General features: G+C 69.9%; 43 protein-coding genes. 37 read left to right on the top strand and 6 right to left on the bottom strand.

Annotated elements, in window-relative coordinates:
• The 27 genes from VMJ70_09030 to VMJ70_08900 all read left to right on the top strand — a co-directional run.
• The coding region (locus tag VMJ70_09030; GenBank protein HTO91260.1) for a hypothetical protein at window positions 1–318 on the top strand (318 nt) is incomplete at its 5' end.
• 6 nt (window positions 319–324) lie between these two features.
• Window positions 325–1,797, top strand: coding sequence for an oligosaccharide flippase family protein (locus VMJ70_09025; GenBank protein HTO91259.1), 1,473 nt, complete (start codon window positions 325–327; stop codon window positions 1,795–1,797).
• A 21-nt stretch (window positions 1,798–1,818) separates the two neighbouring features.
• Window positions 1,819–3,891, top strand: a complete 2,073-nt coding sequence (gene asnB / locus VMJ70_09020; protein ID HTO91258.1) for an asparagine synthase (glutamine-hydrolyzing) — start codon at window positions 1,819–1,821, stop codon at window positions 3,889–3,891.
• A gap of 73 nt (window positions 3,892–3,964) precedes the next feature.
• On the top strand, window positions 3,965–5,023 hold the full coding sequence (locus VMJ70_09015) for a glycosyltransferase (protein ID HTO91257.1): 1,059 nt from the start codon (window positions 3,965–3,967) through the stop codon (window positions 5,021–5,023).
• Window positions 5,024–5,054: 31 nt separating this feature from the next.
• Window positions 5,055–7,460, top strand: a complete 2,406-nt coding sequence (locus VMJ70_09010) for a YfhO family protein (protein ID HTO91256.1) — start codon at window positions 5,055–5,057, stop codon at window positions 7,458–7,460.
• A 23-nt stretch (window positions 7,461–7,483) separates the two neighbouring features.
• A complete protein-coding gene (locus VMJ70_09005; protein HTO91255.1) occupies window positions 7,484–8,200 on the top strand; it encodes a polyprenol monophosphomannose synthase in 717 nt (238 codons plus the stop codon).
• A gap of 4 nt (window positions 8,201–8,204) precedes the next feature.
• Complete coding sequence (locus tag VMJ70_09000; protein HTO91254.1) at window positions 8,205–10,418, top strand: two-component regulator propeller domain-containing protein; 2,214 nt, start codon at window positions 8,205–8,207, stop codon at window positions 10,416–10,418.
• A 5-nt stretch (window positions 10,419–10,423) separates the two neighbouring features.
• Entirely contained in the window at window positions 10,424–11,467 is a 1,044-nt protein-coding gene (locus tag VMJ70_08995) for a GNAT family N-acetyltransferase (protein ID HTO91253.1), read from the top strand.
• Entirely contained in the window at window positions 11,464–12,555 is a 1,092-nt protein-coding gene (locus VMJ70_08990) for a glycosyltransferase (GenBank protein HTO91252.1), read from the top strand. Before VMJ70_08995 ends, VMJ70_08990 begins: the two co-directional genes overlap by 4 nt.
• Entirely contained in the window at window positions 12,552–13,904 is a 1,353-nt protein-coding gene (locus VMJ70_08985) for a glycosyltransferase (GenBank protein HTO91251.1), read from the top strand. Before VMJ70_08990 ends, VMJ70_08985 begins: the two co-directional genes overlap by 4 nt.
• The gene (locus tag VMJ70_08980) at window positions 13,901–15,457 is read left to right on the top strand and encodes a hypothetical protein (protein HTO91250.1); all 1,557 of its coding nucleotides are present in this window, start codon (window positions 13,901–13,903) and stop codon (window positions 15,455–15,457) included. The genes VMJ70_08985 and VMJ70_08980 overlap by 4 nt, the downstream gene beginning before the upstream one ends.
• A 218-nt stretch (window positions 15,458–15,675) precedes the next feature.
• Window positions 15,676–16,134, top strand: a complete 459-nt coding sequence (gene mraZ / locus VMJ70_08975; protein ID HTO91249.1) for a division/cell wall cluster transcriptional repressor MraZ — start codon at window positions 15,676–15,678, stop codon at window positions 16,132–16,134.
• On the top strand, window positions 16,131–16,589 hold the full coding sequence (locus VMJ70_08970) for an STAS domain-containing protein (protein HTO91248.1): 459 nt from the start codon (window positions 16,131–16,133) through the stop codon (window positions 16,587–16,589). The genes mraZ and VMJ70_08970 overlap by 4 nt, the downstream gene beginning before the upstream one ends.
• A complete protein-coding gene (rsmH, locus tag VMJ70_08965) occupies window positions 16,573–17,490 on the top strand; it encodes a 16S rRNA (cytosine(1402)-N(4))-methyltransferase RsmH (GenBank protein ID HTO91247.1) in 918 nt (305 codons plus the stop codon). The genes VMJ70_08970 and rsmH overlap by 17 nt, the downstream gene beginning before the upstream one ends.
• Window positions 17,487–17,921 (top strand): hypothetical protein, encoded by a 435-nt coding sequence (locus VMJ70_08960; GenBank protein ID HTO91246.1) that lies wholly within the window; start codon window positions 17,487–17,489, stop codon window positions 17,919–17,921. Before rsmH ends, VMJ70_08960 begins: the two co-directional genes overlap by 4 nt.
• A gap of 111 nt (window positions 17,922–18,032) precedes the next feature.
• Window positions 18,033–20,177, top strand: a complete 2,145-nt coding sequence (locus VMJ70_08955) for a penicillin-binding transpeptidase domain-containing protein (GenBank protein ID HTO91245.1) — start codon at window positions 18,033–18,035, stop codon at window positions 20,175–20,177.
• Entirely contained in the window at window positions 20,174–21,730 is a 1,557-nt protein-coding gene (locus VMJ70_08950; protein ID HTO91244.1) for a UDP-N-acetylmuramoyl-L-alanyl-D-glutamate--2,6-diaminopimelate ligase, read from the top strand. The genes VMJ70_08955 and VMJ70_08950 overlap by 4 nt, the downstream gene beginning before the upstream one ends.
• On the top strand, window positions 21,730–23,127 hold the full coding sequence (murF, locus tag VMJ70_08945; protein HTO91243.1) for a UDP-N-acetylmuramoyl-tripeptide--D-alanyl-D-alanine ligase: 1,398 nt from the start codon (window positions 21,730–21,732) through the stop codon (window positions 23,125–23,127). Before VMJ70_08950 ends, murF begins: the two co-directional genes overlap by 1 nt.
• Window position 23,128: 1 nt before the next feature.
• Entirely contained in the window at window positions 23,129–24,220 is a 1,092-nt protein-coding gene (gene mraY, locus VMJ70_08940) for a phospho-N-acetylmuramoyl-pentapeptide-transferase (GenBank protein ID HTO91242.1), read from the top strand.
• The gene (murD, locus tag VMJ70_08935) at window positions 24,217–25,596 is read left to right on the top strand and encodes a UDP-N-acetylmuramoyl-L-alanine--D-glutamate ligase (protein ID HTO91241.1); all 1,380 of its coding nucleotides are present in this window, start codon (window positions 24,217–24,219) and stop codon (window positions 25,594–25,596) included. The genes mraY and murD overlap by 4 nt, the downstream gene beginning before the upstream one ends.
• Entirely contained in the window at window positions 25,593–26,729 is a 1,137-nt protein-coding gene (ftsW, locus tag VMJ70_08930; protein HTO91240.1) for a putative lipid II flippase FtsW, read from the top strand. The genes murD and ftsW overlap by 4 nt, the downstream gene beginning before the upstream one ends.
• A complete protein-coding gene (murG, locus tag VMJ70_08925) occupies window positions 26,726–27,868 on the top strand; it encodes an undecaprenyldiphospho-muramoylpentapeptide beta-N-acetylglucosaminyltransferase (GenBank protein HTO91239.1) in 1,143 nt (380 codons plus the stop codon). The genes ftsW and murG overlap by 4 nt, the downstream gene beginning before the upstream one ends.
• Window positions 27,868–29,265 (top strand): UDP-N-acetylmuramate--L-alanine ligase, encoded by a 1,398-nt coding sequence (murC, locus tag VMJ70_08920; protein ID HTO91238.1) that lies wholly within the window; start codon window positions 27,868–27,870, stop codon window positions 29,263–29,265. The genes murG and murC overlap by 1 nt, the downstream gene beginning before the upstream one ends.
• The gene (locus VMJ70_08915) at window positions 29,262–30,065 is read left to right on the top strand and encodes an FtsQ-type POTRA domain-containing protein (GenBank protein ID HTO91237.1); all 804 of its coding nucleotides are present in this window, start codon (window positions 29,262–29,264) and stop codon (window positions 30,063–30,065) included. The genes murC and VMJ70_08915 overlap by 4 nt, the downstream gene beginning before the upstream one ends.
• Window positions 30,066–30,095: 30 nt before the next feature.
• On the top strand, window positions 30,096–31,328 hold the full coding sequence (gene ftsA, locus VMJ70_08910; GenBank protein ID HTO91236.1) for a cell division protein FtsA: 1,233 nt from the start codon (window positions 30,096–30,098) through the stop codon (window positions 31,326–31,328).
• Window positions 31,329–31,398: 70 nt separating this feature from the next.
• The gene (gene ftsZ, locus VMJ70_08905; GenBank protein HTO91235.1) at window positions 31,399–32,532 is read left to right on the top strand and encodes a cell division protein FtsZ; all 1,134 of its coding nucleotides are present in this window, start codon (window positions 31,399–31,401) and stop codon (window positions 32,530–32,532) included.
• A gap of 47 nt (window positions 32,533–32,579) precedes the next feature.
• A complete protein-coding gene (locus VMJ70_08900; protein ID HTO91234.1) occupies window positions 32,580–34,214 on the top strand; it encodes a tetratricopeptide repeat protein in 1,635 nt (544 codons plus the stop codon).
• Between the two features lie 14 nt (window positions 34,215–34,228).
• On the opposite strand, the gene rpmB is transcribed toward VMJ70_08900, so the two are convergent.
• Window positions 34,229–34,447 (bottom strand): 50S ribosomal protein L28, encoded by a 219-nt coding sequence (rpmB, locus tag VMJ70_08895; protein HTO91233.1) that lies wholly within the window; start codon window positions 34,445–34,447, stop codon window positions 34,229–34,231.
• A gap of 122 nt (window positions 34,448–34,569) precedes the next feature.
• Here rpmB and recG point away from each other — a divergent pair, with 122 nt between their 5' ends.
• Window positions 34,570–36,654, top strand: a complete 2,085-nt coding sequence (recG, locus tag VMJ70_08890; protein HTO91232.1) for an ATP-dependent DNA helicase RecG — start codon at window positions 34,570–34,572, stop codon at window positions 36,652–36,654.
• A gap of 100 nt (window positions 36,655–36,754) precedes the next feature.
• Entirely contained in the window at window positions 36,755–37,336 is a 582-nt protein-coding gene (locus VMJ70_08885; protein HTO91231.1) for a zinc-ribbon domain-containing protein, read from the top strand.
• A 21-nt stretch (window positions 37,337–37,357) separates the two neighbouring features.
• On the opposite strand, the gene VMJ70_08880 is transcribed toward VMJ70_08885, so the two are convergent.
• Genes VMJ70_08880 through VMJ70_08870 form a run of 3 tightly spaced genes read right to left on the bottom strand, consistent with a single transcriptional unit; the run spans window position 37,358 to window position 40,651 of the window.
• Window positions 37,358–38,614 (bottom strand): MFS transporter, encoded by a 1,257-nt coding sequence (locus VMJ70_08880; GenBank protein HTO91230.1) that lies wholly within the window; start codon window positions 38,612–38,614, stop codon window positions 37,358–37,360.
• Window positions 38,615–38,621: 7 nt separating this feature from the next.
• Window positions 38,622–39,761 (bottom strand): glycosyltransferase family 4 protein, encoded by a 1,140-nt coding sequence (locus VMJ70_08875; GenBank protein HTO91229.1) that lies wholly within the window; start codon window positions 39,759–39,761, stop codon window positions 38,622–38,624.
• The gene (locus VMJ70_08870) at window positions 39,758–40,651 is read right to left on the bottom strand and encodes a lysophospholipid acyltransferase family protein (protein ID HTO91228.1); all 894 of its coding nucleotides are present in this window, start codon (window positions 40,649–40,651) and stop codon (window positions 39,758–39,760) included. Before VMJ70_08870 ends, VMJ70_08875 begins: the two co-directional genes overlap by 4 nt.
• Window positions 40,652–40,859: 208 nt before the next feature.
• On the opposite strand from VMJ70_08870, the gene VMJ70_08865 reads away from it, so the two are divergent.
• Window positions 40,860–41,276, top strand: a complete 417-nt coding sequence (locus VMJ70_08865; protein ID HTO91227.1) for a hypothetical protein — start codon at window positions 40,860–40,862, stop codon at window positions 41,274–41,276.
• Here the strand turns inward: VMJ70_08865 and VMJ70_08860 are convergent.
• Window positions 41,266–43,068: a glycosyltransferase family 39 protein gene (locus VMJ70_08860; GenBank protein ID HTO91226.1), complete on the bottom strand. Its 1,803-nt coding sequence runs from the start codon at window positions 43,066–43,068 to the stop codon at window positions 41,266–41,268. The two genes, VMJ70_08865 and VMJ70_08860, sit on opposite strands and share 11 nt — an antisense overlap.
• A 490-nt stretch (window positions 43,069–43,558) precedes the next feature.
• Between VMJ70_08860 and VMJ70_08855 the strand changes: the two genes are divergently transcribed.
• The 3 genes from VMJ70_08855 (at window position 43,559) to trpA (ending at window position 45,956) form a co-directional block, all read left to right on the top strand.
• Window positions 43,559–44,596, top strand: a complete 1,038-nt coding sequence (locus VMJ70_08855; GenBank protein ID HTO91225.1) for a GTPase domain-containing protein — start codon at window positions 43,559–43,561, stop codon at window positions 44,594–44,596.
• Window positions 44,597–44,701: 105 nt separating this feature from the next.
• On the top strand, window positions 44,702–45,139 hold the full coding sequence (locus VMJ70_08850) for a hypothetical protein (protein HTO91224.1): 438 nt from the start codon (window positions 44,702–44,704) through the stop codon (window positions 45,137–45,139).
• Between the two features lie 22 nt (window positions 45,140–45,161).
• Window positions 45,162–45,956, top strand: a complete 795-nt coding sequence (gene trpA / locus VMJ70_08845) for a tryptophan synthase subunit alpha (GenBank protein HTO91223.1) — start codon at window positions 45,162–45,164, stop codon at window positions 45,954–45,956.
• A gap of 293 nt (window positions 45,957–46,249) precedes the next feature.
• On the opposite strand, the gene VMJ70_08840 is transcribed toward trpA, so the two are convergent.
• A complete protein-coding gene (locus VMJ70_08840; GenBank protein ID HTO91222.1) occupies window positions 46,250–48,679 on the bottom strand; it encodes a SpoIIE family protein phosphatase in 2,430 nt (809 codons plus the stop codon).
• A gap of 469 nt (window positions 48,680–49,148) precedes the next feature.
• Here VMJ70_08840 and csrA point away from each other — a divergent pair, with 469 nt between their 5' ends.
• The 4 genes from csrA to VMJ70_08820 form a co-directional block, all read left to right on the top strand.
• On the top strand, window positions 49,149–49,400 hold the full coding sequence (csrA, locus tag VMJ70_08835; protein ID HTO91221.1) for a carbon storage regulator CsrA: 252 nt from the start codon (window positions 49,149–49,151) through the stop codon (window positions 49,398–49,400).
• Window positions 49,401–49,461: 61 nt separating this feature from the next.
• Window positions 49,462–49,596, top strand: a complete 135-nt coding sequence (locus tag VMJ70_08830) for a hypothetical protein (protein HTO91220.1) — start codon at window positions 49,462–49,464, stop codon at window positions 49,594–49,596.
• 379 nt (window positions 49,597–49,975) lie between these two features.
• Window positions 49,976–51,193: an ATP-binding protein gene (locus VMJ70_08825; protein ID HTO91219.1), complete on the top strand. Its 1,218-nt coding sequence runs from the start codon at window positions 49,976–49,978 to the stop codon at window positions 51,191–51,193.
• On the top strand, window positions 51,132–51,565 hold a 434-nt coding region (locus tag VMJ70_08820; GenBank protein HTO91218.1), incomplete at its 3' end, for a response regulator. The genes VMJ70_08825 and VMJ70_08820, both read left to right, overlap by 62 nt.

Raw genomic sequence — 51,565 nt, 5'->3', positions numbered from 1 at the left:
GCTCTGGTACCGGCCGGCTTTTCGTGGATGAACGACCCCCGCACCAAGTCGCTGCAGGGCCCTTTCACCGACGCGCTCGCGGCGCTCCATCGCGCGACCGGAGTCGATCTCGCGCGCGACGCCAACTTCGTGCTGACCCTCGCGCGGACCGGGAGCGGAGGGCACGGTGGGTCGGAGGCGCTTCCCGGCCTTCGTCGCGTGACCAACGTCTGCCGCGAATGCGGCGAACTCAGCATCGTCGAGCCGCCCCGGCCCTGGCCGAAGCGCTGGGTGTGTCCCTGGTGCGGAAAGTCGAACCCGTTCGGGCGGCCGAGGTGATCGCGCATGCGTGAAGCGCTGAAGAAGCTGAGCGGCGACTCGCTGATCTACGGGCTCGGCCAGGTCGGCAACCGCGCCGTCAACCTGCTGATGGTTCCAATCCTGACGCGCGTTCTTCGCCCCGGCGAATACGCGATCTCGGAGCTGGCATTCGCGTATTCGCAGACCGCGATCCTGGTGCTGGTGATGGGGCTCGATGGAGCGCTGGCCCGCTTCTTCTATCACGAGCCCGATCGCGCAGCGCGTATCCGTATGGCGTCGACGTCGCTGGTCTTCCGCATCGTGACCTCGGTGGCGGTGGCGCTGGTGATCGCATCCCTGGCCGGTCCGCTCGCCACCCAGTTCATGGGGGGCGCCGCCTACCGCAAGTACGTGATGGTCTCGGCGGCGACGCTGCCCTTCACGCTGATCGTCCTGTTCGGCAACGACGTCCTGCGCGTCACGATTCAGCCGATCAAATTCGTGATCCTTAACTTCGTTAACGTCACGCTGGTGTTCGGCATGTCGTTCCTGTTCGTGGTGGTCCAGCACCGGGGCGTGATCGGTGTGCTGTATGGCAAAGCGATCGGGGATGCCTGCAGCGCGGCTCTGGCGCTGGTTCTGGCGCGGCACTCGCTCCGGCCGGTGTTCGACCGGCCGGTGCTGCGACGCATGCTGACCTATGGCTTGCCGGCCGTGCCGGCGATCTTCTTCTTCGGTCTGGTTGCCTCGTTTGATCGGTTCGTGCTCCAGCGCACTCGAACGCTCGACGAAGTGGCAATCTATGGAATCGCCGCCAAGTTCCTCTCGGTGGTGTCGATGGGAGTGGCGGGATTCCAGCTCGCCTACGCGCCGTTCGCCTACTCGCGCGCGCACCACCCCGAATCGCCGCGCATGTTTGCCAAGTTCTTCGCGATCTACGTGGCGGCGGCGAGCGGGGCGGCGCTGCTGGTCGGGTTGCTCGCGCCCAACGTCCTCGCGGTGCTCGTTCCGCCCGCGTATCGCTCGGCCGCGGCGCCCGCACTGTGGCTCGCCTTTGCGGCGGTCGCGCAGGGTGCCTACACTATCGCATCGATCGGCATCGGCATCGCGCTCGCGACACCCTGGCTGAACTTGAGCGGGGCGAGCGCGGCGCTGGTGTCGATCGGCGGGCAGTGGCTGCTCACGCCAAGGCTGGGTCCGCCGGGAGCGGCAGCGGCCACGTTCGCGGCGTACTTCGCGTCCGCGGTCGTGACCTACGCCGTGTCCCAGCGCGTGCATCCGCTTCCCTATCGCGGATGGCGATTGGCGGCGCTCGGGCTGGGTGCGCTGGCGGCCGGAGTCGTGGGCCAGCGGTTCTCCCCGCCGGGAACGACGGGCACCGTGATCCGCCTCGGGATCGTGGCGGTGTACGCGCTCGCCGTGTGGCGGCTTCGAGTGTGGACGGCCGGGTTCGCAGTCGGGCGCGATCCTCGCGCGGACCAGGACGCGGACTCGGCGGAGCAACGGACGCGGGATTAGAGCCGGGAGGAGATCGAATCGATGTGCGGAATCGCTGGACTCTGGGAGGCGGAGTCGAGGGTCGACCTCGGCCGACTTCATCAGATGTCGACCTTGTTGCGGCATCGCGGCCCCGATGACGAGGGGTTGATTCTGGTCGAGGCCTCGAGCGGGCGTATCCGCACGCTCGGCGGCCCCGACACGCCGGCCGATGTGTTCCGCGCAGAACTCCCCTGGTCGCCCGGACGAACGCACCCCGGCGCGGGCGCGAGCGGCGCCAGCCTGGGCCTGCTCCACCGCCGGCTCTCGATCGTGGATCTCACTCCGTCCGGCCATCAGCCGCTTTCTGATTCCACCGGCGTGCGCTGGATCACCTACAACGGCGAGGTCTACAACCACGTCGAACTGCGCGCCGAGCTGGAACGGCTCGGAGATCGCTTCACGGGAACTTCCGACACCGAAGTGATCCTGGCGGCCTACCGTCGATGGGGTCACGACTGCCTGCGCCGCTTGAACGGCATGTTCGCGTTCGCGATCTGGGACGGGGAGCGCCGCGAATTGTTCTGCGCGCGGGACCGGCTCGGCGTCAAGCCGTTCTACTACCAGTTCGACGGCCGCTCATTCGCGTTCGCCTCCGAGCCTCGCGCTCTCGCTCTCACCCAGCCACGCCGGATCCTTCCGCGCCTGGAGGCGGTTCGTGACCTGATCGCGCTCGACTGGGTGGATCACGACGCGCACACCTGCTTCGACGGCATCTGGCAGTTGCTGCCCGGGCACTTCCTGGTGCTGTCCGAGAAGGGGCTCGGCATTCAGCGCTGGTGGCAGCTCGATCCCGATTCACGCGCCACCGGGACGCCGGAAGATTGGACGCGCCAGTTCGAGTCGCTGTTCACCGACGCGGTGTCCCTGAGACTGCGCGCCGACGTCGAAGTCGGCTCGTGCCTGTCAGGTGGCCTCGATTCCACAGCGGTAGTGACCACCGCCTCGCGTCGCGCGCCGAAGGGCATGCACGCCTTCAGCTGCGCCTACGAGGAAGGGCCGTCGTACGACGAACGCGCCTGGATTCGCGACGCGGTGGCGGCGAGCGGCGTGGCCTCGCACGTGGTCACTCCCGACGGCAGCGACTTCTGGCACGTGTTCGATGCGCTCGCCGATCGCCAGGGCGAGCCGACTGCGGGACCCGGACTCTACTCGCAGTGGAAGGTGATGGAGCTGGCGAGGCAGGCGGGACTCAAGGTTCTGCTCGATGGACAGGGCGGCGACGAGACGCTCGGCGGCTACTTCCGCTACCTGCCGCTTCGGCTGCGCGATGAACTGGCGGCGGGCCGCATCGGGACGTTCCTCGTGAACTTTGGCCCGGTGGCGGCGCGGATCGGCTGGCCCACCACGGTGGGCTGGGTGCTGGAGCCGTGGCTGCCGCGCGCGCTGGCCGCAGGGGTTCGGCGACAGTTCGGCTCGGGCAAGGATCGCGTGCTCTCGTCCGACCTTTCGCGACTCGGCGGTGCCTCGGTTCCCCGGCCTCCGGCCGCTTTCGGCAGCGCCGTGCGGCGGCAGATGGCGTTCGATACCACGCAGCGCCTGTTGCCCTCGCTGCTTCGCTACGAGGATCGCAACAGCATGGCGTTCTCGATCGAGACGCGCCTCCCGTTCCTCGATTACCGGCTGGTCGAGTTCGCGTTCTCGCTGCCCGATTCGCAGAAGCTCGACGGCGTCACCACCAAGGCGATCCTGAGACGCGCGCTCAAGGATCGGATTCCCGAGAGCATTCTCGCGCGTCGCGACAAGATGGGGTTCGAAACGCCGGTGGACGTCTGGCTGCGCGGCCGCTTCGCCAGCGAGGCGCGACGGCGGCTGGGCGCGCCCGGCCCGCTGCACGACTGGGTGGACGTGCCGCGCATGCTCGCGGCGCTCGACGACCATCTTGCCGGGCGGCGTGGGATCGGGCTCCAGGTGTGGCGTTGGCTCTCCCTGGAGTCGTGGTCGCGGCAGTACCTGGTCGGCGATCCGCGACGAATCGAACGGGCGCCGGAGCAGGCGTTGCATGCCGGCCGGCATCGCTCGTTCGTCGAAGTCGAAGCGGAGTTCGAACGGGAGACGGCGGCCGCCGCCTCCTGACCCATCCCGCGTGGACCTGGTCGTCCTTTCGGAAGTTCGCTGGGGCTATTTCCGAACCCGCAAGCAGTTTCTGTTGTCCCGCTTCCCGGACCGCTGGCGGGTGTTCTTCGCGCAGCCACCGGCGGCGGGAGCGGACGATCCCTGGCGCCCGCGCCAGGAGGGAAACGTCACCTATTTCACGGTGCCGTTCCTCAAACCCGGCACCACCAGTCGCGCCTACAACGCGCTCGCGGGCACTCGGCCTGGCCGGTTCCTGATCGAGCGGGTCGCCGAGCACCACCTGAGGGCCCGCCTGCGCTCGCTGGGAGTGGAACCGCGGCCGGTCGCGCTGGTCTCCAACATCTACTGTCCGGGCGCTGTTTCACGGCTCAACGCCCAGTTGGTATTCTATGACTTCAACGATAGCCCCTTTCAGTTCTCCCGCGTGCCGGTCTGGGCGCGAGGGTACTGGCAGCGCACCCTCGACCAGGTGGATGCCCTGTTCGTGGTTTCCGAATACTACCGGCGGCAGCTCGAGAGCCAGACCTCACGTCCCCTGACGGTGATCGGCAACGGTGTCGAATGGTCGCATTTCGCGACCCCTCGTCCCGAACCCCCCGAGATGAGGTCGCTGCCGCGGCCTCGAATCGGCTATCTCGGCCTCCTGTCGCATTTTCTGGATTTCGACGTGCTCGAGGCCCTGCGCCGGGCGAGGCGGGGGGGCACGGTGGTGCTGATTGGCCCCCAGTCGCCGGCGGTCGCTGACCCGCTCCGGGAATTCGCGGCGCGGGAGGGGGTGGCGGTGCTCGGGGCCAGACCCTACGAGCAGATTCCGGCCTACGTCCAGGCCCTCGACGTCGGGGTGATTCCTTTTCGGGCGAAGGATGAGTTCGTGCAGGGTATCAATCCCAACAAGGTTTATCAGTACCTCGCCGCAGGTCTCCCCGTGGTCACCACTCCCGTACTCGACCTGAGCCCCAGGCCCCCTCATTTGTGGTTCGGCACCGATCCCATTTCCTTCGTGAGCCGAGTGGAGGAAGCGCTCGCTTCCCCGGCCTCGGCCGATCAGCGCCGCGAGCTGGCGCGCGACTTCGACTGGGATCGGCTGGCGGCGAGAATGGTGCAGGTCATCGAGAGCCGTCTCGCGGCGTGACGGCGGGTTCCCCTCCAACCGGAAAGTCTTCATGACCGATCGCAAGTCGAGCCGGCGCGAACCGAAGTCGGTCGCGTCCGGCGTGCAACTGAGCGCCGGTTGGGCGGCCGCGATTCTCGCGCTGCTGGTCGTGCTCTTCTTCCACGACGTGTTCCTCGGCGGCAAGGTGTTCGTTTCGCCGGACGCCTCCGCCCCGGCGGGATTCGTGCGGATGGGCGAGAAGTCGCTGTGGCACGACCACGTCTATCCGCTCTGGAACCCTTATGTGTTCCTCGGAATGCCGTCGTTCGGGAGCGGTGCCTACAATCCGCTCATCTATCCGCCCGACTGGCCGCTGGCGATCGTTCAAAAGGTGGTGCCGCTCCCCGACGAGACCTGGTTGCTGCTCTATTACTTCCTGGGCGGCCTGTTCATGTTCCTGCTGGCGCGCGAATGGGGCGCGCGCGCGGAGGCCGCGCTGCTTGCCGGAGTCGGCTTCGTGTTCGCCCCCAATCTCGTGGCGGTGGGGGCGCACGGGCACGGCAGCCAGCTGGTGGATTCGGCGTACCTGCCGCTCATGGTGTGGCTGGCGACGCGCTGGCTCAGGCGCGGGTCGCTGATGGATCTGGGCTTCCTCGCGTTCGCGGGCGGTTTCCAGATGCTGCGCGGGCACGTTCAAATCTGCTTCTACACCTGGCTTGCGATCGGCCTGTACGCCGGCGTGGACTGGCTGTTGTCGCTCCGCGATCGCAGCCAGCTCGCGACCCACACCGCGCGCGCGCTGGCGCTCGCCGCCGCCGCCGGCCTCGCGTTCGGGATCGCCGGCTTCTACAACCTGCCGCTCCGCGACTACGCGCGCTGGTCGATTCGCGGCGGGAGCGACTCGGGTGGCGGCGTGGGAATGTCGTACGCGACCGCGTGGTCGCTGTCGCCGATCGAGCTGCCCTCGATCGTGATTCCCGGGTTCGTGGGGTTCGGCGGCGCCACGTACTGGGGCGGCATGCCGTTCACCGACTATCCGAACGCCTACGTCGGGCTGGTCGCGGTACTGCTCGCGCTGCCCGCGTTCCTGGCGAAGCCGGCTCCGGGCGGTGACGCGCCGCGCATCTTCGCGCTGGTGCTCGCGGTGTTCGCGCTGCTGGTCGCCTTCGGGAAGAACTCGCCAGTGTACGGCCTGCTCTATCAGCATCTGCCGCTGTTCAACAAGTTCCGCATTCCGGTGATGGTGATCCTGTTGTTCCAGCTCGCCGCCGCGCTCGGGCTGGCGTGGGGCTGGAGCGCGTTGCTCGACGGCGCCGCCGCACCCGCCGGCAAGACGAAGCGCGGCGAAGCTCTGCAGCGGCTGGTGCTGTTCACCGGCGCCGGAATGCTGATCCTGCTGCTGCTCGCCGCGGCGTCGGGAAGCTGGCATGACGGCTACGTCGCAATGGCATCGGCGCACAATCCGGCGATGGGCCCGCAGGGCGCGCAGCTCGCGTTCCAGGGATTGGTCGGCGACCTGTGGCGCGGCGGGTTCCTCGGCCTGCTCGCAGTGGGCGCCGCGTGGCTGGCGCTGCGCGGGCGCTGGGCGCCGACGATCGCCAGCCTGGTGGCGCTCGGGTTGCTCCTGGCGGAGCTGCTGCCGGTGAGCGGCCGCGTCATGGCGCCGGTGATCGGCGAGCCGATCGCGAAGAACCTCGACGCCGGGCGCGACGACGTCGTGGAGTTCCTCGAGAAGGCTCCGGGCCCGTTTCGGGTGCTGCCGATCTCGGAGTTCCAGAGCAACCGGCTGGCCGGGTTCGGGATCGCTTCGGTGGGCGGCTATCACGCCGCCAAGCCCCGGCTCATCCAGGATTTTCTCGACGACACGCTGCAGTTCAATCTCGGCTGGATGCGGTTGCTCAACGTGCGCTACATCATTTCCGCTCAACCGCTGCCGGCCGCGCCGTTCCTCAAGGAGGCGTTCCGCGGCTCGCAGGTGATCTACGAGAACCGGCTGGCGCTGCCGCGGGTCACGCTCCTCGATCGGTATCACGTGGTGCAGCCGGCGCGCGCCATCCTCGACTCGGTGAAGCTGGGAACCTCGGAGAGCGGCGATGTCGTGTTCCTCGAGCAGGATCCCCACCTGAAACTTGGACCGCTCGGGCAGGCGCGGGCGTCGGTGCTGTCCTACCGGTTGAACGACGTGACGGTGGACGAGGAGTCGCAGGGGCCCGCGATCCTGCGACTGGCGGATCAGTGGTATCCGGACTGGACCGCGACCGTGGACGACCGGCCGGCTCCCGTGCTCAAGGCCGACTATCTGCTCCGCGCGGTGGCCGTTCCGGCCGGCCGGCATCGCGTGGTATTCACTTATCGATCGAGAGCGATCCGACTCGGGCTGATGCTGAGCGTGATCTCGGCGGTGTTTTCTCTGGGTCTGGTCCTGGTCGGGGTGTGGATCTCCCGGCGGGGCCGGACTCCCTTGCCCGCGGCCTGAACAGGCGGGAGAGAGGAGATCGAGTGGAGAAGATCATCATCACGCCGACCTACAACGAGCGCGAGAACATCGACCGGCTGATCCAGAAGCTGATGGCCCTGCCGTACGGACTCCATGTGCTGGTCGTGGACGACGGCTCGCCCGACGGCACCGCGGAGATCGTCAAGGGATGGATGGCGCGCGAGCCGCGCGTGCATCTGCTCCAGCGTCCGGGCAAGATGGGGCTGGGCTCGGCCTACCGCGACGGATTCCGCTACGCGCTCGACAACGGCGCGGAGTACATCTTCGAAATGGACGCGGACTTCTCGCACGACCCGGACAGCATTGGCGAGTTCCTCAAGAACGCCGATGAGGTCGACGTGGTGCTCGGATCGCGCTACCTGCACGGCATCACCGTGGTCAACTGGCCGCTGAAGAGACTGATCCTTTCGTACATGGCGAATCGCTACACGCAGCTCGTGACCGGACTGCCGCTCCGCGACGCCACCGGTGGTTTCAAGTGCTTCCGTCGCCGCGCGCTCGAGGCGATCCGGTTGGACCAGGTGAGATCGGACGGCTACGCGTTCCAGATCGAGATGTCGTTCAAGTGCTGGAAGAAGGGTTTTCGGATTCGCGAGATTCCGATCCTGTTCGTGGACCGCCAGGCCGGGGTATCGAAAATGAGTCGCCGCATCGTCTGGGAAGCCGCGTGGATGGTCTGGCGTCTACGCGTGTTGGATCTGATCGGCCGTCTGGAGTAGTCGCATGACCCTGTCGTTCATCAGCGCCTTCGCAACCCTGCTCGCGGTCGTGCCGATGTCTCCGTCGACGTCTGGAGGCTGGACCACCTATCTCACGCCGCACCGCTACAGCGATCTGCTGGTGAAGGGCGACACGGTGTGGTGCTCGACTCGCGAGGCGGGTCTCCTCCTCTACCGTCGCTCCGCCCAGAGCTTCACCGCGATCACCCGCTCTCCGAACGGGCTGGCCGGGAACGAGCTGACGGCGCTCGCCTACGATCGGAGCGGGCGGCTCTGGATAGGGACCAACGGCGCCGGACTCAGTCGCATGTCCGCGGATGGAAGCTCGTGGTCGCTGATCAATGCCTTCGACGGGCTGCCGGCCGACAGCGTCAACTGCCTGCGGGCGGAGGGCGACACGATCTGGGTGGGGACCCCGCGCGGCATCGCCTTCTGGAACGGAAAGGAAATCGCGGGCGTCCTGCCCAGCTTCGGCCAGCCGTCACCGTTTGCCAGCGACGACATCACGGGAATCGTCGTCCACCCCGACACCATCTGGGTCTCGACCGGCCAGGGCATCTACCTGAGCAAGCGCTCGACCGGGCTTGCGAACTGGGTGAGCCTGAACACGGGTCTGCTCAATACTCAGATCGGAGCGCTGGTCACCAACGACACTCTTCTGTTCTGTCAGGCCGGCGGGCGCGCCTACACCTACGTCAACAATCAATGGGTGATGCAGGGCTATACCGGAAACATGAAACGCCTGTTCGACGACGGCGGCGTGGTCACGGCTTCGACCGATCTCGGGCTCTATCGGCTGTGCAACGAAGGCTGGGCAACGCTCAACACCGAGGCGGCCAGCTCCTTCACCGATCCGTCGGTGTGGATTCCGGCTTCCGACGGCGCCGGGCTCTACCTGGCCGCCAATCAGACCGGGCTGATCGAGCAACCGGCAGCGGGAGTCGCAACCGGCTGGCCGGTCTTCACCCCCGACGCCCCGCCAGACAACGATATTCGCAATCTCAACCTGGACAGCGGACGAGTCTGGGTGAACTCCGCGGAACAGGGTGTGGGCCGGCTGACCGGCGACCAGTGGCGGATCTGGCCGGATACTCCGTCGCCGTGCTCGGGCTACTGCGACACGACGTTCATCGAACCCCTCTACGCGTGGGCCCTGCTGGTGGATCGAGAGCACAAGAAGTGGATCGCGAACTGGGAATTCGCCCTGGAAGAGATCGACGATTCGAACCCCACCCCGCAGTTCATTCATCACACCTGGCCCGACTCGCTGCGCGATCGCACCCGCATGTGGTCCTCGGCCGCCGATAGCGATGGCGGTCGCTGGTTCGGCGGCGACACGCCCGATCTCGGGGTCATTCCTGCCAGCGGACTGCTCGAATTCGATTCGCTCGGGGTGCTGGTGGCGAATTTTCGCAACGAGAATCAGAGCGGCGTGCTCAACAGCAAGATTCACGGCCTGACGGTGACCCGCGACCACGTTCTTTTCGTCGGTTATCCGAACGGCGCCCAGTGGGTTCAGCTTCCGCTCGGCCCCAACGGCATGCACGACGCGACCCCCATGACCGACGTGAGCCGGCTCGACGTGCAGGGCCTGGTGGCGCGTGGCGACACGCTGTGGATGCTGACGACGCAGTCACTGCGACGCTACAAGCTGACGCCGATCACGTTCCAGGCCGAGTACACCATTCCCGAGGCCACCGCGCTGTTCGCGGGGAATCCTCTGGCGGTCGGACCCGACGGTTCACCGTGGGTGGGAACGGAAGCCGGAGTGCGTGTCTACCATTCCAATGGCACGAGCGAGGATTTCAACATCGAGAACTCACCGATCGCCGGCAATCAGGTCTATGCGATCCGCGTGGACCCGGTGAGCGGTGTCGCGTGGATCAGCACCTCGTCGGGCATGAACCGGTACGATCCGCACTACGCGCCGCCGCCGCCGCCGCGCGTGCCGCAGCTCTCGTTTCTCGTCTATCCCAACCCCATCGCGCTCAACAAAACCGGCCTGCAGCTCCGGATCAAAGGCAATGGCACCGCGTATGAGGGAGTGATCTTCGACCTTCGCGGTCGCAAGGTGAAGCACTTCAACGCACCGGCGAACCACAGCGTGATCTGGGACGGGACCGACGACGACGGCCAGACCGTGAGGCCGGGCATCTATTTCGTTCACGCGAACGCGGGCGGCAGCTCGGCCACGGTCCGCGTCGCCGTGCTGCGTTAGCCGGTTTGACCGAGCCGCGCTTCCGCTGGAGCGCCTCGCCGCCTCCGGGCTTTCGCGAGCTGCTGGCGCGGGATCCCAACGCCACTCCCGCGCATCATCCCGGAGTGGCGCACGCTTTTTCGGTCGCGCAGACCGGGATGAGCACACGCTTTCTCGCGATCGAGCGCGGCGGGCGCCTGTGCGGATCGATGGCGGTGGTGGTGCAGCGTCGCGCCAGTTTTCATTGGATCCACGCGCTGCCGGCTTCGCTTCCGGGCGCGCCGCTCTCGCTCGAACCGGATCGCGCCGAGGTGGATCTCTGCGCCGCCAGGGCGCTCGAAGCCCTGGCCATCGAGCTGGGCGCGGTGGGCGGCTCCTGGGTCTGCTATCGACCGGTGGGCCCCCCGGTTTCCGATGGGGCGCTGTCGCGGCTGGGCGGCGAGACGCGCCGATTCGAAGCCGCGATTCTCTCGCTCGAGCGCGGGACCGAACCGCTGCTCCAGCGCATGGATCGGAAGACACGCAAGGAAATGCGTCAGGCCAGGGAGCGCGGGCTGTCGGTCACGCAAGAGCCCGAGGCGCTCGAGAGCGCCTACGCGCTCTACTCCGCGCAGGCGCGCGCCTGGCGGGCCCATCGACCGCTGCGCCTCGAACTGCTGCGCCGCCTCCTCCGCCCGATCGGAGGTGAGTGGGGAGACCAGGCGCCCGCGCGCCTGTTCACGGTGCGCGACAGCCGCGGACTGCTGGCCGCGGTGCTGGCGCTCGACGGACCGCGCGAGACCTTGCTGTGGTGGAGCGGCTCGCATCCCGACGCTCGCGCCAGCCACGCCTTCCCGCTGCTGCTCTGGTCGGTGATCGAATGGGCTCACGAGCAGGGGCGCGCTCGGATCAATCTCGGCGCCAGCGCCGGCCGCGAGGCGATCCTCGCGTTCAAGGATTCGCTGGGCGCTGCGCCTGTGCGCTATCCGGTGCGCTGGCTCGACGCGCGTCACGCGCACCGCGTCGGGCGAATGGTCGCGGCGCTGCAGGCGCGGTTGAGGCGCGGTCGCCCGCTCGGAGAGCCCGAATGAAGATCGCGACGCTCTCCAATGCCTCGGTGGGGCACACGCAGCGCTGGGTCGAATACTTTCGTTCGCGCGGTCACGAGGTGCGGGTGTGGTCGCTCGAGCCGGGGCCCGTCGAGCTCGGGGCATTCCGCCTGCCCTGCTGGCCGTTGCCGGGCGCGGTGCGCTATCCGCTGGCCGCGCCCGCGCTGCGCTCGGCTCTGGCCAGATTCGAGCCCGACCTGGTGGACGCCCACTACGTTCCCAACTACGGGCTGCTGGGCGTGCTTTGCGGTCGCCGTCCCCTGAGCGTGTCGGCGTGGGGATCGGACCTGCTGCTGGCGCGGGCGCGCGGCGCGCTGAGCCGGCGGCGCGCCGGCCTGGTGCTCGAGCGCGCCGACCTGGTGATCGCCGACAGCGAGAATCTGGCCGCCGCGGCGCGCGCGCTCGGCGCACCCGAATCGCGGGTGCACGCGATTCCCTGGGGGATCTCGCGCCAGCTCTTCCACCCGGGAGATGCAAGGGAGGCGGGGCTGCTGCTGAGCACGCGCCAGCACGAGCCGATCTACGACCTGCCCACCCTGATCGAGGGCGCGGCGCAGGTGATGGAGCGCTGGGCGGGCACGCGCCTCGAGATCGCCGGCGCCGGCTCCCTGACGCGCGAGCTCGAGCGCCTCGCCGCCCGCCGTCTTCCGGCGGGACGCTGGCGCTTCACCGGCCTGCTGACTCCCGCCGCGATGGCGGCGTCGCTCGCCCGCGCCTCGATCTACGTCTCCTGCTCGCGCTCCGACTCGACTTCGGTGTCGCTGCTCGAAGCGATGGCGGCCGGCGCGGTGCCGGTGGTGAGCGACCTCGAGGGTAATCGCGAGTGGGTGGGTGAGGGCGACGGCGCGCGCTTGTTCGCGCCCGGAGATCCCGCGGGTCTGGCCCAGGCGCTGGAGCGGGCGATCTCCAACCAGGCCTGGTGCGAGGCGGCGCGCGCGCGCAATGCCGAGGTGATCGCGGCGCGCGCCGATCGCGACGTCCAAATGGCGAAGATCGAGCGCCTGTTCGAGCGCGCGGTGGCCAGCCGCCGCACTGGCGCGGAGCGAATCCCGGCAGGAGGCCCACGATGAGCGACACCGGTCGCGTTGCCGGCGATCGACGGCGGCGCCGGTTGCTCATTCTGTGCTACTTCTTTCCGCCACTCGCGGGCGGCGGCGTTCATCGCGTCTTGAGCTTCGTGCGCGAGCTGCCCCGGCACGGCTGGAATTGCACGGTGGTGTGCGCGGGTCGGAAGGACTACTGGGTGACCGACGACACTCTGGAGGCGAGCGTTCCGGGCGAGACCGAGGTGATTCGAGTCGAGGGCGGCAGCGCGCTCGCCGCCTGGCTGCGCATGCGGGGCGGCGACCGCGGGCGCCGATCGGGCGCGACTTTCTCGCGCCTGCGTTCCCTCAGCGATTGGTGGCTGCTGCCGGACTCCTACGCCGGCTGGGCGCGACGAGCCGCGTCGGTGGCGCGCCGGCGAGTCCAACGTGGCGACGTCGACGCGCTGCTCTCGAGCTCGCCTCCCGACAGCGTGCACCTGGCGGCCGATCGCGCGCGCCGCGGGTTCGACCTGCCCTGGGTGGCCGACTTCCGCGATCCGTGGGTGGCGCTCCACCTGAGAAAGCCGCCAACCGCCTGGCATCGGGCACAGCAGGAACGCATGGAGGCGCGCGTGCTCGACGACGCCGATCTGGTGCTGGCGGCTTCGCGCACCCACGCCGAAGCGTTGCGGCGCCGCGCGAGCCGGGGCCCCGGCCGCGTGATGCATCTGCCCAATGGTTTCGAACCGTTCGCGGGCGAAGACCATGGCGAGGCGGCGCCGCCGGCGCCCCTCGCCGCCGGTCCGCACTTCCAACTGGTGTTCACGGGCACGCTGTCGCAGATGCCCGAGACCGAAGTGCTGCTCGAAGCGCTGCACGAGCTGCTCCAGCGACGCCCGGAGCTCAGGCGGCGCGTGCGTGCGCGACTCGCCGGTCCCTACGATCGGGGTTACGAGGATCGCGCCGTCGCGCTCGGTCTCACCGGCATCGTGGAGTTCACCGGTCCGATCTCCCACGCCGCCGCGCGCACGCTCCAGGAACGGGCGGATCTGCTGCTGCTGTGGAAGCCGCCGGAATCGCCGACCATGGTGCCGGGCAAGCTCTACGAGTATCTCGCCAGCGGCCGGCCGATCGTGGCGCTGATTCCGAAGGAGGAGGAGGCCGCCGAGCTCGCCGAGCGAGGGGGGGCGGTGAGGATCGATCCGGGCGACCGCGCGGCACTCGCCGCCGAGATCGGGAGGCGCGTGGACGCATGGCTGGCGCGGGGGCGCGAGCCCGATCGCGACAGGCCGTGGCTCGCCGAGCACACGCGCTCGGCGCTGGCCGGTCGCCTGGCGGACGCGCTGGATGCTCAGATCGAGGCCCGAAGCGATCGCGCCCGGAGCGATGCATGAGCCCGACGGCCGCGGTTCCCTTCACTCGCGTCGAGAAACTCGCGCTCATCCTCTCGCTGGCGCTCGCGCTGGTGTTGATGTGGCCGTTGCGCGGATATCTCACCGACGACACGTTCATCCATCTGCGCTATGCGCAGCATCTCTCGCGTGGGCAGGGGCTGGTGTTCAATCCCGGCGAGCGGATCTACGGCTGCACCAGCCCGCTGTGGGTGGCGCTGCTCGCCGACGCCATGGCGCTCGGTATCGATGGGGTGGCGGCCGCCAAGTGGATGGGCGGGATCTCGACGCTCCTCTCGATCATGCTGTTCCTCCAGCTCATGAGGCGTACCGTCGCGACTCCCGGGCTGCGCGCGCTCGGCACGCTGGCGTGGTCGGCGAACGCCTGGATGCTGCGCTGGTCCCTTTCGGGAATGGAGACACCGCTCGCGGTCGCCCTGGTGCTGGGCGGCTTCGTGGCGTTCACCGAAGGCCAGCAGTGGGGCGCGCGCCCGGTGCGCACCGGCGCGCTGTGGGCGATCGCCGCGCTGACACGTCCCGAAGCGGTGTTCCTGCTCGGGCTGTGGGGCATCTTCCTGATGGCCGACACCGAGAATCGCGCCGGGCTGCGGCGCCTGGTGTTCGGCTCGTTACCGCCGCTTCTCATCTACGGCGGCTGGCTGCTGTTCGCGCGCCTCTACTTCGGCACCTTCTGGCCGCAGACGCTGTCGGCCAAGGCGGCGGGGTCGGCCTCGGCCGGGATCCCGGTCGACAACCTGGTGAGGCAGGCGAAGATCATCGGCTCGACCGACGGCGCGCTCGCGCTGCTCCTGGTGCTGGCGCTGCTGTTCGGCGGGCGAAAGCTGTGGCCGCGCCAGGTGCTGGCGCAACGGCTGCTTCCCTGGGTGTGGATCGCGCTGGTGCCGGTCCTGTACGTGGCGCGGGGCGTTCCGGTGATCTCGCGCTACCTGCTGCCGCTGTTGCCCGTGCTGGCCTGGCTGGCGTGGCGCACCGCCGAGCTGTGGTGGTGCGGCGATCCGCCGCAGCCCGCGCGCCGCGGGCGCGCCACGGCGCTGGCGGCGATCGTCACCGCGATCGTGCTGGTGCAGAACGCCCTCGTCTACCGCCAGAGCGTCGTGCCGCACGTGCGGTCGTTCACCGCCGGATTGCACGCGAGCCTGATCCAGTGGGGGAAATGGTTCCACGGCGTGGCACCGCCCGGATCCTCGATCGCCACGCCCGACATCGGCGCGATTGCCTACTACAGCGATCTGCCGGTCGTCGACCTGGGCGGGCTGGTCACTCCGCCGATGGTGCCGATCCTCGAGCGAGAAACGCCCGAGGCCGCGGTGGCGGACCTGGCGTTCTCGGCGTTCGCGAAACCGTCGTTCCTGGTGGATCGCGCGCTCGCCGATGACGACCTGCGCCGGCGCAGCCGCTACGCCCCGTGCCTCACGCGGCTCGGCAGCGCGAGGATCGACGGGCTCGGAATCATGCGTCCCGAGACCACGATCTACACCTTTTATCGCATCGATTGGAGCTGCGCCGACACGCTCGGTTCGCGAAGCCCTCGATAGAGCGCCCGTGAGGCCGCGAGCGACATTCCGTTCGCGGAGTTCTTGCAGTGCACGGACGTGCACGAACATTCCGTCGAGAAATGTCACTTGGCCCTCACATTTCCTTTGACACTGCTTGCGGCGAAATCTAGTGTGCCGCCCGGCGGTGGGGAATTGTGGGGAAAGGTGGTGGTCCGTGGCAGTAAATGGGAAATGAACTCCAGCGAAACGGGCGCAGCTTGGCGTCGTTCTACGGCACTCAGACCTACGCGATCGATCACAAGGGTCGCATCAGCGTACCTGCCACCATGCGTCGCTCCGCTTCCGCCAAAAAGGGCGGAGCGGACACGTTCTTTCTGGTGTCGGGATTCGAAGGGTGCCTGGCTCTCTACGCGCCGGAAGAATGGCGGCGCGTGGAGGAGCGGCTGCGCCAGATTCCCATGGGCGACCGTCGGGGCCGCGCGTTCGCGCGCGCGTTCCTGATGGACGCAACCAAGGTGTCGGTGGACGCGCAGGGACGCATCGCCATCCCGCCGGCACTGATGGGCCGGGCAGGCCTCGGCAAGGAAGCCGTCCTGCTCGGCCAGGTTGATCGCATCGAGATCTGGAACCAGGAGCGATTGGATGCCCTGGTCCAGGCCGCGAACGGCGAATACGAAACGCTCGCAGGAGAAGTGCTGGGAGGGAAGCAGCCATGACCCTTCTGCCCGAAGTCGCCCGGGAATCCCGTCGCGCGCTGGCGCTCAATCTGGAGCTGACCCACGGCCGACATGGAGCGACGGCGAGGCTCGAGCTGCTCGAGCGCGGTGGCGGTCGGGTCGCGTTGCTCGCGCTGCGGGGCTGGCTCGACGCGGTGGCGATCCGACGGCTCGAGTCGGCGCTCGAGGATCTCGCGGCGCGCGGGGCGAGCCAGTTGATCATCGACTGCTCTCAGCTCCGCCACGTCGACTACCGGCTGTTGCCCGCGCTGGTGGCCTCGCTCGAGCGATTCGAGACCCACGCCGGGAGCTTCGTGATCTGCGGGCTGTCGCACTACCTGCGCGACCTCTTCCGGCTCGCGGGCTGTGACGGCGCGCTGCGCTGCTGGCCCTCGGCCGACGAGCTGCTCGGAGCGGCCGGTGCGATCGAGTCCGGTCGTGAGTTCGCGTCATGAGCCGGTGCTCGTCGAGGAAGTCCTGCGCTGGATTCGCGGCGGCCCGGGGCTCTATCTCGACGCGACGCTCGGCGACGGCGGCCACGCGGAAGCCCTTCTCGAAGCCGAATCCGGGGCTCGGCTGCTCGGCACCGATCGCGATCCTCAGTCCCTCGAAGTCGCCGGCCACCGGCTGGCGCGATTCGGAGCGCGGGTGACCCTGGCGCGCGCCGCGTTCCACGAGCTTCCGGTCGCGCATCGCGAGGCGGGCGGCGAATTGCTGGCCGGGGCCTTGTTCGACCTCGGGCTTTCGTCCCGCCAGCTCGACGACCCCGCGCGCGGGATCGGATTCCGCTTCGATGCCCCTCTCGACCTGCGCCTCGACCCCGCCCGGGGACGGCCCGCCTGGGAGGAGATCCGTGACGCGGAGCCCGCGACGCTGGCGCGCGCGCTTCGCGAGCACGGCGACATTCGAGACGCGACGCGGCTCGCGCGCGCGATGGTGCGCGAGGCCAAGGCCGGCTGGCTCGGCACCACCACCGAGCTGACGGCGCTGGTGCATCGACTGTCCGGCGGCCACGCGCATCCGCGCCGGCTCGCGCAGGTGTACCAGGCGCTGCGCATCTGGGTGAACGGCGAAGCCGAGGATCTCGAGGCGGCGCTCGAGTGGCTGCCGCGCGCCGTGCGCGCCGGCGGCGTGGTGGTGACGATCGCCTATCACTCGGGCGAGGACCGGCGCGTGAAGAACGCGCTGCGCGGTGAGCGTTCGGTAGTTTCGAGGCGGCGGCCGCCGGCGTCGGTGGCGGAGTCGCCCTGGGAACCGTTGCATCGAGGGGTGGTGACACCCTCGCAGGAGGAGGTCGGTCGCAATCCTCGCGCTCGGAGCGCGCGGTTGCGAGCGTTTCGGAGGAAGTCCACATGAGCCCGAAGCCCCATCGTCCCCGTGTGGTGTGGAACGCGAACGAGTCGCGCTCTTTCCGCGCCGATGTCTGGCTGGCCGCGTTCGGATTGCTGGCCTTGCTGCTCGCCGAGGTGTGGCAGAACGCGCGCGTGACCGAGCTGAGCCTGCGCCTCGAGCGCACGCGTCATTCGCTGTCGGCGGTGGAGGCGCGCGAGGCCTACGTCAGCGCCCAGCTGCAGCGGCGCGCCACGCGTTCCGCGCTGTCGCCGATGGCGAGCGAGCTCGGACTCGCGCCGGCCGATGCGCGTCAGGTGGTGGTGCTGCCCGCGGACTATCTGTCTTCCGACGAGTCCTCCTCCGGCCCGAGCCGCGCCGTCGCTCTGGCCTGGGTGGATCGCTTCTCTCGCGCGCTGGTGCCGGAAGCCACGGCGCGCGGCCGCAACGGGAACTGACCATGAATCGAGCCTGATACGATCGGGCGACCGGTGTGACCGGCCGCACCACCGCACCGCGCGAGTGCTGGCCCGGCGATCCGCGTGAATCGCCGTTCCAGGGAGGGAGAATTGGCCCACACGGACATGCGCAAGAGTCGGGTGCTGGTGGCTGCGGCCGGTCTTCTTCTCGGCCTGGTGGGATTGTGGCTGCGAGTGGCCTGGTTGCAGATCGTGCAGCACGCCGACTACGTGGCGCGGGCCGAGCGCAACCATGAACAACGGGTGCTGGTGCGGCCGCAGCGCGGCGATCTGCTCGACCGCCACGGGCGCGCGCTCGCCCACGATCTCGAGACCTACACGGTCGCGGCCGCGCCACGCGAGATGAAGGATCCGCGCGGCACCGCCCGTGCGCTCGCCATCGCGCTCGGTCTCCAGCAACGCAAACTCGAGTCGGAGTTCCTGTCGGGAAGACCGTATCTGGTGGTCGCGCGCCAGGTCGAGCCGGGTGTCGGCCAGAAGATCGCCGATGGCGGGTTCCCCGGAATCTATCTGTCGCTCGAAACGCGGCGCGAGTATCTGCTCGGCAGCGCCGCGCGTGAGATCCTCGGGCGAACCGACACCGACGACATTGGCGTCGACGGGCTCGAGTTGCAGCTCGATCAGACGCTGCGCGGCCGGGCCGGATGGACCACGCTGTTTCGTGACGGCCGAGGCCAGGCGCACGCGCTCCCGCGCGGCTCGCGCCGAGAAGCCGAGGACGGGCAGCAGGTGGTGTTGAGCCTCGACGCGGATCTTCAGTCGATCGTCGAGTCTCATCTGGCCCGCGCGGTGGACACGCTGCGCGCGGAACGCGGCTTCGCTCTGTTCCTCGATCCCAACACCGGCGAGATCCTGGCGGCGGTGAGCGTGCCGCATCTGCCGCCCGGTCGCGAGCGCAACTGGCCGGTGACCGATCAGTACGAGCCGGGCTCGACCTTCAAGCTCGTCGTGGCGGGGGCGGCCCTCGAAGAGGGTCTCGCTCAGCCCGATCAGGTGTTCGAGGCCTCGGCTTCGGGCACCGCGCTGCTGGCGCCCGGGGCGCTCTTCCACGACGTACACCGGGCGCCGAGCTTCAGCTTCCGCGACGCGGTGCGCTGGTCGAGCAACATCGTCATGGGTCGGCTCGGGTTGCTGGTCGGCCCGGATCGCCTCTATCGGTTCGCCACCGATCTCGGATTCGGCGAGATCACCGGCATCGAGTTCCCCGGCGAGGCGGCGGGCCGGCTGCGCTCGCCGGCTTCTTGGTCGGCCCGCTCGTGTCCCACCATCGCGATCGGTCACGAGGTGGCGGTGACGCCGCTCCAGCTCGCGCTGGCCTACGCGGCGGTCGCGAATGGAGGCGTGCTGATGGAGCCGATGCTGGTGCGCGAGCTGCGCGATCAGAACAACCGCGTCACTCGCCAGTACCAGCCGCACGCGGTGCGGCGCGTGTTCAGCGAGCACACCGTCTCGATCCTGCGCGAGATGCTGTGCGCCGTGGTGGACAGCGGCACCGCCAAGGCCGCGCGGATTCCGGGGCTGGAGATTGCCGGCAAGACCGGCACGGCTCAGAAGTACGACGCCACCGTCGGCACCTACGGCCGCGGGATGTATCTTTCCTCCTTCGTGGGCTTCGTGCCCGCGGACCGGCCGCGGATGGTGGGGGTCGTGGTGATCGACGAACCGCACGGCAGGCACTACTACGGCGGCGAGGTGGCGGCGCCGGTCTTTCGCGAGGCCATGCTCGACCTGATGCGCTTGCCCGACGGGCCGTTCGAGCCGAGCACCGCCGACATCGCGTATCGCCCGCCTGCGCCGGCGCCGGTGACGGTGCCGGACGTGCGGCTGCTCCCTCCTGCCGAGGTCGAGCGCCGCCTGTCGTCGTTCGGCCTGCACGCGCGCTTCGAAGGCGAGGGCCCGCGCGCGCTCGCGCAGGAGCCCGCGGCCGGTCAGGCCACCGAGCGTGGTTCGCGGATCGCGGTGTGGCTCGCGGCGCCCCAGGATTCCGCCACCCGACTCATGCCGGAACTCGCCGGCGTCGCGGTGCGCGAGGCGTTGCGACGGCTGGCGCTGCTCGGCATGCGCTCGCACATCGAGGGCGGCGGGCTGGTGGTCCGGCAAAGCCCGCCGGCCGGCGCCCCCCTGCCGGCCGACCGTACCGCCTGGCTGTGGTGCGAGCCGGGCGTGGCGCACGCCGAGGGCGATGGGCTCAACGCGCTGGCCAGCGGCGCCGCGCTCCGGGCTCCGGGGCCGTGAACTTGAACGATCTGCTCGAGGGGCTCGAGGTGGTCGGGCGGCGTGGCGATTCCTCGCTGGCGATTTCGGGCCTGGCCTACGACTCTCGCCGCGTCCGCAAGGGCGACGCGTTCTTCGCGCTCTCCGGCTTGAAGGCCGACGGCGCCCGATTCGTGAACGACGCGATCCGCGCCGGAGCGGTGGCGGTGGTCTCGGCTCCCGGCGTGGTGGTCGAGGGCGCGGCGCACGTCGAAGTGCGCGAGCCGCGCCTGGCGCTCGCGCAGGCGGCCGAGAACTTCTACGGCCATCCGTCGCGGGGGCTTCGAATCGTCGCGATCACCGGCACCAATGGCAAGACCACGACGACCTGGATGCTCGAATCCATGTTTCACGCCGCCGGCTGGAATGCCGGAGTCATCGGCACCACCGGTGCGCGCTTCGCCAACCAGTCACGCGAGATCTCGTTCACCACGCCCGAGGCGCCCGAGCTGCAGTCGCTGCTCTCCGAAATGCGCCAACGCGGGGTGAAGGCGGTGGCGATGGAGGTATCGAGCCACTCGCTCGCCTTGAGACGCACCTGGGGACTGGAGGCCGACACCTGCGTGTTCACCAACCTCACGCAGGATCACCTTGACTATCACGGCACCATGGAGAACTACCTCGACGCCAAGCTGATGCTGTTCGACGGTCGCAATGGGCCGAACGGCAAGCGCGTGACCGCGGTGGTCAACGGCGACGATCCCGCCGGCGCGAGGGTGATCGCGGCCGCGAAGGCCGCGGGCTCTCGCGTGCTCACCTTCGGCACGGACCTGTCCGATGCGCCGCCGGCCATGAAATTCGACTTGAGCATCGAGCGAATCCAGTCACAACCTGACGGGCTCCACTTGCAGTTCGACGTCGAGGTACCCAAAGACTTGCGCGAGAAGAAGCGATTCGACCTCGGGAACTCCGCCGCCGGCGGCGAGCGGACCTTCCGGCTCCCGCTGCTCGGGCAGCACAACGCGTTCAACGCCGCGGCCGCGTATCTGGCCGCCCTTTCGTTCGGACTGCCGCTCGATACGATCGAGCAGGGGCTGATGAGAATGCCGGCCGTGCCGGGTCGGCTGGAGAAAGTGGACGCCGGGCAGCAGTTCCTGGTGGTCGTGGACTACGCCCACACGCCCGACGCGCTCGAGCGCGCGCTCCACGCGGCGCGCGAACACTCGCGCGGCCGCCTGTTGCTGGTGTTCGGCTGCGGCGGCGATCGCGATCGGGGCAAGCGGCCGCTGATGGGAGCGGTGGCCTCGCGCGCCGCCGATCAGGTGTGGATCACCAACGACAATCCCCGCAGCGAGGATCCGGCGGCGATCGCCCGCGAGATCCTGAGCGGCGCGACCGGACCGGCGCGACCGATCACGGTCGAGCTGGATCGAAGGCAGGCGATCGCCCGCGCGCTCGACTCGGCGCGGGAGGGCGACCTGGTGCTGATCGCCGGCAAGGGGCACGAGACCACGCAGACCATCGGGAGCCAGGTGCTGCCGTTCGACGATCGCGAGGTCGCGCGTGAATTGTTGCGGCGGAGACGGCCGGCGTGATGGCCACCTCGACGCCCCTGTTCACGCTGCCCCAACTGGCGCAGGCGTCCGGGGGCGACCTGTGGGCCTCGAGCCCGCCCGCCGATCCCATCGCGCGCGAGGAGTGGCTGCGCTCGGGCGTGGAGGGAGCCTCGATCGACACGCGCACGATTCAGCCCGGCGATCTGTTCGTGCCGCTGCCGGGCGCGAACGCGGATGGCCATCAGTTCATCGCGCAGGCCTTCGCGCGCGGTGCGGGTGCGTCGCTCTGCGATCGCGCCCACGCCGCCGAATGGCGCGAGAAGTCTTCCGGTCCGCTGGTGATCGTGGACGACGTCACGCTGGCGCTCCAGCGGCTCGCCACGCGACACCGGGAACGCTGGAGTGGTCTCCTGATCGGCGTCACCGGCAGCTCGGGCAAGACCACCACCAAGGATCTGGTGGCGGCAGTGCTCGAGGCGGCCGCGCCGACCCTGAAGACCGAGGGGAATCTCAACAATCACTGGGGCGTGCCGCTCACCCTGCTCAGGCTCCGCGCCGAGCATCGCGCCGCGGTGATCGAAATGGGCATGAACCACGCCGGCGAGATCGCGGGGCTGGCTGCGATCGCGGCTCCCAACGCCGCGCTGATCACCACCGCCGGCAGCGCGCACCTCGAGCACCTCGGCACGCTCGAAGCGATCGCGCGCGAGAAAGCGTCGCTGGCCGCGAATCTCAAGGCCGATCAGGTCGCCTTCGCGGGAGCGGATTCGCCGCGCCTGCTCGTGGCGCTGAGGCCGTTCGCCTGTCGCAAGGTGACGTACGGGTTCGCGCGCGGCGCCGACCTCCGGCCGGTCAGGTTCGAAGCCCTGGGGGAGTCCGGCTCGCAGCTCGCCGTCGCGGGATTCCCCGAGTTCGTGCTGCCCCTGCCGGGGCGGCACCAGGTCGCCAACGCCCTGGGGGCGCTGGCGGTCGCGCGCGAGTTCGGCGTCGATCCGGCGCGCGCGGTGGCGGCCCTGGCCGCCGCCCGGCCCGGCAGGGCGCGCATGGAGATTCGCCACGCCCGGGGCGCGACGCTGCTGCTCGACTACTACAACGCGAATCCCGAGTCGACCGAGCGCGCGCTCGAGACGCTGTCGGACTGGCCGGGCGCCAGCCGCCGCATCGCCGCGCTCGGCGACATGCTCGAGCTGGGTGCCGAGGCCTCTCGGTTGCACGCCGAGACCGCGCGCGCCGCGGGCCCGAACGTCGAGCTGTGGACCACCGGCGAGCACGCCCAGGACTGGGCGCGCGGCACGAAGAACGCGCGCCGGTTCGAATCGCGCGAGGCGCTCCGCGAAGCGCTTCACGAGGCGCTGGCGCCCGGAGTGGTGGTGCTGATCAAAGCGTCGCGCGGGGCGCGCTTCGAAACCCTGCTCGAAGGACTGGGAGCGAGCTGACGTGTTCTACGAGTACGTCTATCCGCTGCACACCATCCACGGCCTGAGCGTCCTGAATGTCTTCCGTTACATCACCTTCCGCTCGGCCTACGCCGCGGTCACCGCGCTGCTGCTGTGCTTCGTGCTGGGCCCGCCGATGATCGAGTGGCTGCGGCGCGTCAAGCTCGGGCAGAAGATCCGCGCCGAAGGCCCGCAGGCCCATCTCGCCAAGGCCGGCACCCCGACCATGGGCGGAGTCCTGATCGTGTCGGCGATCGTGGTGCCGACGCTGCTGTGGGGCAACCTGCACTCCCGCCCGGTGTGGCTCGCGATGCTCGCCACCGTCTGGCTCGGCGGCATCGGATTCCTCGACGACTGGCTGCGCGTGGTCAAGGGCATGAAGCACGGGCTGCTCGGCCGCTGGAAGCTGGTCGGACAGGTGTCGCTCGGGCTCGCGATCGGGATCGTGCTGCTGGTGTGGCCGGAGCCGGGCCTGTCGCCGACCGTCACTCAGGTGCCGTTCCTGAAGCTGAGGTTCGTGGATTTCGGCTGGCTGTTCGTCCCGTTCGTCATCCTGGTGATCACCGGCTCCTCGAACGCCGTGAACCTCACCGACGGCCTGGACGGACTGGCCTCGGGGCTGGTGGCGATCGCCGCGCTGACGTTCGCCGGCATGTGCTATCTCTCCGGCCACGCCAAGTTCAGCGAGTACCTGAACATCGCGCATCTGAGCTACGGCGGCGAGCTGACCGTGTTCTGCGCCGCGGTGCTCGGTGCGGCGCTGGGCTTCCTCTGGTACAACTGTCATCCGGCCGACGTGTTCATGGGAGACACCGGGTCGCTCTCGCTGGGCGGCGCCCTCGGAACCGTGGCCGTGCTCATCAAGCGTGAATTCTGGCTGCTGCTGGTGGGCGGGGTGTTCGTGGCCGAAGCGCTGTCGGTGATGATCCAGGTGGTCTCGTTCAAGCTCACCGGCAAGCGGGTGTTTCGAATGTCGCCCCTCCATCATCATTTCGAGCTGTCGGGCTGGGCCGAGTCGAGGGTGGTGCTGCGCTTCTACATCGTCGGCGCGCTGCTCGCCCTGCTCTCGCTCTCGACCTTCAAACTCCAGTGACCATCGACCCGCTCCATCCGCTTCCCGGGCGCCACCCGCTGGTGGTAGGCGCCGCGCGCTCCGGACTCGCCGCCGCCCGCCTCCTCGCCCGGCACGGGCTCGACGTGCGGCTGTGCGACCGCCAGTCGCCGGCAGGACTCACGCGCGAATCGCTCAGCGGCGTCGATCTTCAGCTGGGACGCGACGACCCGAGTCTGCTCGAAGGCCGCGACGTCGTGATTTGGAGCCCGGGCATTCCGTTGACCCATCCGATCGCCGAAGGGGCGCGCGCTCGGGGCGTGCCGGTGCTCTCCGAGCTCGAACTCGGTTTCCTGGCCGCGCGCGCGCCGCTGGTGTGCGTCACCGGCACCAACGGCAAGAGCACCACCACCGACCTGATCGGCGCCCTGCTCGCCGGGGGCGGGCGCGAGGTGGCGGTGTGCGGCAACATCGGGCGCGCGATCTGCGAAGTGGCCGAGTCGGTGAGCGCCAGCGGTCTGCTGGTGGTGGAAGTGTCCTCCTTCCAGCTGGAATCGGTGGATCGGCTCAAGCCCTTCGTCGCGGTCTGGCTGAACCTGACACCCGACCACGCCGACCGGCACGGCGATTTCGCGAGCTACGGCGCGACCAAGCAGCGGCTGTTCGCGCGCCAGGAAGAAGGCGACTACGGGGTGTGGAACTCCGACGATCCCGAGGTGATGCGGCGCCGCACCGGAGCGGGCACGCCGCTGTTCTTCTCCCGCACCGCGCCGGTCGAGCAGGGCGCGTTCGCGGCGCTCGGCGAGATTCAGCTGGCCTGGCGCGGGGGAATGGAGCCGCTGATGCCGGCCGCGGAGCTGCGGCTTCCCGGCCCGCACAACCTCTCCAACGCCCTGGCCGCGCTGGCGGCGACGCTGCCGCTCGAGATCGCTCCCGAAGCCTTGCGCTCGGTGCTTCGTCGCTACGCCGGGCTCGCGCACCGACTCGAGAGCGTGGGCACGATCGAGGGCGTGTCGTTCGTCAACGACTCGAAGGCCACCAACGTCGGCTCGATGGAAGTGGCGCTCGAGAGCTTCGCGCACCCCGTGGTTCTGATCGCCGGCGGTCGCGACAAGGGCCAGGATTTCGCGCCGGCACGCGCTCGGGTCGGCCGCCGCACGCGGCACGTGGTGCTGATCGGCGAAGGCGCGGCCAGGATCGCAGGCGCCTGGAACGGTCTGCCGATGTCGCGCGCCGCGAGCCTCGAGGAAGCGGTGGACCAGGCCTTCGCCGCCGCTCGGCGCGCGCCGGAGGGTGAGGGCGTGGTGCTGCTCTCGCCCGGCTGTGCTTCGTTCGACATGTTCAAGGACTACGAGGATCGCGGCCAGCGCTTCCGGGACGAAGTCGCGCGATTGCGGCTCAGAGAGGCCCACGCGTGAGCCGCGGCGATCGCTGGCTGATCATCCTGCCGCTGCTGCTCACCGCGGTCGGACTCGTCATGGTCTACTCCTCGAGCGCGATCCTCGGCCTCACCCGATTCCAGGACCCGAGCCACTACTTCACCCGCCAGCTGCTTCGCACCGTGCTGGGGCTGGCGGTGCTCGGGATCGCGGCGAAGGCGGATCTCCGCCGCCTCGAGCAGGCCGCGCCGGCGCTGCTGGCGGTCGCGGTCTCTCTGCTCGCGGTGGTGGTGGCGGCCGGGCACATGTCGAACGGCGCCACGCGCTGGCTTCGGCTCGGCTTCCTGACGCTCCAGCCCACCGATCTCGGGCGGCTGGCGGCGGTGATCTTCCTGGCCTGGTGGCTCAAGCGGCGGCCGCCGTCCGAGCTCGGACTCATGCGCGGCGTGCTGCCGCCGCTCGCGATCGTCGCGGGTCTGAGCGGCCTGATCCTGTTGCAGCCGAATCTGAGCAGCGCCGGGCTGCTCGGCCTCACCGGCTTCCTGATGCTGTTCCTGGCGGGCGCGCCGCTGCGCTCGCTCGCGGTTCCGGTCGGCGTGGGCGCGCTGGGCGTGATGGTGGCGCTCAAGACGCACCCGTACATGATGGGACGCGTGACGACCTTCGCGAAATTCGTGTTCGGCGGTGAGCTCGACACGCATGGCGCGGGCTGGCAGCTCGATCAGTCGCTGATCGCGATCGGTTCGGGCGGGATCTTCGGCCGCGGTCTCGGCGCCGGGCTCCAGAAGTATCTGTTCCTCCCCGAGGCGCACACCGACTTCATCTTCTCGATCCTCGCCGAGGAACTGGGCTTCGTCGGCGCCACCATCCTGCTGGGGCTGCTGGGGCTGCTGGTGTGGCGCGGGCTGCGGGTCGCGGCGCGCACCCACGATCCGTTCGCGGCGCTGCTGGCCGGCGGGCTCACGCTGCAACTCGGGCTCTACGCGATCGTCAATCTGGCGGTGGCGACCGGCATCTTCCCGACCACCGGGCTGCCGCTGCCGTTCGTGTCGTACGGCGGCTCCGCGCTGCTCGCCAACATGGCCGCGGCTGGTTTGCTGCATCGAATCAGCGTGCTCAACCAGACCGAAGCCGCGCTCGCGGCGCAGCGCTGGTCGCGAGGCGCTTCATGAAGGCCATGATCTCGGGCGGCGGCACCGGCGGCCACGTCTATCCGGGCATCGCGGTGGCCGAGGAGTTGAAGCGCCTGCGTCCGACCGACGAAATCGTGTTCGTGGGCAGCCGCCGCGGGCTGGAAGCCTCGGTGGTGCCGCAGGCCGGCTTCCGGATCCGCTACATCCTGACCCGTGGCTTCCCGCGCGGTGCGTGGTGGCGCTGGCCGTTCGCGCTGCTCGCCAACCTGGTCGCGGTTCCACAGGCGCTCGTGGTGATGTTGGCGGAGCGACCGAACGTGGTGCTCGGCACCGGCGGCTACGTGAGCGGGCCGGTGTCGCTGGCCGCCTGGTTGCTGCGAAAGCCGCTGCTCCTGCAGGAGCAGAACAGCGTGCCGGGTCTCGCCAATCGCTGGCTGGCGCGGCTCGCCGACGAAGTGCATCTCTCGTTCGTCGAGGCGCGCTCCTATTTCGCACGCAAGGACAACCTCAAGGTCTCGGGAAATCCGGTGCGCGGCCACATCCTGAGCGGCGATCGCGCCACCGCCATCGCCGAATTCGGGCTCACCGCGGGCAAGCCCACCGTGTTCGTGTTCGGGGGCAGCCGTGGCGCTCATCGCATCAACGAGGCCGCGCTCGACGCCATGCGGCGCCTGAAGGGCCGCGTCGACGTCCAGTTCATCCTGCAGACCGGGCGCGACGATTTCGATTGGGCGACCGGCGTGGTGCGCGATGAGCAGTTGCCGGCGAAGGTGCTGCCGTTCCTGCAACGCATCCACATGGCTTATGCGGCCGCCGATCTGGTGGTCTGCCGCTCGGGTGCCATGACGCTCGCCGAGATCGCGGTCTGCGGCACGCCGGCGATTCTCGTCCCTTACCCGCACGCCGCGCACAATCATCAGGTCATCAACGCGGCCAACCTGGTGGATCGCGGCGCCGCCGCCATGATCCTCGACCGCGAGCTGACCGGAGAGCGCCTGGCGAAAGAGATCGCGCACCTGCTCGCCGATCGCCAGGCGCTGTCGCGCCTGTCGGCCAACGCGCGCACCTTCGCGCGGCCCGACGCCGCCGAGCGGATCGCGCGCAGCCTGCAGCGCTGGGGCGAGGGGCGGCGCAAGGCGCAGCAACCGGCCCCGCTCGGCGAAGGCGGAGGGCGCTGATGTACGGGCGCACTCACCGCATTCATTTCATCGGCATCGGCGGCGCCGGCATGTCGGGCATCGCCGAGGTGCTGCTCACCATGGGCTATCAGGTGACCGGCAGCGACCTCAAGGTCAGCGACGTCACCGATCGTTTGTTGCGCCTCGGCGGGCGGGTGTTTCCCGGACACCATCCCTCCAACGTTTCCGGGGCTCAGGTGGTGGTCTATTCGAGCGCGGTCAAGCCCGACAATCCCGAGCTCATGGCGGCGCGCGAGGCCGGCATTCCGGTGATCGGTCGCGCCGAGATGCTGGCCGAGCTGATGCGCATGAAGTACGGCGTGGCGGTGGGAGGCTCTCACGGCAAGACCACCACCACCTCGATGATCGCCGCGGTGCTGGCACGAGGCGGCCTCGACCCGACCATCGTGGTCGGAGGTCGGCTGCACGCGCTCGGCACCAACGCGCGTCTGGGTCACGGCTCGTTTCTGGTGGCCGAGGCCGACGAGAGTGATGGATCGTTCCTGCGGCTGAACCCGGCGGTCTGTGTCGTCACCAACATCGACCGGGAGCACCTCGATCACTATCCCGATCTCGACGCAGTGCGCCAGGCGTTCGTGTACTTTGCCAACCGCGTTCCGTTCTACGGCGTGAGCGTGCTGTGCGGGGACGACGAGCAGGTCCGCGAGATCCTGCCGCGCGTCACCAAGCGCGTGGTGCTGTACGGGACGGGCGCCGAGGCCGAGGTGCGCGCGGTGCGCGTCGAGCTGATCCCGCACGGCTCGCGCTTCGTGGCGCAGGCGGGAGGCCGCGAACTCGGCCCGATCGAGCTCCAGCTTCCCGGGAAGCACAATGTTCTGAACGCGCTGGCCGCCGTGGCGGTGGGGCTCGAGATCGAGGTTGCCTTCGAGCAGATTCAGGAAGCGCTGGCCGGATTTCGTGGAGTGTCACGGCGTTTCGAAACGCGCGGCGAGGCCGGCGGCATTCGGGTGGTGGACGACTACGGCCACCATCCCACCGAGATCGCGGCCACCCTGGCCGCGGCCCGCGGGCTGGGCGGTCGGGTGCTGGTCCTCTTCCAGCCGCATCGTTACTCGCGGACCGCCGCGCTGCGCGAGGAATTCGGCACGTGTTTCCGCGACGCCGACCGGGTCTGGGTGCTGGACGTCTATCCGGCCGGCGAGGCGCCGATCCCCGGGGCCACCGGCCGATCCCTGGTCGAGAGCGCGCACGAGCATGGATACCACGAGGTGGAGTATGCTTCCGATCCCTCCACCGCGGCGGCGGCCATTGCCGCCGAGGCCCGCGGCGGGGATACCGTGATCACCCTCGGCGCCGGCGACGTCTGGAAGACCGGCGACGAGATCCTGAGCCGTCTGAGGCGTGAGGTGAGCGCACCGGAGGGTGCGCGAGGATGAGCCTGTACCAGGGAAGGGCGCTGCGCACGGATGCGCCGCGACGCCGGCGGGGGCGCCTGCGTCGCTTGGGGCTGGGGCTCGCGGCAATCGCGGTCGTGACCGCGATCGCGCACCTGCCGCCGTCGCTGCAGCAGCGGCTGTTCGACGCGCGCGATATCCGCGTCGAAGGCCTGCGCTATCTGTCGGCCGCCGAGGTGGTGAGCGGCTCGGGCCTGGCTCGCGGCCAGGACCTGTGGTCGGTGGATCCGGCGCTGGTCCGCCAGCGGCTCCTGCTCCAGCCGCGTATCTCGGCCGCGCGCGTCACGCGCCGGTTCCCGCACGGCGTGACGCTGAGCATCGAGGAGCGGACTCCGGTGCTGCTGGTGCAGCACGGCGAACCCTGGGAGCTGGACACCGCGGGCGTGCTGCTGCCGCCGCTCGCCGACGGCGTGGTCGCCGACGTGCCGATGCTGGTGGGGCCCTCGCTCCAGCGGCTGTCGCCGGGCACCCAGATCCATTCGCCGGCGATCGAGCGAGGGCTGGCCTGGGTGCGGGCGCTCGGCGCGCGCGAGCTGCAGCTCGGCGGCCAGGTATCCGAGCTCGATGTCTCCGATCCCCGATCCACCGCGCTCACGCTGCTATCGGGGACGCGCGTGCTGTCCCCCGCGTGGCCGCCCGACACGCGCTCGCTGTCGGCTCTGCGCGTGGTGCTGGCCGATCTCCAGCAGCGTCGCGTGCTCGCGCAGGAAGTGGATCTTCGTTTCGACAATCAGGTGATCGTGCGCCCGGCCGCCCATGGGCCGCCGGCGCGAACCAGCTGACAGTCTTCGTCACAGGGAGGTGATGGCGGCATGGCACAGGCGACGCGGACGTTCGTGGGGCTCGACATCGGCACCACGAAGATCTCCTGCATCATCGCGGATCAGAACGGCAGTCCGGAGCTGCGCGTAGTGGGGGTCGGCAACGCCCCGAGTGAAGGCCTGCGGCGCGGCGTGGTGGTGGATCTCGAGAAAACCGTCGCCAGCATTCAGCGCGCGGTCGACGAGGCCGAGCGCATGGCGGGCGTTCAGGTCAAGGCGGTGACGGCCGGCATCGCCGGCGACCACATCCGCAGCATCAACAGCCGCGGCGTGATCGCGGTGTCCCGCAAGGACAACGAGATCGGGCCACCCGACGTGGATCGAGTCGTGGAGGCGGCCAAGGCGATCGCCATCCCGATGGATCGCGAGATCATTCACGTGATCCCGCAAGAGTTCATCGTCGACGATCAGGACGGGATCAAGGATCCGGTCGGCATGAGCGGGGTGAGGCTCGAGGCCGAGGTCCACATCATCACCGGCGCGGTGACCTCGGCCAAGAACATCTGTCGCTCGATCCAGCGCGCCGGCTTGAAGGTCGGCGACCTGGTGCTGGAGCCGCTGGCCTCCAGCCACGCGGTGCTCGGGCCCGACGAGCGCGACCTCGGGGTGGTGCTGCTCGACATTGGCGGCGGTACCACCGACGTCGCGGTGTTCTTCGAGGGCTCGATCCGGCACACCGCCATCATTCCGTTCGGCGGCGCCAATGTGACCAACGACATCGCCATCGGGCTGCGCACGCCCATCGACAAGGCCGAGCAGATCAAGATCCAGCACGGCTCGGCCCTCGCGGCGCTGGTGGCCGCCGACGAGATGGTGATGGTGCCGGGCGTGGGCGGGCGCTCCGATCGGGAGATCTCTCGCCACGTGCTGGCGTCGATGGTCGAACCCCGCATGGAGGAGATCTTCGCGCTCGCCAACAAGGAGGTGAAGAAGAACCACTTCGCCGAGCTGCTCGGCGGGGGAGTGGTGCTCACCGGCGGCACCTCGCTGATGCCGGGCGTGGTGGAGCTGGCGGAGCAGGTGTTCGAGATGCCGGTGCGCCTCGGCGCGCCGCGCGGTCTCGGCGGTTTGTCCGCCAACGTGGAGGATCCCCGTTACTCCACCGGCGTGGGCCTGGTGCTCCACGCCGCACGCGGTGAGAGCGCCGAGGGCCGCGAGCGTCGCGGTCCGGCCGAACGGAAAGGGAGATTCGATTTGCGCCGCTGGTTCGCCGATCTGTTCTGATCCACCCCAACGCGCCTCAGCGGACTTCGGATCGTCCGAAGGACCGGGGGCGGGCACAGGGAGTCGTGCCATGTTCGAACTGGAATTCGACAGCACCACCACCGCGAAGCTCAAGGTCATCGGCTGCGGAGGCGCGGGCGGCAACGCCGTGAACCGCATGATCGGCGCCGGCCTGCGCGGCGTGGAGTTCATCGTCGGCAACACCGATGTTCAGGCCCTCAATCAGTCGCTGGCGCCGCACCGCATCCAGATCGGCGCCACCGCCACGAGAGGGCTCGGCGCCGGGGGCGACCCTTCGGTAGGGAGACGCGCGGCGGAGGAGGACGAGCAGGCGATCGCCGATGCGCTCACCGACAGCGACATGGTGTTCATCACCGCCGGCATGGGCGGCGGCACCGGAACCGGATCGGCGCCGGTGGTGGCGCGGATCGCCAAGCAGACCGGCGCGCTCACCGTGGCGGTGGTCACCAAGCCCTTCATCTTCGAGGGACGGCGCCGCATGCGTCAGGCCGAGGAGGGCCTGGCCGAGCTGCGCGCCGAGGTGGACACGCTGATCGTGATTCCCAACGAGCGGCTGCTGGCGGTGGTGGACAAGAGCTGCTCGCTCACCGATTCGTTCGCGGTCGCCGACGAGATCCTGCTCAAGGCCACCAAGGGCATCTCGGACCTGGTGACGGTGCCGGGCCTCGTCAATCTCGACTTCGCCGACGTCAAGGCGGTGATGTCGAACCGCGGCAACGCGCTGATGGGCACCGGGCGCGCGACCGGTCAGAACCGCGCGGTGGAAGCCGCACAGGCGGCGGTGTCGAGCCCGCTGCTCGAAGACGTCTCGATCTCGGGCGCCGAGGGCGTGCTGGTGAACATCACCGGCGGCCGCGATCTGACGCTTCATGAAGTGAACGAGGCCGCGGGTGTGGTGGTGGGGGCGGCCGGCGAGGATGCCAACGTCATCTTCGGCGCCGTCATCGACCCCAACATGGACGGCGAGATGCAGCTCACCGTGGTGGCCACCGGGTTCGGCCAGGTCGAGCCGCGGCTGCGACTGGTGGACAAGGGACGCGCGGCGGCAGCGCCCGGCGAGGAGAGCGACCTGCGTCACCCGCAGTGGCAGCGCGAGGAGCCGCGTCCGAGCCGCTGGGGCAAGACGCCGTCGCGGAGCGATTCGCTCGAGGTGCCGGCGTTCCTGCGGCGCCAGATGGACTGAATCGCCAGGGGCGGGAGAACCTTCCCGCCCCATTCGAGGATCCGGACGTGAACCTGTTCTCGTCGCTGCGCGATTGGGGCCATCACCACCGCTACGCCGACGGCATGGAGCAGTTCAATCGTGGCGAGTTCGAAGCGGCCGCCGGGAGCTTCGAGGCCACGCTGGCGGAGCTGCGCGATTCGCGCCACCCGGACGCGTTGCTGGCCCGCTGCTACGCGGCCGAGGCCCGCGCGCATCTGGGGCTGGCGTTCTTCCACGCCGGTGAGGACGCCAGGGCGGAATCGGAGTTCGACCACGCGCTCGAGCACCAGCCGGCGTTTCCGGAGCTGCGCTATTACCGAGCGCGGATTCGCGAGCGCGCCGGACGCTGGGCCGAGGCGGTCGCCGACCTGAAGCACGCGCTCGCCGACCGCCCGCGTTATCCGGAGGCGCTGATGCTGCTCGCGGTGTGCTTCGACCGGCAGAACGATCCGGTCGGCGTCGGGCTGTCGCTCGATGCCGCGCTCGCCGAGGGCTTTCCGCTTCCGGCGCGACTGCGCGGGCTCGAGTCGTCCGACTGGGACGCCGGCCACTGGCGGACCCTGCCGCGCCCGGGCGAGCCGAGGAGCCGCTCGGCCGACGCCGAAGCGATCGAGCGCTACCACGCCGGCGACCTCGAGGCGGCGCTCGAGGCGATGCGGCGTGCGGTCGAGGAGCGACCCGGATGGCCGGATCTGCGCGCGCGGCTCGCCAGCCTGCTGATGGAAGCCGGTGAAGCGGAGTCGGCGCTCGCCGAGCTCGATCGGGCCCTGACCGTGAACCCGCGCTACCTCGAGGCGCGCCGGCTGGCGGTACGCGCGGCGCTCGAGGCGGGATCTCCGGCGCGAGCGCTGCCGCACGCCGAGCGAGCGGTGGCCGACTATCCCGACTATCCCGACCTTCATTTCTGGCTGGGGCTCGCCCGTGCGCGGGCCGGCGACGCGGCCGGCGCGGTGGGGTCGCTGGAGCGCGCCGTCGAGCTCAATCGTCAGTTCGCGCGCGCCCAGCGGCTGCTGGCGCTGGTGCTGCACTCCACCGGTCGCCGCGAGGAGGCGTTACGCGCCCTGCGGCGCGGCTTCGCACGCGACCGCGAGCTTCCGGGCGAAGCGCTGCGCTCGGCCGCCCAGCTGCTGTCGCTGGGCGCCGGCGGGGGCCCCGAGGCCGAGCTCCAGCGCGCGATCGCGGTGCAGCCCGACTATCCCGATCTGCACGTGGCCCTGGCGCGCGCGCATCGCGCGCGGGGAGCCCTGGAGGATGCGAGGGATGCCTACCGTCGCGCCCTCGAGATCGCGCCGCAGTTCGACGTCGCTACCCTCGAGCTGGCGCTGGTCGAGCTGGCGCTGGGCTCGGTGGCGTCCGCCGAAACCCGGCTGGCCGCGCTCATCACGCGCCGCCCGGCCTGGCCCGACGCGCACGGGCTGCTGGGAAGAGTCCGGCTGCTGCGCGGCGACGCCAGCGGTGCCGAGGCTCCACTGCGCGAGGCGATCCGGCTGGCGCCGAAGGATCCGGCGGCGCACGCCGATCTCGGCTGGACCCTGCGCGCGCTGGGACGGAACGCGGAAGCCGACGAGGCGTTCGCGCTCGCGCTGGCACTGGCGCCCGGACGGGCGGCGCCCCGCGATCAGCTGGAGTGGCGGGAGGACTTTCGGAGGAAGAGCGCCTAGGCCTTCGAGCGGACCTAGAGGAGGCCGATCGTCTTGCGCCCGCGGGCGGCCTTGGTCACGCGCCCGCTGCGCAGGCAACGCGTGCAGGCGGAGATGGTGCGCACCCGCCCCTCGACCATCGCGCGAACCCGCTGCAGATTGGGGTTCCAGACGCGTGAGCTGACGTTGTGAGCATGGCTCACCGCATGCCCGGTCATCTTGCCCTTGCCGCAAATGTCACATCGCTGAGCCAACCCGAACCTCCTGGTCACGGAATCGCGCCCCCCCGAGAACTCCGGGGGAGCAAGCGGCCGAGGACATTAGCAGTCGGTTCGCGGGCTGTAAAGGCGCGCCCGATCCCCTATCCTCGGCCGCGGTGAGCGCGCTTCCCCTTCAACCCGAAACCCGAGTGCAGTTCCTGCCCGGCGTCGGGCCGCAGCGGGCCATCCTGTTCGAACGACTCGGCATCATCACGCTCGAGCATCTCATGCGGCACTACCCGCGCACCCACCTTGACGCGCGGCACTTCGTGCCGATCGCCGAGGTGAAGCCGGGCGAGCTCCTGACCGTGGACGCGGTGGTGAGGAACGCCGGAGCGGTGCGGACCCGGGCGGGTCGCACCGATTTCACCGCCACGCTGGCCGACGCCACCGGGCGGCTCCCCGTCTACTTCTTCGGGCAGCCGTTTCTCGCCCGCACGCTGAAACCCGGCACGCGCGTGGTGGTGAGCGGCGAGCTCGACCCGGTCGAGAAGCGAATGCTCAATCCGCTGTTCGAGGTGGCGGAAGGGGACGTCGCGGATCTGCTGCACGCCGGCCGACTGGTGCCGGTCCACCCGCTGACCCGGGGGCTGAGCGGGCGCGCCATGCGGCGGGCGGTGCGCGCCGCGCTCGATCGGGCGGGTGCGAAGGTCAGGGATCCGCTGCCGGAGGAGGTGCGCGGCGCGGAGCACCTCGGGCCGCTGGCCGAGGCGCTCGAGCACATCCACTTTCCCGCCGACGCCGAGCAGCTCGAAGCGGCGCGCCGGCGCCTGGTGTTCGAGGAACTGTTCCTGCTCCAGGCCACGATCGCGATCCGGCGACAGGTGCTGCACGTGGAATCCGTGGGACTCGCGCACCTGGCGAGCGGAGCCCTCGCGAAGCGCGCGCGCGAGGCGCTCCCCTTCCGGCTCACCGCCGATCAGGACCGCGCCTTGAGCGAGATCGTCGCCGATCTGCGCTCGCCGCATCCGATGCAGCGCCTGCTGCTCGGCGACGTGGGCAGCGGCAAGACCGTGGTGGCGACGCTGGCCGCCCTTCACGTGGTCGAGTGCGGGAGGCAGGCGGCGTTCATGGCGCCCACCGAGATCCTCGCGCGCCAGCACGCCGCCACCCTGACCGCGGTGGCCGCCCCGGCCGGCGTCGAAGTGGCGACGCTGACCGGCGCGACTCCGGCGGCGGAGCGGCGGGCGCTCTCAGCCCGCCTTGCGTCTGGCGAGCCCATGATCGTGGTCGGCACTCACGCGCTGATCGCGGACAGGCTCGAGCTGCCGAATCTGGCGCTCGCGATCGTGGACGAACAACATCGATTCGGAGTGCGGCAGCGTGCCCAGCTGGCGCAGAAGGGGGCGTTGCCCGACGTGCTGGTGCTGACCGCGACGCCGATTCCCCGCACGCTGATGCTGGCGTTCTATGGCGATCTCGATGTGAGCCGGTTGAACGCGCGCCCCGCCGGTCGCGGCCGGCTGGTGACACGAATCGCGGGAGAGGAGAAGCTGCCCCAGGTGCTGGAATTCGTGGCGCGCGAACTGTCCGCCGGCCGCCAGGCCTACTGGGTGGCCCCGGTGATCGAGGCGGGGGGCCGGAGCGAGGCGCGGGCCGCCGAGGCCGAGTTCGAGCGACTGCGGGCGCATCCCCTGCTTCGCCGCTTCACGCTCGGCCTGCTGCACGGGCGCTTGAAGCCGGCGGAAAAGGTCGACGTGATGCAGCGCTTCGTCGGCGGCGAGGTGCAGCTGCTGGTCGCCACCACGGTGGTCGAAGTCGGCGTGGATGTGCCCAACGCCACGGTGATGGTGATCCAGAACGCCGATCGGTTCGGGCTCACCCAGCTCCACCAGCTGCGCGGCCGCGTGGGGCGCGGAGCGCAGCGTTCGGTGTGCGTGCTGATGCAGGGCAGCGCGACCCGCGCGCGCGGGCGCGAGCGGCTCCAGCTCATGGCCTCGACCCAGGACGGGCTCGCCCTCGCCGAGGCCGATCTCCGCATGCGCGGCCCGGGCGAGCTGTGGGGAACGCTTCAGGCGGGAATGCCGCGCCTCCGGCTGGCCGACCTGGCTCGCGATCAGGCGGTGCTGGCGGAGGCGCAGCGATCGGCGCAAGCCCTGGTGGAACGCGATCCCCACCTCGGCTCGCCTGCCCATGCCGAGCTTCGGGAGGTCCTGCTCCAGCGTTACGCCGAGCCGCTGCAGACCGCCCTGGCGGGTTAGCGCTCACGCCGGCGTCGCGAACCGCCGATAATCGACCGGGACCCGCCCCGATCGGGAAGGCGGGCCCGCCGCAGTCCATCGACCATGGAGTGGTCTCGGGATGCAGGTCACCTGCCCTCACTGCAGCACCCGCTACATCCTTCCCGAGTCCCTGCTCGGACCGCTCGGCGCGCGCGTACGCTGCCCGCGCTGTCGCGAAGCATTCACCGTCGAGCCCGCGGTCCCCGTTGAAGCGCCGCCCACCGAAGCGCCCGCGCTCGGCGGCGGTCCCGCGTACCCCTCCGACTGGTCCCGTCGCCTCGAGCCGGAGCCTCAAGCGTCCGCACCGGCTCCGCCGGCAACCGAGCGCGAGCGAACGGCAGGAGAGGATTCGGCCTACCGCTCGGTCGGCTCGCCGGCGAGTTCCTCCGACGAATCCGGCGCGGATAGCGCCGAGAGCCCCCTGACCGCCGCCGACGCCGCGCGCCTCGCGCTCGATCACATCGGGCCCGAAGCCGGGGCCGGGATTGCCGAGGCCTGGGCTCAGGGACAATTGTTCACGCGTTACGGCCAGGCCATCGTCGAGGCCTACGAAGCCTATCGCCGCACCGTGGGGCCCGGGGCCGACCCCGGCCTGTTTCGCCACGCGCTGCGCGAGAAGTGGGGCGTCGACCTGGAGCCGGGAGCGCCGCTCGTGCGCTGATCCCCGCCCGGGTGGCGAGCGCTAGAGCTTCATCAGCCCCGGATTGCTCCGTCCCCACACCAGCGCGAGCATGCCGATCGCCGCGATCAATCCGGCACACACGAGCAGCGTGTCGCGCGTTCCCACCAGCGGGGTGAGCCAGGCGGCAGCGAGGCCGCTCAACAGCAGCGCCAGCCGCATCAGGAAGTCGCGCGCGCTGAACACGCGCCCGCGCTGGTGAAGATCCACGCCTTCCTGCAGCAGCGTCTCGCACAACACGAACGCCGGCGCGATGAAGGCGCCGACCAGCAGCGCGGCGATCGCGAACACCGCGAAGCGCGAGCTGACCGCGAACGCCACCAGGGCGCCGCTTGCGAGTATGTAGCCCGCCCCGAGCAGCATCGGGCGCGGCAGATGCTTGCCGCGCGAGTTGATCCACCACGTACCGAGCATCGCACCGAGACCGAGCGAGCCCAGCAGCAGGCCGACGCGCTCCATGCCCGGAACGCTCGCCGCCCGCTGGATGTGGGGATTTCCGGCCACCTGAAGGAAGCCGCCCCCCACCCAGACCGCGGCCAGCGTCACGAGCCCGAGCGCCACCGGCGCGCGGCGCCGGATCAGCGCCCAGCCCTCGCCAACCTCGCGCAGGTAGCCGCCCCAGGTGACCTCGGGCCGCTGGGCCGCGTGCCGCTCCGGGGAGTAGCGGACCAGAACCAGAGTGATCACCGACACCAGGTAGGTCAGCGAATCGAGGCGCATGGCGAACGGCCAGCCGAAGTGATCCACCACGTAGCCGCCGAACAACGCGCCCACCACCGTGGCCGCGATCCCGGCCACCGACAGCAGGGAGTTGGCGCCGAGTAATTGCTCCGCCGGAACGATTTCGGGAGTGAGCGCGCTCTTCGCCGGCAGGAACAGGACGTTGCAGGTGAACATGATGAACACCAGCGCGAAGGTCGGTCCCGTGCGCTGGCCCATCGTGTAGGCCCAGGGAATCCCGAGCACCACCAGCGCGCGACAGAGATCCGAGATCACCAGCACGCGCTTCAGGTTCATGCGATCGACCCACGGGCCGGTGAACGGGGCGAAGAGCAGGACCGGCGCGACCATCACGTTGTTGAGCATCGCCAGCAGCACCGGGTAGTCGCTGTCGGTGCCGCGATGGGTGTGTTCGAGGAGCAGGCCGCCGAGCGCCAGGTAGGTCAGGCGATCGCCCAGCATCGAGATGAACTGGCCCCACCAGAGTGCCGCGAAGTCGCGCTGGCGAAGCAGGGGCGTGGGGTGAGCCCCGGTCTGCATGCCGCGATCAGGCCGCGGTGTGAACCGCGGCGCGGCGAGTGAGGGCCTCCCGGTACACCGACTCGAGTCGATCGGTGACGCGCGGCCATGCGAATTCCAGCGCGCGCGCGCGGCCACGGCCGGCCATCAGCAGGCGGCGCTCGGGATCTTCGGCGAGGCGCGACACGGTGCGCGCCAGCGCCTCGACGTCTCCGGGCGGGAACAGCACGCCGTTCACGTCGGGCACCACCACCGAGCGGTAGCCGGGAATGTCGCTCGCCACCACCGGCCGCGCCGCCGCCATTGCCTCGAGCAGCACGATGCCGAAACTCTCGTTGCCCGAGGCCGGCGAAACGAAGATGTCGCCGGTCGCATACCAGCGGGGCAGATCGGCGCTCGGCACGTGACCGAGGAAATGGACGTGGGCGCGGGCCGAAGGCGCCACCGAGGCCTCGAACTTCGGGCGCAGATACGAATCCCCGACCACCAGCAGGCGCGCGCGGCCGCCGGTGCGCTCGAGGATCCGGGGCATGGCCGCGATCAACAGGTCCAGACCCTTGCGCGGGTCGAGCCGGCCGACGAACAGCAGGTTCACGCGATCGGGATCGCGCCATTCCCCGAACGGTTCGATCGCGCCGTGAAAGCGCTCGACGTCCACGCCATTCGGAATCAGTTCGTACGTGCCTGGAAAATAGAGCTCGGCGGATTGCCGCGCGGTCCTCGAAACCGCCACGCGAGCCGTGAGCTTCTCGACGCAACGGGTGAGGCGCGGCTTGAAGAAATCCATCAGCGCGCTGCGTCCGCTGGTGGTGTGAAACGTTCCCACCAACGGGCAGGTTGCGCTTTCGATCGCCAGGATCGGCAGGGTGGGCGCGGTGGGGCAGTGGACGTGGAGCAGATCGAAATCGTGCGCGCGCAACACGCGCTCGAGATCCCGCCTCAGGTTCCAGCCCACGGTGAGATCCACGAAGGCCCGATTGAACGGCACCAGTACGTTCATGCCGATGCGTTCCACGTCCGGCAGCCCGGCCTCGCCCTCGCGGAATCGGCTGGTGATGATGGTCACGTCGTGACCGCGGCGGCGCAGCTCGACTGCGGTGTGATGGACGTGTTCGGTGACGCCGCCGTAGCGCGGATAGTAGGACTGGGAAACGATTCCGACCTTCACGCGCGCACGCTCCCCGGTTCACCCGCGGTCTCGCCCGCCTCGGCGGGCACCGGCTCCCACAGCGGCCGGAAGATGCACCATTGATCGAGGTGGCTGCGGATGTGCTTCTCGGTGAGCGAGGCCACCGCCGCGTGCAGCGCCGCGGTGGTCGGGTAGGCCGCCGGATCCAGCGCCGGCTCGATGACGACCCGGAAGCGTCCGGGCCGTACGCGCTCGCAGTAGCCGCTGATGATGAGCGCGCCGGTTCGCTGGGCGAGCGTTCCGGGACCGGCGGGAAAGCGTGTCTCGCGGCCGAACATCTCGACCGGAATGCCGTGGCTGTAGATGTCGCCGTCCACCATCAGCGCGATCATCTCGTTGCGCTCGATCGCCCGCAGGAGCTTGCGGAACCCGTCCTCGGGCGCCACGGTGTGGATGGCGAGCTCGGCGCGGGTCTCGCGCACCGCCGGGGTCAGCCAGCGGTTGAGCTGGACGCCCGCCACCGCCGTCACCGTATATCCCCAGTGCGCGAGCACCACGGCCGCCAGTTCCCAGTTGCCGATGTGCGAGCAGCACAGGATCACGCCACGGCCGCGGGCGACGGCTTCCTCGAGGTGCTCGCGGCCGCTAACCTCGACCGAGCCGAGCAGCTCCTCGCGGGAGAGGTGGGGCAGCCGGAAGAACTCGAACATCATCCGGTTGTAGGACCGCATCATGGAGCGCGCGAGAGCTGCCCGCTCCCGCCGGCTGGCGGTGGGGCGGATCTGGGCGAGATTGGCGAGCGCGGCGTGCCGGCGGGCGGGGAAGAAGGCCCAGTGAATCCCGGTCAGGAGATCGGCGATGAAGTATCCGAGCCGCATCGGCATTCCGGCGATGAAAGCCGTCAGCCACCCATAGACGAGTCGAGACATCCTGATCTCTACTCCTTTCCGGAGCGATCGGGTGCTTCGGGGAGTCCCGGGCAAGCTACGGCCCGGCCCGAAACCCTGTCAAGCACCGGCCGGGGTCCGACTCGCGACGGAGCTCGCGAGCGGATCGTTGACCCGAGGGTGAGCCGGACCTACGATGCGCCGCATCGTTCGCGAAGCACCGCGTCCGGACGAACAGAGGGACCTGATCATGGCCAGTCAGAAGCTGGTGCGCTGCCACATTCGCACGCCGGGCTCGAAGGACGCAGGCTCACCCCGGTTCATTCCACTCGAGATCTTCGGGCTGTGGGAATACCTGATGACCCACAAGCACGAGTTCGAGGTGGTCCAGCCGCGAGCGTCGTTGTGGCTGGACATGGAGGACTCGCCGGAGACCGCCTACAGCGAGCAGCAGTTCGAACGCGTGACCGAGGTGACGGCATTCGTGTACTCCAATCGCGACGAGATGTTCACTCGCGCCTGCCGCTACTTCCGTACCGACGAGTGCCCGAAGCTGAAACCGATCTTCCTCGCCCACTATACGAATCCGGGCGAGCGGCTCCAGACCCAGGTGCGCGAGCGCCAGGGGATCTGGCTGTTCCGGGAGCTGTCCGCGGTCAGCGCCTGAACGGCGGTTCGCCGCTCGATCGGGCGGCGCCGGACGGGAGCGTGTCCTCGCGCGCGGCGCGCGCGGCCCGATCGAGCGCCGCTCGCGCCCCCAGCGAATCGCCGAGCAGCTGGAGCGCCGCCCCTTCCACGCGCCACGCCAGGGCCAGGTCGGGCCGCGCACCGCGGGCCTCACGTGCCATGGCCAGCGCGGCGCGAGCGTGCCCGTGGAGGAGCGTGTCGGCCGCCAGCACTGCTCGCGCCGGGGCGGCGTCGGCGTCGGGATAGATGCGGATCGCGGCGCGCGACTCGTGGACTCGTCGCTGGTAGGAATCCATCAGCCACTCGGGCTCCTTTCCGAACTCCGGGCCGAGCCGATAGAGGATCGCCGGCGGCTGTTCGCAGGTGGCCAGGCGCTCGAGCCCGGGAACGGTGGCGGTGGTGTCGAGCAGATAGAGGAACTCGGGTCGCAGTCGCGCCTCGTACCACGAGAAGTAGAGGTATCCCGCGCCGCCCGCGCGCGCCGCGGCCGCCAGCTCCGGGAGCCGTTGGACGCGGGGGAACGGCGTGATCAGCCGGCCCGTGTAGTAGCCGATGTGGCCTCGCCGGCTCACCACGCGCAGGGTGTCCGGCTCTCTGCGCAGGCGCGGCGCGAGCGCCAGCACGTCGCGCGGCAGCTCGAGATAGAGTTCGCGCTGGGCGGCGACGTTGCGCGCGGTGAGCGTCACGATCGCGATCAGGGCCAGCACCGCGGCCGCCGTTCGGGCGCGCGGGCCCCGCGACCCCAGCCACAGCAAGGCCGCGGCGGCCAGGGCGCACTCGAATGGGATCAGCGGCAGGCGATACCGGTGAGAGTAGAACACCGGAACCAGGGTGAGATGCGCGATCAGACCGAGTGCGGCGATCGCGCCGATGCCGCGCCCTCGCCGCACGAGCGGCCACAGCAGAATTCCGGCGAGCGCCAGCGCGCCGAGCCACGGTCCCACCAGGATTCGCGCGTCGAGCCACAGGTGCTCGACGGCGCGCCCTGCCCAGAGCTTGAGCAGGGCGAGCGGATCGCTGGAGGCGACCCGCGCGAAACTCGAGGCCGCATCCCAGCCGAGCGACTCGGGCGCGCTGCCGGCCGCGTCCTGATAGTTGCGGCTCGCGTCACTCGACGCGTAGAAGCCGTAGTGCTGATAGAGCGCCGCGGCCGGCGGTGCACCGTGCGCGCACGCGAACCAGGTCCATGGGGCGAACAGCGCGAGGAAGCCGGCGCCGAACTCCGCGACCTCGCGCCACGCGCCGCGCTCGCGGAGAGCTCCCGGTCGAGCGAACAGCGGAGACAACCCCGCCAACGCCACGAAGATCATCTGATAGCGCGTCAGCGTCGCGAGCGCCGCGATCGCGCCAGCCGCGACGCTTGCACCCGCGCCCGAGCGCCTCAGCCGCAGCGCGATCGCCAGCGAAGCCAGGAAGGTGGCGAGCATGTCGGTGGTGGCGGCATATGCGTATCGCGTGAACACGGGCGTCACCGCCACGAACAGAATGGCGAGCGCCGCCCCGAGCGAGCCGAGAAGCGGCGCCAGCATCGCCAGCCAGCAGAAGAGAGTCCCGGCCGCGGCGAGCACCGACAGGAACTTGGCGCAGGCGAAGGCATCCCAGCCCGGGCCCTGAGCCAGCGCCAGGGTCAGCTCGTAGACCGGTCCGTAGGCCGCATAGCGGTGCGGATCGAGCACGCCGTGCCGGAGGGCCGCCGCCCCGGCGGCGTAGCCCCCGTAGAAGTCATTCTCGGTGTAGGAGTCGCCGATCGGGTGGAAGAAGGCCGCGACCACCGCCCAGGCGAGTGCGGCCAGGGCGATGACCGCCAGACCCGCATGCAGGCGCGGGGTTTCGACGCGGAGTTCGTTACGGATCGAGGTCAGGGCTCGCGGCTTTCGGAAAGAGGCCGGAAGCCTACAGGGAGGGCGGCGCCCGCCGCCAGCCCGGCCGGCGCCGATCGGCGACCCCGGGGCCCGTCCCCGCTCCGCGCGGGTGGATTTCCTTCAAGCCCGGATTGAGCCCGGCCGATAAGCGCATTGACAGCAAGCGCCCGCAGCAACGCCTTGGCAGGGGCGCGCGCGAGCTTCGCGGCCGGAGGATCCGACCGCGCTCGAGTTCGCGACCCCATCCGGTGCGTGCGGATCGTTCGGGTAGCGTGCTTCTCTCGGAGGAGCAGGAGGACGGCTCGCATCACCCTCGGGATGCCCGTGGAGAAAGGGCGGCAAGGGGCTCCGTGGGGTCACGTCCCGCGACAGGGTGGGGTCGCACAAGGAGGGTCTGACCGTGGTCGTCGTCAGCTATTCAGGCAAGGAGATCAACGCCAAGCTGGTGTACTACGGTGCCGGCCTGAGCGGCAAGACCACCAATCTCGAATCCATCTACGAGGCGGTGCCCGAGAGCAGCCGCGGCAAGATGGTGAGCATGAAGACGCAGTCGGATCGCACGCTGTTCTTCGATCTGCTGCCACTCGATCTCGGCGAGATCATGGGCTTCAAGACCCGCTTCCTGCTCTACACCGTTCCCGGCCAGGTGTTCTACAACGCGACCCGCAAGCTCGTGCTCAAGGGCGCCGACGCGATCGTGTTCGTGGCCGACAGCGAAGTCGGCAAGATGGAAGAGAACAAGGAGAGTCTCTCCAATCTGCGCGCGAATCTGTCCGAGTACGGCGTCAACCTGGACCAGATGTCGTGGGTGATCCAGTACAACAAGCGCGACCTTCCCAACGTCTACACCCTCGAGGAGTTGAACGCCGAGCTGAATCCGGGCGGCAAGGTTCCGTTCTTCGAGGCGGTGGCCAAGGACGGCAAGGGCGTGTTCGAGACCTTCCGCGGGATCTCGCACCTGCTGATGGAGAAGGTGACTCGCGATCTTCGCCGCACCAGCATGGCCGGCAGCCCGGCGAAGGGCGCCGAGGACGGCGGCGCGCCGCAACCCGCGCGACCGGCGCCGGCGCCGTCCGCGCCCGCCCACATCATGGCCAAGGAGGCCCGCGAAGCGCAGCTCGCCGAGATGAGCGCCGGAGCGGTCGACTACGGACGCGAGATCGATCTGAACGCCGCGGCGACGCGCCCCGCTCCAGCGCCCGCGCCCGCCCCGGTGGCTCGCGCCGCCGCGCCGGCTCCGCGTCCCGCGCCGGTTGCCGCCCCGGACCCCGCTCCGGTCGCCCGCCCGGCGCCGGCTCGTGCGGCTGCCCCGGCTCCAGCGCCGGCCCCAGCGCGCTCGGCCAATGAGGAACCAGCTTCACTGGTCGTCCCCATCACCGTGCCCAAGAGCGGAACCCGCGAAATCGTGCTGCGAATCGTGCTCAAAGTCGAAGAATAGCCACATAGACTTGACGCCCTCTTGAAGCCCGCGTTCACCGGATTCGTGATAGGGTTCTAACCGGTGGCGCGGGTTCAACCTTTAGAGGGCTCGAGGATGTCACGGATGGCTCGCTGGTCGTTGGCGGTCGCGTGTCTCGCTGTGGCGCTCGCGACGTCTCCGTCGCTGGCGCAGAACGCGTTCCCCGGACTGAACGGGTTCCAGCCGCAGGTGCCGGTTTCGGCGTTCGGCACGCCGATGTCGGGATTCGACGTCTCGCGCCTGCACGTGTCGACCACCATGAGCGTGGGGAGCGGCTGGGGCGGCGGAAGCTCGACCAACGCGCTCCAGGTCACCAACTTCTCCTACCAGTTCGCGAGACCGGCCTGGCTCTCCGTCAGCGTGGGAAATGCCTGGGGTGCCAACACCGTGAGCGGATCGTCGATGTTCCTCGAGGGGATTCGCTTCGGCTTCCAGCCGACGAAGAACAGCGTGTTCTCGTTCTCGTTCCAGAACGTGCGCTCACCGCTCCAGGTCAATCCCTATTACGGCTGGGGCTGGTAGCGCCCGGTTTCCTCACTCCCCAGTGGTTTCCGAACGACGGATCTCGGCCGCGATTCGCCGTCACGCCCGGCCGACCGCGCTGATTCCCTACCTGACCGCCGGTTATCCGTCGATCGCCGAGTCGCTCTCGGCGCTTCGCGAGGTCGAGGCGGCCGGCGCTGCCGTGGTCGAGATCGGCATCCCATTCTCGGACCCGATCGCCGACGGTCCCGACATCCAGCGCGCGTCGGAATGGGCGCTCCGTTCCGGAGTCGGCGCTCCCGAGACGATCGCGCTGGTGCGCGAGCTGCGGAAGACCTCGTCGATTCCGGTGGTGATCATGACCTACATGAATCCCGTGCTGCGTCACGGGCCCGAGAAATTCGCGCGCCAGGCCGCGGAAGCGGGCGTGGACGGCGTGCTGATTTCGGACCTGCCGCCCGAGGAGGCGCCCGAAATGTGGAGCGCCTTCGACGCCGCATCGCTCGACACCGTGGTGCTGGTGGCGCCGACCACGCCCCCGGAGCGGGCGGCCACACTGGCCGCGCGCTCGCGCGGTTTCCTCTACTGCCTGGCGCGCACCGGCGTCACCGGCGGCTCCGCCGGCGAGTCCACGCCGATCGAGGAGCGCGTGCGCGCGCTGCGCGGGATCACGTCCCTCCCGATCGTGGTGGGCTTCGGCATCGGCAATGCCGAGCAGGCGCGTCGCTACCGCGGGATCGCCGATGCTCTGGCGGTCGGCGCCGCGTTCATGCGCCGCGTGGCCGAGAATCCCGACCACGGCGCCGCCCAGCGCGTGGGCGAACTCGCGCGCGAGCTGGTTGGCGCTCTGGTTTGAGCGCGGCCCGAGAACGTCCCCGAACCGCGCGCCTCTGTCCCGGTCGCCCCGCCTAGCGGCGGATCCACCAGAGCAGATCGAGAAGCAGCACAGTCAGGCCGACTTCCACGGTCCACCTCCAGACGGGCAGGCGCGCGACGCGATGTTCCGCGGCACGTGGTCAACCGTTCCGATCGGCCGCCCGCGGGTTGGCAGCGCGGGCGGGGGAGGAGACTTCCTGTCGCCTCACCTCGACTCATCGGCCGATGTCGAAAAGGACTTGAGGGGAATGTTGCCGGGCGGAAACGGCCGATTCAGGCGCTTCGGGCCCGTGCGCCGATCGGCTCGGACAGCTGGCGCAGGACCACCACCGTCAGGTCGTCGAGGGGCCGATCGGCGAACGCCCGAACCTCGGTGAGCAACGCCGCCAGGATGTCCGAAGCCCGCCGCCGCGCGAACGCGGCCAGACAGTCGCGCACGCGCTCGATGCCGAACAGCTCCTCGCCCCGGCGAGCCTCGGTCAGCCCGTCGGTGTAGAGCAGCACGACGTCCCCGGCCGCGAGCTCGATCCAGGCGTCGGCGTAGGCGGCGTCGGGCCTCACGCCGAGCAACACGCCGCCGGCGGTCAGCTCCTCGAAGCTCCCGTCGCGTCGGCGCACCAGCGGAGGCGTCAGTCCGGCATTCGCGAACCCGATGCGGGCGCGGCGCACGTCGACGTGCGCGCACAGCAATCCCACGAACTTCTCCGGTTGCTCGTGCTGCAGCAGCTGGCGATTGATCGCGGCGAGGAGGGCGCTCGGTCGGAGGCCCCGCCGTGCCTCGCTGCGGAAACGCGCCTGGACTCCGGCCAGCAGCAGCGCCGCCGGTACCCCCTTACCAGCCGCGTCGCCGACCGCCAGGGTGAAGTCGCGGTCCCCGTTCTCGACAAAATCGTAGTAGTCGCCGCCCACCTTCTCGCTCGACAGCGCCGCCGCCGCGCAATCGAGCGTCGGAAACGAGGGCGCGCGCCTCGGCAGAAAGTGTGCCTGAATCGCGCCGGCCTCCCGCAGCTCCCGATCCAGCGCCACGTGGCTCGAGGCCTCGCGCCGGAGGTCCAGGTTCTCGAGCGCGGTGCCGAGATGCGAGGTGAAGCGGGTCAGCTCGCGGATCTCGTGCCGCCCAAGCCACGAACCCGCCAGCCGTCGGCCCAGCAGCAACGCGTGGCGGATCGGCTCGCCGACCGGCAGCAGCCAGCCCACCGCCAACTGGTCGAGCCGGTCGCGATCGGCCGGCTCGAACGGCAGGTCGTGGATGGCGGCGACGCCCTCGCCCGCCGACAGGGCGAGCGCGAAGCGTTCGGAGAGTGGCGAGGGCTGGAGCGAGCCGGAGTGCGCCAGCCAGCGCGGCCGGCTCTCCTCGAGCGCGAGCGCCGCGCAGCCCGAGAGCCGCAGGTCCTCGGCCAGCGCCTCGCAGGTCGACTGGAGCAGCGATTCCCGTGATCGGACCGCGCCCGGCTCGGCAAGTCCGGTGGTCGAGGCGGCGAGATCGGCGGCGGGCAGCAGGGGCGCGCCGCGTGGTCGCACCAGCTCGCCGAGGCTTCCGGCCAGCAGACCGCCGAGCGCCATGACCACCAGCGCTCCGGAAGTCACGTCGTCCGCGAACGCACGCCCGCGGCTCTGCTCCAGCAGATCGGCGGCCACCAGCGTCACCACGCCGCCGAGCGCCAACGCGCCCACCACCGCGGCGGCGCGCAACGCGACGCGGACGTCGAACAGGCGGTGGACGAGGATCGCCCAGGCGAACGAGGCCGGCACCAGCAGCGTGAGCAGCACGGCGAGACGCTCGCCGGGCAGTTCCGTCACCGGCGAGAGATTGCGCACCAGCGTCACCGTGGCGAGCGGCGTGACGCCCAGCAGCGTGCCGAACAGCGCGACACGCAGGCGCCGGCGCGAGTCACGATCGCGCGTCGCGCCGAACGAGCGCACGAACAGCGCGACCGCGAGCAGCAGTCCGGCGGCAAACCAGATCGCCGAGCTCGCATCGAGGATCCCGCTGGCCGACTCGATCGCGGCGGCGGAGGCGGCGCCCATCAGCAGCGTGCCCAGGGTCAGAGCGAAGAGCAGCGAGGCGAGGAAGTAGCCAATCGCGACGCCCGCACCAAGCCGGCCCAGCGGTCGCGCGCCCTCCGGGAACAGGGCGAAGAAATGGATGAAGAGCGCGGGCAGGAACAGGGTGATCCCCGAGTAGCCCGCTTCGTAGAGCAGCGCCGCGCGCGGATCGCGCCACTGCGGCATCGGTGCCACCAGCATCGCGAATGCGAGACAAAGGAGCACGAAGGAACGAGTGAGCGGATCGCGGCGCTCGGCCCACACCACGCTTGCGAGCAGGAGGAAGCCGCAAGCGACCATGAAGAGCTGGGCGACGAGTCGGCGGCTGGCGCGAGGCGGCGGTTCGGGAATCAGCTGGATCCAGCGCCGCACGCCGGATCTCTCGACCCACCACGTGGCCGGAACGCCCAGCTCGAGTCCCGCGGTGAGCACTCCGGCGCTGGGGGCCGCCCAGATTCGCTTGCCGGCCGGAAGCAGACGATCGCCGGGGGAGAGCCCCGCGCGGGCCGCGGGACTTCCCGGATCCACCACCTCGACCCGGTCTCCCCGCAGGACGAATCCCGTGTAGGCGCGCTCCGGGAGGCCGGTGGCCGTCCACACCAGAGCGGCAGTCACCACAATCATTAACGCCGGAGTCCACGAGTAGATTCTTCGCATCGGCCCTCGCCGGTCCGCCGCCCCCGGCGAAGCAGCAGCCGCAACCGAGTCGGTTGTGCGGCGCAGATTGTTGATGGGGGGATTCGGGCCGCTAAGTCCTTGAAAATTCGTTCCGGTTTCTCACGAATTCCGGCCCGCAGGAGGCCATCAACATTCTTCGCCGCACAACCAACGGAGTCAAGCCTGACGTGGCACCAAACGGTGCTTGGAGCCGCGCACGGTCACGGCTATGCTGCTTTCTCCGATGACGGCCGCACCGCTTGGGCGGAGAAGGGGTTGGGCGCGCGTGCTCGCGGCCGATCGCGTTCGCGCTCGCCCACGTTGACCGCACTCGACCGGGACGACGTCACTCGACATGTCATCCGAGACTCGCGGGTGGGTGTCGCTTAAGTCGCTGAGCACTCTTGCCGATAGGCTTCATGTCTGCTCCGGGGACCCGGAGCGGCGGTGAAGCGGAGGAAGCTTCAGAATGCTGGTCCTAACACGGAAGTTAGGCGAGAACATTCGCATCGGGGATTCGGTCAAGATCACCGTCCTCGAAGTGCGCTCGGGCCAGGTGAAGCTGGGCATCGAGGCGCCCCCCGAGGTGAAGGTGCACCGGGAGGAGATCTATGCCCGAATCCAGGAAGAGAACCGGCGCGCCCAGCACTGGAAGCCCGAATCCCCGCCGGAGCCGAACCCGCCGCGTTCGGAGCCGCGAAAGGAAAGCGGTGGCTCGTAGCCGCCGTTCACCCCCCGCTTCTCCGACTCAACCGGCAAGCCCCGGGCCTCCCAAACTCCAATTGGTCGAGGGCCGTCTGCTGCGCTGGGAGAAGATCCGCGCCGCGCGTGAGCGTATCGCCGCGGGCTTCTACGACCGCGAGGACATCCGTTCCCGACTCGCGGACGCGGTGTTGAAGCGCATGCGCCGCCCCTGAGCTCGACCCCGTGCAACGCTCGCGCAACGCGCGGCGCGCGCTTCGTAGCGGTGGCAGAAGCTGATTCGCGCGCCATCGGCCTTCGACGAGCTCGCCGGCATCGCGGCGAGAGTCCCACCGGCCCACCACGCTTCGGAATATCCACAGGTACTGCGGAGCAAACGCGGCAAAGATGGGTATGAAGTACATCGGGCTCCGTACGGCCCCGCTCGGAGGGGCGGTGCGACTTGCCCTCGAGCCTCCGCGGCTCCGTTTCCGCGACGAAAGTTGCGCCGGCGCTTGGTCAGGGCGGGGCGGTCTGCGATACTCCGCGGCTCATGGATCGAGACTCCCCATTTCCCGCAGGATGCGGGGGCGGGCGGCCGAGTCGAGTTCTCCCGTGGTCCCGCCTGAGATCATGAGCGCCGCGCGCTCGAACCGCCCGCGTCCCGCCGAGGCAGCCGCGCTGGCGGATGCGCTGTTCGAAGACACCGACGCCGCGGCGCTGCTGCTCGACGCGCGCGGCAAGGTACTGCGCGCCAATCCCGCCGCGGCACGCCTGCTCGGCGTGCCCGCCCGGCGAGTGGCCGGAAAGTCGGCCGCCGTGCTGCTGGGCTCGATCGTGCCGGGGGAGGAGCTGGTCCGCGAGGCGAGCGCCGCGCGCCGCGTCGAGCACGAGACCGTGCTCGCGGCCCCGAACGGGGGAGAGCTGCCGGTGCTGTGGCGCAGTCGCCGGCTTCCCGGCGGAGCGCTGCTGTTGATCCTGCGAGACCTCACTCAGCCGCGGCGGATGCGCGACGAACTGCGCCGGAACGAGCGCCTGGCGACGCTCGGTCAGCTCGCGGCCGGCGTGGCTCACGAAATCCGAAATCCACTCGCGGGAATCGGCACCAGCGCGCAGGTGTTGCTGCGGCGATTCGAACCGCGCGACGAGCGCGCGCGTTTCGTGAGGGTGATCCTCGAGGAAGTCGGCCGTCTCGACCGCATCGTCGGAAGTCTGCTGCAGTACGCCCGGCCGCGCACGCCCCAGCTGTCGGCCGGACGCCTGGAGCCCCTGATCCATCGCGCGCTCGAGCTGAGCGGCGAGGCCGTCCGGCAGGCCGGAATCCGGGTCGAGGTGACGGGCGGTGCGCGCCTCGCGCCGGTCTTCATCGACGCCGATCTCATCCTGCAGGTGCTGCTGAACGTGACGCTCAATGCCGTGCAGGCCATGCCGCAGGGCGGAACGCTGCGCTACGAGGTGCGACTGGCGCGCCGGCGCACGCCGCAGCGCGGACCGGGCCGGCGCGCCGGCGATCCCCCCGCAGCTCGCGCGCGGGATGCGCCGCGCTGGCTGCGCTACCAGCAGGTGCGGATCAGCGACACCGGCACCGGAATGCCACGCGGCGTGCTCGGCAAGTTGTTCGATCCGTTCTTCACCACCAAGCCGCAGGGCACCGGGCTCGGGCTTTCCATCTCGCAAACCATCATGCAGGAGCATGGCGGCACCATCGAAGTGGCCAGCCGCGAAGGACGCGGAACCACGGTGCTGCTGGGATTCCCGCTGGAGAAACGACATGGTGAAAGGCGACAGTTCCACGCGCACCCAGACCACGCACACGCTGCTCATCGTGGATGACGAGCGCTCGCTGCGCTTCAGCATCGGCGAGTGGGCACGCGACGCGGGCCTGCAGCCCATCGAGGCGGCGAGCGGCCGCGAGGCGATGGAGCGCGTGCGCGAGCGCGCCGCCGACGTCGTCCTGCTCGACCTGAAGCTGGGCGACGAAGACGGCATGCAGGTCCTCAAGCGGCTGCGCGAGGACGATCCCGACCGGCCGGTGATCATGCTCACCGGGCACGGCACCGTGGAGCACGCGGTGCGCGCGATCAAGATGGGCGCGTACGACTTCATGCTCAAGCCGCCCGACCTCGATCACCTCGGCGTCGTGCTGGAGCGCGCGCTGGAGCACTCGCGCCTCAAGCGCGAGGTCGAACACCTGCGCGCGAGCGC

This window comes from Candidatus Sulfotelmatobacter sp., from assembly GCA_035498555.1.
GTDB lineage: Bacteria > Eisenbacteria > RBG-16-71-46 > RBG-16-71-46 > RBG-16-71-46 > DATKAB01.
This window is presented reverse-complemented; position numbering and strand designations above follow the sequence as displayed.

Coding starts and splice junctions, on each gene's coding strand:
- VMJ70_08850 (HTO91224.1), top strand. CDS start 44,702: ATGGCTCGCTGGTCGTTGGCGGTCGCGTGTCTCGCTGTGGCGCTCGCG.
- ftsZ (HTO91235.1), top strand. CDS start 31,399: ATGTTCGAACTGGAATTCGACAGCACCACCACCGCGAAGCTCAAGGTC.
- VMJ70_09010 (HTO91256.1), top strand. CDS start 5,055: ATGACCGATCGCAAGTCGAGCCGGCGCGAACCGAAGTCGGTCGCGTCC.
- VMJ70_08885 (HTO91231.1), top strand. CDS start 36,755: ATGCAGGTCACCTGCCCTCACTGCAGCACCCGCTACATCCTTCCCGAG.
- csrA (HTO91221.1), top strand. CDS start 49,149: ATGCTGGTCCTAACACGGAAGTTAGGCGAGAACATTCGCATCGGGGAT.
- murG (HTO91239.1), top strand. CDS start 26,726: ATGAAGGCCATGATCTCGGGCGGCGGCACCGGCGGCCACGTCTATCCG.
- VMJ70_08960 (HTO91246.1), top strand. CDS start 17,487: ATGAGCCCGAAGCCCCATCGTCCCCGTGTGGTGTGGAACGCGAACGAG.
- murF (HTO91243.1), top strand. CDS start 21,730: ATGGCCACCTCGACGCCCCTGTTCACGCTGCCCCAACTGGCGCAGGCG.
- murC (HTO91238.1), top strand. CDS start 27,868: ATGTACGGGCGCACTCACCGCATTCATTTCATCGGCATCGGCGGCGCC.
- VMJ70_08870 (HTO91228.1), bottom strand. CDS start 40,651: ATGTCTCGACTCGTCTATGGGTGGCTGACGGCTTTCATCGCCGGAATG.
- ftsA (HTO91236.1), top strand. CDS start 30,096: ATGGCACAGGCGACGCGGACGTTCGTGGGGCTCGACATCGGCACCACG.
- VMJ70_08915 (HTO91237.1), top strand. CDS start 29,262: ATGAGCCTGTACCAGGGAAGGGCGCTGCGCACGGATGCGCCGCGACGC.
- VMJ70_09025 (HTO91259.1), top strand. CDS start 325: ATGCGTGAAGCGCTGAAGAAGCTGAGCGGCGACTCGCTGATCTACGGG.
- asnB (HTO91258.1), top strand. CDS start 1,819: ATGTGCGGAATCGCTGGACTCTGGGAGGCGGAGTCGAGGGTCGACCTC.
- VMJ70_08980 (HTO91250.1), top strand. CDS start 13,901: ATGAGCCCGACGGCCGCGGTTCCCTTCACTCGCGTCGAGAAACTCGCG.
- VMJ70_08985 (HTO91251.1), top strand. CDS start 12,552: ATGAGCGACACCGGTCGCGTTGCCGGCGATCGACGGCGGCGCCGGTTG.
- VMJ70_08880 (HTO91230.1), bottom strand. CDS start 38,614: ATGCAGACCGGGGCTCACCCCACGCCCCTGCTTCGCCAGCGCGACTTC.
- VMJ70_08970 (HTO91248.1), top strand. CDS start 16,131: ATGACCCTTCTGCCCGAAGTCGCCCGGGAATCCCGTCGCGCGCTGGCG.
- VMJ70_08840 (HTO91222.1), bottom strand. CDS start 48,679: ATGCGAAGAATCTACTCGTGGACTCCGGCGTTAATGATTGTGGTGACT.
- VMJ70_09000 (HTO91254.1), top strand. CDS start 8,205: ATGACCCTGTCGTTCATCAGCGCCTTCGCAACCCTGCTCGCGGTCGTG.
- VMJ70_08990 (HTO91252.1), top strand. CDS start 11,464: ATGAAGATCGCGACGCTCTCCAATGCCTCGGTGGGGCACACGCAGCGC.
- VMJ70_08865 (HTO91227.1), top strand. CDS start 40,860: ATGGCCAGTCAGAAGCTGGTGCGCTGCCACATTCGCACGCCGGGCTCG.